We start from the raw sequence: 56,145 nt of genomic DNA on the forward strand, positions 1-56,145 counted from the left end.
GTGGCGGCGGCCCGTGCGCTGGCCGAGGTCATGCACCGCAGGGACCTGACCTCGCGGGTCGAGGTCTCCTCGTTCCACGACGAGGCGATCGCCGAGATCGCCCGCCTGGTCCCGGGCGTGCGCACCGCGCTGATCGCGAGCCGCTACGGCACCGATGTGGTCGAGCGCGCCACCGAGGCGGGCGCCGAGACCCTCTGTCTCAACGTCCGCAGGCTGACCCTGGAGGTCGTCGAGCACGCCCGCGCGGCCGATCTGAAGATCATCGGCTGGGTGGTCAACACACAGGACCACCTGAGGCTCGTACGCGCCCTCCAGCTCGACGGCGCGACCACGGACTACCCGGAGATCAAACGCACGGGCCGTTTCACGGCCTGACCCCGGGAGCGCGCGCCCCGGTCACCGACCGGCCGCGGCAGGGCCGGGGGCCCGGCGGCCGGAGCGGTACCCGCGCCCCTGACGGCGTGGCGTGTTCATCCTGGCGATCCGGTGCCGGTCCCCCGCATGAACGTCACGCCGCGCGCGACCGTCACACCAGCGGCTTGACCAGCAGCTCGAACTGGAGGTCGTCGCGCTGCGGGATGCCGAAGCGCTCGTCACCGTAGGGGAACGGCGTCATGGTGCCCGTACGGCGGTAGCCGCGCCGCTCGTACCAGGCGATCAGGTCGTCGCGGACCGAGATCACCGTCATGTGCATCTCGCTGACGGCCCACTCCTCCCGGGCCCGGCGCTCCGCCTCGGCCATGACGGCCTTGCCGACACCGGCCCCCTGGAGGGCGGGGCTGACCGCGAACATGCCGAAGTAGGCGTGGTCCCCCCGGTGCTCCAGCTGGCAGCAGGCGACGATCCGGCCGTCCTGCTCGACGGTCAGCAGCCTGCTGCCGGGCGACTTGATCACCTGGAGCACGCCCTCGGGGTCGGTCCGCTGCCCTTCCAGGATGTCCGCCTCGGTGGTCCACCCGGCCCGGCTGGCATCTCCCCGGTACGCCGACTCCACGAGCGCGACGAGTGCGTCCACGTCGGTGTCGACGGCGTCGCGGAACGCCAGTGGGGTGGTGGTGCTGTCCATGCGGTCGGTCTCCGATCTCGGGCGCGGCTGAGCCAGGATCGAGGGTAACCGTGCCGCCGGACGCGCCGTCCCGGCAGGGCGGTGACGCGGGACCGGCGCCGCCGCCCGCCTGCCCCCCGATCCGCCGGACAGGCCGTAGGCTCCGGTCGCATGGTGCATGTTCTCGGCAGCCGGACCCTGCTCCGCCCCGTCGACCCCGACCGCTCCCGCGCCTTCTACGGCGAACAGCTGGGCCTCGCCGTGTACCGGGAGTTCGGCACGGGCCCGGAGCGCGGAACCGTCTACTTCCTCGGCGGCGGCTTCCTGGAGCTCTCCGGCCGCTCCGAACCCCTTCCCGACTCCGCGCCGCCGCCCGCGGTACGGCTGTGGCTGCAGGTCGAGGACGCGGCGGCGGCGCACGAGGAACTGCTGGCCAGGGGCGTGGCGATCGTACGGCCGCCGGTGAAGGAGCCGTGGGGTCTGGTCGAGCTGTGGATCGCCGACCCGGACGGCGTCCCCGTCGTCCTGGTGGAGGTCCCGGAGGACCATCCACTGCGGTACCGCCCCGGCATCTGACCGGCCGCGGGCCGCGGACCGATCCGCCTGATGGGCCGTCAGTCGCCCGACGCCGCCAGGACGTTCTCCCGGAAGGCGGCCACCACCGGGCGCAGATCGATGTGATGCCAGGCCGCCCACAGCCGCACGGAGCTCTTGAACCAGGGGAGTTCACGCACGGCCACTCCCTGGGCGGTGCCGTGCAGCATGCTCTTCTGGATGAGCGCCAGACCGAGCCCCGAGGCCACCAGGCCGAGCGCGGTGAGGGGTTCGGTGGCCTCCATCCGGATGTCGGGGGTGAAACCCGAGGCGGCGCAGGCGGCGATGAAGTCGTCGCGCCATGCCGGGTTCTGGCTGTTCTCGACCGCGATCCACGGCAGGCCGTCGAGATCGGGGGGCAGGATCTCCTCGCGGTCCGCCAGCGGGTGCCCGGCCGGAAGGGCGAGCAGGAGGGGGTCCTCCAGGAGCAGTGCGGACCTCAGGTCGGGGTCGTCCTCGGCCGGCGGTTCGGCGACGAAGCCGATGTCCAGGCTGCGCTGCCGCAGCCCCTCGAACTGCTGCGCGGCGGGGAGGTTGTAGAGGGCCACGTGGATGCCCGGGCGCTCGCCGTGCAGGGCGCGCAGGGAGCGGGGCAGGACGCCGGCGTGCATGGCGTCGCCGACGTACCCGATGCACAGGCCGCCCTCCTCGCCGCGGCCGAGCCGCCGGCCCAGGTTCTCCAGCCGGTCGGCGTGCCGCAGCAGGGCCTTGGCCTCGGAGAGGAAGACGCGGCCGTCGGCGGTGAGCCGGATACGCTGCTGGCTCCGCTCGAACAGGGTGAGGCCGAGGTTCTTCTCCAGCTGGGCGATCTGCCGGCTGAGCGGGGACTGCGAGATGTGCAGCCGGTCGGCGGCGCGGCCGACGTGTTCCTCCTCGGCGACGACCACGAAATAGCGAAGTTGTCGCAGGTCAAGCATGTAAGACCTCTCGGGACTCAAGTGTGTCCAAGCAAGTCTTGGACAGTCTCAATATCCGATCCTAACCTCGGCAGAGCAAGAACCGCAGAAGTCGCAGAACGTGACGAACACTGCGGAAAGCCATGCAGAGAAGGATCAGTTCCATGGGTATCAAGTCCCTCCTCCCCGGCCCCCTCGGATTCGGCACCGCCCCGCTGGGCAACATGTTCCGCGCCATCCCCGAGGAGGAGGCCGCGGCCACCGTCGAGGCCGCCTGGGACCAGGGGATCCGCTACTTCGACACCGCCCCGTTCTACGGCGCCGGCCTGTCCGAGCTGCGCCTCGGCGAGGCCCTCGCCGGCCGCCCGCGCGACGAGTACGTGCTGAGCACCAAGGTCGGCCGTGTGATCTTCGACGAGCTGGAGGACCCGGCCGCGCGCGAGCTCGGCGAGAAGGGCGGCCTGTTCGAGCACGGCCGTTCCAACAAGATGGTCGACGACTACACCGCCGACGCCACGCTCCGCTCCATCGAGGACAGCCTCCAGCGGCTGCGCACGGACCGGCTGGACATCGTGTGGGTGCACGACATCGCCCAGGACTTCCACGGCGACGAGTGGCTGGCCCGTTACGAGACGGCCCGCACCGGCGCCTTCCGGGTCCTGCAGCGCCTGCGGGACGAGGGTGTCATCAAGGGCTGGGGTCTCGGCGTGAACCGCGTCGAGCCGATCGAGCTCACCCTCGACCTGGACGAGCCCAAGCCGGACGCCTTCCTCCTCGCGGGCCGCTACACCCTGCTCGACCACGACCGCGCCCTGGAGCGCCTGCTCCCGGCCGCCGTCGCGCAGGACGTCGACATGGTCGTCGGCGGCCCCTACAGCTCCGGTGTCCTCGCCGGCGGCCGGCACTTCGAGTACCAGGAGGCCCCGCAGGCCATCATCGAGAAGGTCGAGCGGATCAAGGCCCTCGCCGCCCTGCACGGCATCAGCATCAAGGCGGCGGCCCTGCAGTTCGCCCTGGCCCACCCGGCGACCGCCGCGGTCGTACCCGGCGCCACCCGGCCCAGCCGTATCGCCGAGGACGTCGCCGCTCTGCACGAGACCGTCCCGGCCGCCTTCTGGAGCGCGCTGCGCGAGGAGAACCTGATCTCCGCCGACGCGCCCCTCCCCACCGAGTGACCCGTCCCGACAGTCCCCTTCGCACGAGAAAGGCCCGCAGCACCATGGCCGGCACCACCACGTCCATCGACGTCCCCTTCTCCCCCGACCACGTCTGGCAGCTCATCGGCGGCTTCGGCTCCCTGCCGGACTGGCTTCCCTACATCCCGGCCAGCGAACTGAGCGAGGGCGGCCGCGTCCGCAGCCTGAAGAACGAGGAGGGCGACGTGATCGTCGAACGCCTCCAGGCCTTCGACGAGGAGGCGCGCAGCTACACGTACGCCATCCTGCGGGCGCCCTTCCCGGTCACCGGCTACCTCTCCACCCTGACCGTGCACGAGCTCCCCGAGCCGGGCTCCGCGCGGATCGAGTGGTCCGGCTCCTTCACCCCGGCCGGCACCAGCGACGAGGAGGCCGTGGCCCTGTTCCACGGCATCTACGCGGACGGCCTGGCCGCGCTGGAGCGGACCCTGCGGGAACAGAACCCGGCCGCCGGCCGCTGACCCGCCCGACGCGACACACGGCCGGCCGGCCGGGGAACTCCACCCCCGGCCGGCCGGCCGCCGCACCCCGGGCCGCACCCGGGCTCCCACCACCCCGTCCGTCCGGCCACCCGCCGGCCCGGTCGTCCACCCGCCGAAACGGCCTACGGGTGTTCGGTGAGCAGCTCCGCGAGGCTGTCGGCGAACCCGGTGAGCCGGTCGAGCCGCGGTCCACCGCGCGCGATACGGAAACCGTGACGACGACCCCAGAACGCGGCCCGGACGGCATGGAACTGAGCCCACCGCCGGACGCGTCCGCGGTCGAGTTCCGCGGCCTCCGCGAAGACGTCCAGCACGCGGTGAACAGCCCTGCGCAGGTCGTTCGTCTCCAGGAGCGTCAGCGCGCGGGACTTCAGCAGGGTTCCCCCGTCGTATGCGGGGTCTCCCACGTACCCCTTGGGATCGACGGCCAGCCACGGCTCCCGGTCGGCGCGCAGGATGTTCCGGGCGTGCAGGTCGCCGTGGACGATGGTGTCCGGCTGGCCCCGGCCCAGCTCCCGGACGGTCCCCACGGCGGCGTCCAGCACCTGACGCGGCAACGCGTGCGGCAGTTCCGCGGCGTCCCCGCGCAACTGCCGCTCCCAGTCATCGGCCTGTTCGCACAGCCGGGGCAGGCCGGGCGGTGCGGGAACGGCGAGGCGGCGGTTAAGCCGCCCGGCGACCGTCACCACCTCGTCGCCGTCCTCGACCTCCGCCAGGGTCGAGGACCGGACCCGCTCCAGCAGCATCGCGAACCGCTCGTCGTCCCGCTCCCGCAGCAGGACAGCGCCGCGGCCGCCCCAGGCGGCGAAGGCGTCGGGCTCGTGGACGTTGCCGGGATGCGGGAACGACACCTTCAGCACGGCGCTCTCCTCGGCCCGCCGCCGTACCGGGACGATGACGCCGACACCCCCGTGCATGATGTCGCCGTCCGGCACGCACCCCCAGCGCGCCAGCAGCTCCTCCACGATCCCGGGCAGCGCGGCGAGCCACACCGCCCCGGCCTCCCCCTCGCGGCCGACAGTGCTCCGTACGAACTCCTCCGGCATCACGATCACCCCGGCACCCTAGGGGACGTCTCCCCCAGGGGGTGTCCTGCCCTGAGGCCTGTCCGGTGACCGCTGGTCACGGAAGCCGGCCGGGGTGGGGAAACCGCGTGGCTGTCGGGTCGGCGGTGCCGGTATCGTCCGGTCTCCCGACCCGCCGTGACCGCGGGCCACGTCCAGAGAGTGATGCGGATGACCAGCCGGCGAGCGACGACGACCCTGTGGCGCCCCACCGGCCCCACGGAGCTGGACCTGGTCCGGGAGCTCGACTGGCGTGCCTGGCCGCCCCGGTTGCCCGAGCAGCCGATCTTCTACCCGGTCCTGAACGAGGACTACGCGGTCAGGATCGCGCGGGACTGGAACGTGAAGCACGACGGCGCCGGGTTCGTCACGCGCTTCGAGGTCGAGTCGGAGTTCCTGAGCCGGTATCCCGTTCAGCAGGCCGGCGGGCGGACGATCCTCGAACTCTGGGTTCCGGCCGAGGAACTGGACGACTTCAACGCCCACATCGTCGGCGAGATCCAGGTGGTCCACGAGTTCCGCTGAGGCGGCCGGCCGACCGGCGGGAGAGTCCTCAGGAGCGCAGTGCGCTCATGCGGCCCTCCAGGGTGCCGAGCAGATCGCCGAGCAGTGCGGCCAGTTCGCCCTGTTCGCCGGGGGCGAGGGTGGCGAGTACGGCCGTCTCGTAGGCGAGTTGCTCGGGCAGGATGCGGTCGACGAGGTCGCGTCCGGCGTCGGTCAGGCGGAGGTGGGCGACGCGGCGGTCCCGGGTGTCGCCGCGCCGTTCGACCAGGGCGCGTCCGGTGAGGCTCTTGAGCCGCTTGGTGACGGCGGCTCCGGAGGAGAAGGTCTCCCTGGCCAGTTCGCCGGGGGTCAGTTCGTGGCCGGTCCGGCGCAGTGCCCCGAGCAGGTCGAACTCCGGGCGGCTGAGGCCGGCCCGGCGCAGCGGCGCGTCCTCGGCCTGCTGGAGGAGGGCCGCGCAGCGGTTGATGCGGCCGATGACCTCCATCGGGCCGGTGTTCAGCCAGGGGTGCACGGCCTGCCACTGCCTGACCACGGCGGCGACGGTGTCGCCCGGCGAGGACGACTGCCCCGTGGGGGCTCCTTGTTCCGCCCCGCCCCCCGCAACGGTCCGGGTGTCCGCCGCGTCGGCGTGCGCCGCCGCCGGGATCCGCTGCTCCGTGGCCTCCCCGGGCTCTCCGTTCCCGCCGGCTTCCCCGGCTTCCCTGGCCTCCCCGGCTTCCCCGGCTTCCCTGGCCTCGGGCCTCCCGTTCGTCGCCGTCATGCCTGTGCGTCCTCCGTCATGCCTGTGCGCTCTCCGTCGTGGTGCGGGTGTCCCAGGGAGGGACGCCCCCTGGGGGAGACACCCCCTGGGCCGGCGGCGCGGTCCCCCGGCTTCGTACCGTCGCCGCGAGCGTACGGTGTCCGCGCTGTTCGACGAGAGCGACCCGCTCCCGGGACAGCGGGCGCTGCCACCACTCCCCCGACGCGGTGTCGGCCGTGGCGCGCAGGTCGGCCAGGGCGACGGTGAGGGCGCGGCGGGCGGCCTCCAGGGAACCGGACCCGGTCCGCGCGCCCGCCATCAGGTGTGCGGCGTGCGTTTGGGCGCGTTCGGCCGCGGCGAGGGCGGGTCCGACGCGGGCTCCGGCCCGCCGGTTGGTGACCGCGACGGCCGCGACGAAGCCGACCAGCGCGCCGAGCACGGTGTCCGCGACCCGCTCGCCGATCAGCCGCCCGGGATCCTGCGCGTGGCCGAACTCGGTGATCAGCAGCGCCATCGGCGTGACGCAGACACTGCCGAGCCAGTAGTTGCGGGCGATCAGCGCCTCGGCCCCGAAGCTGAACGCGAGGCAGCACAGCACGAGGGCGGCCGGGTGGAGGTGGGCGAGCGGCGCGACGGCGGCGAAGACGAGAACGCCGAGGAGGTTGCCGACGACCCGTTGCACCGCCCGGCTCCAGATGAGGGTCACGTTGGCCTGGTAGAGGGAGGCCGCGGTGACGAGGGCCCAGTAGGGGCGGCCGACACCGAGGGCCAGAGCGGCGTACCCGGCGAGGGCGCAGCCGAGCACGGTACGCGTGGCGACGGGGATGACGGCGGCGAAGCGCTCGCGCACGCGCGGGCGGTGCCGTGCGGCGACGGGGCCGACACCGGCCACCGTCTCCGCGCCGATGCCAGCCACCACGTCCGCGCCGGTAGCGGTCACCAGGCCGGCGCCAGTGCCAGTGCCAGCGTTGGCAGCGGCAGCGGCAGCGGCAGCAACGTTGGCGTTGGCAGCGGCGCCGGTACCCGTGCCGGTGTCGACCAACCCCGCACGACCGGCCCCACGCGCCTCGCCCGCCCAGGCCCGCAGTCGCTCCGAATCGGCCTCGGCGGGGGCCGCGAGCGCGACCTCGGCTCGGACGAGGAGTCGTTCGAGGGCGCGTCGGACGGTGTCCGTTCGGGTCGGGGCGCCGGGCAGGGCCTGCCGGGCGGCGCACACGGCGGCCGTCGCGGCGGTGCGGGCGCGGACTTGGTGCTCACCGGCGCCGTGCGCGACGGCGTACGCGGCGGTGGCGTCGAGGGCCTGCGCGACGGCGCGGCGCTCGGGGCCGTAGGGGCGTACCAGGACGGGGGCCATTCCGACCAGCCATGCCCAGGCGCCGGCCGCCAGTGCGAGGCCGACGTGCCCGGGGACCTGGCCGACGGTCTGGGGTGCGAAGAGCGAGGCGGAGCTGACGAAGGCGAGCACCACGTTGCCGGGCGGCCCGATCCGGGTCGCGTCGCACACCGCCTTCTGCGCCGCCGCCAGGAGGGCGCCGACGGTGACGAGTACCACGGTGTCACTGGTCAGTGACGCGGCGAGCAGCGCCGCGGCGAGTCCGCCGGTCATGCCGAGGACCACCAGCGCCAGGGTGCGGGCACGGGCGGCGTAGGGCCGGCTGTGGGCGTACAGCGCGCACAGGGAGCCCGCCGTCGTGTAGAGGGCGAGGTCGAGGCGGCCGAGCGCCAGCAGGAGGAGATCGGGCGGCGCGGTGGCGGCGACCACGCTGAGCGCGGGCTTGAACCAGATCGCGGAGGGCGGCCCGAGGCGGAGCGCCCCGGCGAGAGGAAGCCGACGGTGGATGGCACTGCTCATAGGATGAACTTAGCAGGTGTTTTACTCGTAAAACTTAACCCTGGGCTCCGGCGCATCGGCCCCGCTCACCGCCCGCGCTCCTCCGCATGCTCCCCGTGTACACCCTTGCGCTTGCTTGCGCTCCGCATGGCGTGGGCATCGCAACTCTCGACCGACCGTCGAGCGGGGGGTGGTGCGCGTGCACGGACCGGTGTCGCCGGCCTGGCTGCTGGTCGCGCTGTGCGCGGCTGCCGGCTCCTACTGTCTGCTGCGGATGCGCAGCGGGGTCGAGGAGCAGCGTCGCGCGGCCGGCGGCGAGGCTCTCATGGGGTTCGGCATGGCCGCGATGGCCGTACCGGCGACGGTGTTCGCGCCGCCGCACTGGACGTGGCCGCTGTACGCGGCCGTGTTCGGCGCCGCGGCGCTGCGCACGCTGTGGGCGGCCCGGCGCGACGCCCACCATCTGCACCATCTGATGGGGACGGCCGCGATGGTCTACATGGCCCTCGTCATGGCCACGTCGCCCGCCTCTCATGCCCACGCCCACGCGCACATCGGCGCCGGCGTACCGGCCGTGACCGGTGTGCTGCTGCTCTACTTCACCGGCTACGTCCTGCTGTCCGGGGCCCGGCTGGTGCCGACCGCCGGTGCGGCGGGCGGCTCCGGGCCGCTGCGCTGGGGCGACCGTCCCGAACTGGCGCGGGCGTGCCGGGTGTCGATGGGGATCGGTACGGTGGCGATGCTCCTGACGATGTGACACGCCGGGCTCGCGGCGCACGGACCGGCAGCGGCCACCGTGTGCAGCAGGATCGCCCTATGCCCCACCGACCGTCCGGCCCCGGACGCCCCGGACCCCGTACGCCGGCTCATCGCGCCGCGGCCCGGGCGACAGCCGTGCTCGCCGTCTGTTCCGCCCTCCTGGTGGCGCTGGTCGCCACGCACTGGCATCCCCTGCTCGCCCTGGACAGCGCCGTCTCCCGTACGACACACCGCTGGGCGGTCCGCGACAGCGGGGTCACCCACGTCTTCCGTGTCCTGACGGACTGGGTGTGGGATCCGCTGACGATGCGCCTGCTGGCGGCGGGAGCCGCGCTGTGGCTGATCCTGCGGCGCGGGGCCTGGTGGCCGGCGCTGTGGCTGGTGCTCACCTGCGCCCTGGCGGCGGGCGTGCAGCAGGTGATGAAGGCCGCGGTCGGGCGGCCGCGCCCGGTGTGGCCCGACCCGGTGGACAGCGCGCGCTACGCGGCCTTCCCCTCCGGTCACGCCATGACGGCCATGGTGGTCTGCGGCCTGCTGCTGTGGCTGCTCCGTCGGCGCACGGCGAGCACGGCCCTGTGGGGTGCGGCCGTAGCGGCGTCGGTCGTCACGGTGGCCGGTGTGGGTCTGACCCGGGTGTGGCTCGGTGTCCACTGGCCCTCGGACGTGCTCGGCGGTTGGCTGCTGGGGGCGTTGATGGTGACGGCCGCCGTGGCGGTGTACGAGTGGCCGCGCGTCGACGGCGGCCACCGCCCCTCACGGCGGCCGGAGTAGAGTCCCGCCGCATGAGCGCTGTGCTGTTCGACTTCTCAGGCACCCTGTTCCGCGCCGAGTCCGCCGAGTCGTGGCTGCGCGCCGCGCTCGCGGAGAGGGACGTACATCTCCCGGACGCCGAACTCGATGAGACCGTAAGGGCCTTGGAGGATGTCGGAGCCCTGCCGGGCGGGGCCGGCCCGCGGAGGATACCGGACGCTCTCGCCGAGGTCTGGGCGGTGCGGGACGAGAGCGCCGAACTGCACCGGGCCGCCTTCACCGGCCTGTCCCGCCTCGTCCCGCTGCCCGAACCGGGCCTGTACGACGCCCTGTACGAACGGCACATGTCCCCCGCCGCGTGGACCCCGTACCCGGACGCCGCCGAGGCGCTGGGAACGTTGCGGGACCGCGGGATCGCCGTCGGCGTGGTCAGCAACATCGGCTGGGACCTGCGTCCCGTGTTCCGCGAGCACGGACTCGACGCCTACGTGGACACGTACGCGTTGTCGTACGAGCACGGGGTGCAGAAGCCGGATCCGCGTCTCTTCGCCGTCGCCTGCGCGCAGTTGGACACCGATCCGCGGCGCGTGGTGATGGTCGGTGACGACAGGCGGGCGGACGCCGGCGCGGCCGCGCTGGGCTGCCGGGTGCACTTCGTGGACGCCCTGCCGGTGGCGCAACGGCCGGACGCGCTGCTGCCGGTGCTGGAACTCGTGTAGGGCCCCCACCCGAACCGCCCGACGTGCGCGAGCCGGTGAACGCACACGGGCGCCAACTCCACTGTTTCCGGACCGTGTTGCGCGACACCGGCGAAACACGCACAGCAGAGCCGTCCGTCTGAGACGATCCCCCGCGTCGCCCCAGACGGACGGCAGCCTTGAACAGGCCCCGCTCGCAGCGGTGCCCCATGCCATGAGTATAGTTGGCTGATAGCCAGTCAACGCAGGAGTTTCACAATGTCCCCGCGCAGCGCCTCGGTCAACGAAGAGATGCGGCGGCGTTCCCGGGAGCGACTGCTTCAGGCGGCGCTCGAAGTGGTGGGTGAGCGCGGCTTCGAGGCCACCACCCTGGGCGCCATCGCGGATCGCGCGGGTTCGGCGCGAGGACTGGTGTCGTACTACTTCCCCGGCAAGCGCCAGTTGGTGCAGTCCGCCGTGCACCGCCTGATGCATCGCACGCTGGAGGAGGCGCTGGAGCGCGAGCCTCGTACCGAGGACGGACGGGAGCGGCTGGCCCGGGCCATCGACGCGATCCTGGGCCTCGCGCGGGACCGGCCGGTGCTCATGCGCCAGCACATGGCGGGACTGCTCCAGGCGGAGGGGTTCGTCCAGTGCCCGGAGCAGCGCCGGCTGTCGGAGCTGCTCGGCGACACCGTGGCCCGGTACGGCTCCGAGAACGTGACGGCCGACTACCCCCTGCTGCGCGCCGTACTGATGGGGGCGGTGTTCGCGGCGCTGGTGCCGGGGGTGCCGATGCCCGTACCGGTGCTCCGGGCCGAGCTGTTCGAGCGGTACGGACTGGACTGGACGTCCGGCATGCCGCCGGAGAGCGACGCCTGCGGAACGGCTCCGGCCCAGGACCCGTCACGGTTCTTCGCCACGGAGGAGCGGGCGGACGAACGGGCGGACGATCGCGCGGAGGAGCAGGCGGACGAGCGCACGGAGGAGCGGGCGGACGAGCGCACGGAGAAACGCGCGCACGAACGCGCGGATTAGCCACGGTCGGCACCGGCGGTCAGCGGCGCAGATGCCGGGGCGTCAGGAATCCGGCGTCCCGCGCCTGGGCGATCAGCTTGAGGGAACGCCGGCGGCTGTGCCCGGTCGCGTACATCACGGCGAGCACCGGATCGAAACCCTGCTCCTGCGCCGCCCGATACTCCTCGGAGGCGAGCCGGCACCCTTCGAGGCCGCGCGGCCACGCCGGCCGGGCCCGCCGCGCACCGCCGGACGTGCCGCTCCCCGGGCCCACCGCACCCTCATCGCACTCCGCGTACTCGGCGATCACGGTGTCACCGGTGCACTCGGCGCCGTCGGCACGTTCAGCGCCTACGGGGGGCTCGGAGTTCTCCGCGCCCTCGGCATCCGGAGCGCCCAAGTAACCGTCGGCACCCCAGTAGGTGTCCCACACGTACGGCCCGGCCGACGCCGCTCCGCCCGCGTGCGGCTCATCCCACGCGTCCGCCCCGCCCCGGGCGTCCGGATCACAGGCCCCATGCACCCCATGCACCTCGGGTGCCTCAAGCGCCCCGCGCGTCCCCTGGGCCTCCTCGATCTTCGCCCCGCACGCCTCGAACAGCGGCTCCTCGATCCAGTCGGCGAGCACCGTCAGATCGGCGAGGGAGAGGGCGGGCCGCGCCCTGACGTCCTCGATGGAGACGCGCCCCCCGGCGACCACGGCGAGCGCGTCGACACACGCGCCGTCGGGGAAGGCCAGCCGCACCTGGAACCAGGACGTGGCGCCGCTCTGTTCCGTCACCTCCCAGGCGGGCCACACGGACACCGCGCCGGTTTCCACAGGCCGATCGGAAAGATGAAGGAAAGATGCTTCAAACACATACGCAACGTAACCGCATGATCACATTCCATACGAACGGACACGCGTCCGCGTCACCCCGCCGGCCCCTGCCGCCCAGGGCGGGGCAGTGCCATGCTGGAGCCGTCAGGGCACTCTCCTGATGCCTCCGGGGTGAGGAGTACCGCCGTGCTGCGTGTCGCCGTCGTCGGCTCCGGGCCGAGCGGGTGCTACACCGCCCAGAGCCTGGTCGAGCGGGATCCCGAGGTGCATGTCGACGTCCTGGACCGGCTGCCGTGCCCCTTCGGTCTGGTCCGCTACGGCGTCGCCCCGGACCACGAGAAGATCAAGTCCCTGCAGGGCAATCTGCGGACGGTGCTGGAGCACGACCGGGTGCGGTTCCTCGGCGGCGTCCAGGTCGGCGGCCCGGACGGGCTCCCGGTGGAGCGGCTGCGGGAGATGTACCACGCCGTCGTGTACTGCGTGGGCGCCGCGACCGACCGCCGGCTCGGCATCCCGGGCGAGGATCTGCCGGGCAGCTGGTCGGCGACGGAGTTCGTGTCCTGGTACAGCGCGCACCCGGACGCGGCCGACGAGGGCTTCCTGCGCGACGTGCGGTCCGCCGTGGTCATCGGCGTGGGCAACGTGGCGGTGGACGTCGCGCGGATGCTGGTCCGGGGCGCCGGAGAACTGCGCCCGACGGACATGCCGCAGGGGGCGCTGGACACGCTGGCGGCCAGCGGGGTCACCGATGTGCACATGGTGGGCCGGCGCGGCCCCACGCAAGCCCGCTTCACCACCAAGGAACTGCGCGAGCTGGGCGGGCTCCCGGACACCGCAGTCCGGGTGGATCCGGCGGACCTGGCGCTGGACCCGGCGTTCGCGGACCTCTCCGCGCTCCCCGCGGCGCAGCGGCGCAACGCGGAGGTGCTGCGCGGCTGGGCGTCCGCACCGCGGGGCGACGCGGAGCGCCACATCGACCTGCGGTTCTTCCTGCGCCCGGTGGAGATCCTCGCGGGCGGGAACGGCCGGGTGGGGGCCGTGCGCTTCGAGCGGACGGCTCCCGACGGACACGGCGGGGTGACGGGCACGGGCCGGTACGAGGACATCCCCGCGCAGTTGGTGCTGCGCTCGGTGGGCTATCGCGGAGTGGCCCTGGACGGGCTGCCGTTCGACCCGTCCGCGGGCACGGTGCCGAACGAGGAGGGGCGCGTCCTGCGGGACGGCGCGGCGTCGCCCGGCGAGTACGTCGCCGGGTGGATCAAGCGCGGCCCGACCGGCGTCATCGGCACCAACCGGCCGTGCGCCAAGGAGACGGTGAACTCACTGCTCGCGGACGCGCCCGCGCTCGCCTCCCGGGAGATCCCCGAGGACCCGCTCCCGGCACTGCGGGCGGCGGGGATCGAGCCGGTGACCTGGCCGGGATGGCTGTCGATCGAGCGCGCGGAGGCGGAACTCGGCGCCCGGCTGGGGCGCAACGTGGTCAAACTGGCCGACTGGGACACCCTGCTGGAAGCGGCGCGCACGGACTAGGGGGTGTCTTGTCGATCATTTATCGAGCCAGATGAGTGTGCTGGCGAGGGTGATCGCGGCCTGGTAGCGGTCGGGGTGTCTGTCGTAGCGGGTTGCGATGCCGCGCCACTCCTTCAGCCGGTTGAAGGCCCGTTCGACCACATTGCAGTGCTTGTAGAACTCGCGGTCAAAGGTCACCGGGCGGCCGCCGAGTCGCCCCCGCCGCAGTCGGTTCGCGACCTGGTCGGCCCGCTCCGGGATGGTGTGCCCGATCCCGCGACGCCGCAGCCCGTCGCGGATCGCCTTCGAGCTGTAGCCCTTGTCCCCAAGGACGTGATCGGGACGGACCCGGGGCCGTCCCGGTCCGATCCGGGGCACTCGTATCGCGTCCAGGACGGTGGTGAACTGGGTGCAGTCGTTGGTGTTCCCGCCGGTCAGGACCAGGGCAAGCGGTCGCCCCTTGCCGTCGACGGCCAGGTGCAGTTTGCTGGTCAGCCCGCCCCGCGAGCGACCGAGCGCCTGGTTCTGGGGCCCCCTTTTCGCGCCCCGGCGGCGTGCTGGTGTGCCCGGACGATGGTGGAGTCGACCGACACGAGCCAGTCGATATCGCCGGTCGCGTCCGCCTTGGGCTGCGCGGCTTGCAGCATCAGGTCGAAGGTTCCGTCCCCGGCCCAGCGCCGGAAGCGCGTGTGCAGGGTGGCCCAGGAGCCGTACCTCGGGGGCACGTCCCGCCAGGCCACCCCGGTCCGGAACTTCCACACGATCCCGTTCAGTACGGTCCGGTCGTCCAGCCACGGACGCCCCTTCGCCGGCCTTGGCAGCAGGGGTTCCAACAGCTCCCACTCGGCGTCGGACAGTTCATGACGGCGTATCACCCCGCCATGATCCACAATTCAAGATCACTTTGACGACACTGCCTAGCCGCCGCACCTGCTGCACGGCCGTGTTGGGGCCTTGCCGTCGTGGTCCGCGTCGCGTCGCTGTTCGCGGGGCCCGCGCTGTTCCCGGTCCCGTCCGTTACTGCTGTTGCCGTCGTGTGCCAGCCCGGTCCCCGCCGCTGTCCGGCGTCGGTCCGGCCGGTGTTGTGCCCGCGCCCCGCTGTTCGGGCTCGGACGGGGTGGGCCCGCCGGCCCGCTGGCCCGCACGGACCGCCGGCCGGGTGGCCGGGCCTGCCTCGGGGGCCGTGCCGCGCCCGTCCCGGCGCCCCCGCTGCGGTCCGCTCGCCGTCGTGCTGCTCGGAGTTCGGCGAGGTCCCCGGGTCCGGCTGTGCGTTCGGTCCGAGGTTCGCCGCGCCCCGTTGTCCGTCGTTCCGGGCCCGATCTGCCGCCGGGCTCCGGTTCCGGCGTCCCGACGCGCTGTCCCGGCACGGCGCCGCTGCGCCAGGGGGGGCCTGTTGCTCGCCGCTGGGCCCGCCTGTCCACGGGCAGCGGGCCGTCCGGGTGAGCGGTCATCTCAGGTTCTTGCAGGCGGACAGCTGATCTCCCTGTCCGGTACGAGTATTCGTCGCTCGGTTGGCGGTGGACACCTCACGGGGCTAAGCAGTCAAGCCGGGGTCGTGAGAGGCCGGTGTAGCCTTCTGGCTGTTCGATTTCAGGCAGGGGGTGAGGGTGCGATGGACGTCGCACGGGTCATGGAGTCGTTGGCAGAGCAGGGTGTGACGGTGTTGTTCAAGGTCGATGCTGAGCGCATGCGCGATGCGACGAAGCCCTGGACCTTCGTCGCGAGCGGGGCTCCGTTTCGGGATGATCTCCTGGTTCGCACGGACGCCGTCTCTCTGGAGGCGTGCCTGGAGGTCTGCCTTCCGCGGCTGCGTGAGCTTGGCTTGGTGATTCCCGATTGACGGCGCGGTCCAGGGCGGGCAACGAGCCGTGATCGAGCTTCCCGAAGGGGCATGGTGGGATTGGGACATTGTCGCCTGGAACCCCGGGCGGTTGCGTCTGGGCGCCGGGCACGACATCTCGTATGCCCACGGCCTGGAGCTGGTGTTCAGCGACCCGGTCTTCGTCACGTGCCCGGCCGCCTTCCAGGACCCGGTGTTTCGTGCGCCGACGCCTGAAGAGCTGCGACTCATTGCCCGGCAGGTCGGTGACACACCTCCCGTACTGATTGCCTTCGAGGCCGATGCGGGTGGGGCGAGTCTTGCCTCCGGCCTGGTCGCGGCCGGGCAGCTCGAAATCGTCAAGGGAACCGTCTTCCGGTACTGGCGCGAGAATCTGGCAGTCGGGGAACGTCTGGCTCCCTGGGTGAAACCCCCGGCTTGATCGGTCCTCGGCCTATGCGGCCGCCACACCAAGGGCTTCGCCCGAAGGCGGGAAAGCGGCGAATTCGTCGAACAGCCGGCGGTTCTTGAGGCAGTGGTAGAGCTGGTCGAGCAGCCGGTTGAAGAGATTACGCTGGGCGGCGGCATGCCAGTCGGAGTGCTCGTCGCGTCGGCGCCGGTAGTGGGCTTTGGCTCCCATGGAGGCCGTCAGGGACGCGAAAGCCCATAGATAACCCGCATGGTTGAGGCGGTCGTTCTTCACCCAGCGCCGGGTGATGCTCGACTTCTTCCCCGAGGCCCCGGTGATGGGTGAGGCGCCGGCATATGCCTTCAGGCCACGGGCGTCGGCGAACCGGGTGCGATCGTCTCCGATCTCGGCCATCACTCGGGCACCGAGCTGGGTGCCGAGGCCGGGAAAGCTGAGGATGATCTCCGCGTCAGGATGCTGCGGGAAGACTTCCTCCACCGCCTGGGCGAGTTCGTCCGCGGCGGTGCAGGCGGCCGTGAGCTGGCCCAGGAGAGCGAGCATTTGCCTGCCCAGCGCGTCCTCGACCAGGGGCGGCTGGTGGGCCCAGTCCTGGCGGAAGGCCTCGATGCCGCGCTTACGGCCGGCTCGTTTGAGTGCGGCCGTGATCTGCGGGCGCGTCAGGCGGGCAGCTCTGGTAGGCGTGGGGACCAGCTTGAGGAGCTCGCGGGACTCCGGGCGGCACAGACCGTTGTCCCACTTGGCGCAAGCCGCTGACGCGGCGGGGCAGTACTCGCGCAGCAGGGAGCGGAGCTGGTTGGCGAGCTGCTGTCGATTCCAGACGGCGTCCTGCTGGGCCCGGGCCAGGACCGCGATGGCGCGGGCCAGGTCGCTGTCGTCGGGCAGGGGCCGGTGGGCGTGCATGTCGGTGCGGAGGATGTTCGCCAGGACGAGGGCGTCGCCGGGGTCGGACTTCTTGCGGGAGACGGCATGCCGGTCGCGGTATCGGGCGGCGGCCAACGGGTTGATGGCGAACACCGGCCGCTTCCCGGTCCGCAGCACGGCGGCGAGCAGGCCACGGCTGGTCTCGATCGCGACGGGGATCGGGTTCTCCTCAGTGTCTCCGTACTCGGCGAGCAGGTCCAGCAGGACCTTGTAGCCGGCCGGGTCGTCGGTGATGTGCCGCTTGGCCACCAGCGTGCCGACGTCGTCGACCAGGGCGACGTCGTGGGTTCGTTCCGCCCAGTCAATTCCGCAGTAGATCAAGATGCCCCTCCCCAGTGTTCCGGTGTGTTTGAGCCGGTCACGAGCACATGCGGGCCACGCAGCGACCTGATTCCAGGACTCAACCAACTGGCAGGTCCGCCACCTCACTAGCCGTTCGTGGCACCAGCGCGCCCCACGGGCCTCGGTCTATTGCCGGAGCTCGGACGGCTCGGGCGTAACGAGAGGTCTCCATGCGGCAAGCTCGCACCACCAAAACCAACGAGGGATCAAGTGCGTGGTGTTGACAGTGGTGAGGTCCCGAAGACGCCGAACGCCGCCGCTCTACCGCGAGGGATCAAGAGCCAGGAGTCAGTCAGGCATCCGTTCGACGCCCACGGGACGTCACCATCGTTACGAGTGCCGTGACCGCGTGCCGACCCATCGGGAGCCCTGGACGGTCCCGGCAGGTGAAAGGCATGCTTCTCTGGCATTCGAACGGACCATGAGCAGCAGCAGCCTGGCTCCCACGATCCGTCAGCAAGGAATTAGGTGTCAGTGGTGGCTGCGATGCTGCCGCCATGACTCCGTGGAATCTGCTTGACCTCGACAGGGCCCTACGTGCCAGCTGGGCTGCCGATACTTGCTCGCCGGACGATCAGCCGGATTGGATGCCGGACAACCCTGCTTGGGGGCACTGCGACATCACGGCCTTGGTCATCAACGATGTCCTCGGTGGTGACCTCATGGTCGGCGACGTGTATCTCGATGGTGTCCAGCATAATTTTCATTGGTGGAATCGGCTGCCCAGTGGCGTCGAACTCGACGTGACGCGCGAACAGTTCCTGTTGGGGCAGGTGATCACCGCAGCTCGTGTGGTCGAGCGTCCGCCTGGTCCATTGCGCCGCTGGGATGAGTATCTGCTGCTGCGCCAGCGCGTCATCGAGCACCTGGGGCATCTCCCGGAGCCGGCCTTGTGAGTTCACCGGGTCAGTTCGCGGGGCTCAGCGGGACGACGCCCTGGTCGGTGGTGGCCTGCGTCAGCCGCAAGGACGAGCACTCGATGAGGACAACATGCGCATGGTGCAGGACCTGGCCGACGGCGGCCGTGGCCAATGTCTTAGGCATGATCGAATCGAAGCCTGCCGGATGCAGATTCGAGGTGACGATCACGGACCGGCGTTCGTAGGCGGCATCGATCACCCGGTGCGGTGATCCAAACGAAACTGCCTGGCCGGCTGCACACTTCGGTCGACCGTCCACTGAGGTTCGGCCTCGGCCGGGGCTGTTCGCGCTTGTCGGTGTCAGCCGTTGGTGTCACCTGGGGGACACCGTTTTGACAAGCCCTGCTCCCGGGCAACCTGTCAGTCGACACTGCCGGGCTTCATCCGACGGAACGGCGCAGTGCGGGGCAGGTACGCAAGTTGCGCGATCAAGACCAGGAAGCTGAAAAAGAACCACCAACCGTCACCATGGCTTTGCCCGACCACGATTCCCCAAGCAAGAAAGACGGCAACCTGGACCCAACGCTTCCAAGTCCATGCCAGCTCTGTCCGGTTCAAGGTCTCCTCCTGGACTGTTCGAGCAATGATTGTCACACCCGAGGTCATGCGGCCCGCTTCGGTTTCGGTAAGAACCACAGCGCTCTCCAGCTCCCGTCTCGTACGCCATGGGCCGCGTCTGCTTGGCTCTGCTTGGGTCGATGGCGTACGGGACAAGCGCTCAACACACGCCCCTACGCGCCCGCGGGGATGGTCCAGGGGGGTGTCTCTCTCACCGATCCCCGCGGGTCCGCGACGACCGGAGAGACACCCTTTGGGCCCTCTCTCCCGGATCTTCCCGAGCGCGCGGCGTCGGGGGCCTGGCGGGATCCGGCAGTCCGGGCACCCGGCGACATCCGGGAGAGAGGACTCGGGCCTCAGCCGACCCGGTCGAGGACGGACGCCAGCGCGGCGCGCAGCTGTTCGTCCTCGCGGATCATCGCGTGGTCGGACCCGGAGACGATCAGGCGGCGGTCCCCGGTGGCGAGTGCGGCCAGCCGGTCGTGCTGCTCCGGTGTCAGGGCGGTGGCGCCGAGGGCCCGCAGGGCGGCGCCGGCGCCTCTGGGGTCGGCGCGGGTCTCGGCCGAGTGCAGTGCCGCCTCGGCGAGCCGGGCGTGGTCGAGGGCGGCCGGATCGGCGACGGCGAGCAGCCCCAGGACCGCCGAGGGTGCTTGGGCCGGGTCGTCGAGGAGAGTCTGGAGCCGGGCGGTCAGCGGGCGCCCGGCCGGGCCCAGCGCGGCGATCTCGCGGGCGGCGCGGGCGGCCGTCCAGCGGAACCACGGCCGGCCCTCGCTTCCGTCGAGCACCGAGGCCAGCACCGGGACGACCTCGGCAGCCTCACCTGTGATCCGCCACAGGGCGAGCGCCAGGGCGAGGTCGGTGTCCAGCTCCGGCGTGGTGTCGCGGTCGACGGCGCGGCCCAGCGCCGTGCGCAGGACCGGGGCGAGGCGGGCGGCCGCCGGGCCGAGGCCGGCCAGGGCGCGGGCGCCCTCGACGACGCCGCGCGCACCAGGGGCGAGAGCCGCCTCGGCGGCGGCGAACAGCGGCTCGGTCTCGCCGGTCAGCCCGTGCAGCGCCTGTGCCATGAACAGCTTCCCGGCGTCGGCCCGCAGGGCGGTGGCGGCCTGCTCGCGCTGCTCCGGTCCTGTGCCGACGGCCACGGCGGTGATCGCGGTGGCGGCGTACTGGAACCGGGGCAGGACGGCGCACAGTTCGGGCAGTGCCTCGACGGCCTGTGGACCCCATTGCCGCAGCAGGTGGACCAGCTGGGCGGTGTCGTTGTGGTCTTCGGTGGTCGGGCAACCGCAGTCCTTGCGCCCCTCGGGACGCTCCATCGCCTTGGCGGCCAGGCGGGCGCGGACCGCGGCGAGCAGGTCCGGGGCGAACGGGAAGGGTGCGTCGGCCGGGGCGTGGGATCCGGCGGCGTACCGCATGGCGCGGGGGCGCCGGCCGAGGGCCGCGGCCAGCAGCGGGGCGGCGGTCCGGGGCGCCACCAGGACGAGCGCGGCGAGGGCCTGGTCGGCCGCCTCGTCGTCCGCTTGCGCGGCGAGTTCCGCGAGGACGGGCGCCGCCCCGGCGGCGGCGGGGCCGAGCTTGCCCAGCAGTTGGGCGGCCGTCCGGTCGGCGGCGAGCGGGGCGATCGCGGGGATCAGCCGCCGTGGGGCGCTGCGGGACAGGGTGCAGGCGTGGTCGGCCGCCCACAGCGCCTCGGCCCGCGCCTCGGGGCGCTCGTCCCGCAGCGCGGCGTCGACCAGCGCGAGGGCACTTTCGCGGTCCGTGCCGGTTTCCCGTCGCAGGAGGATCCCGACGATGGTGCGCAGCGGCTCCCGGTGCTCGTCCGAGTGGCCGGACCTGGCCGTCTCACTTGCCGGCAGCAGGCCGAGGACGGCGTCGCGGTGCGCGGCGAGCCACGGCTCCCCGGCGTCCAACGAGGCGAACACGGCGGCCAGGCGCAGTGGTGCGGGCGTGTCCGGGCCGAGCAGGGCGCGGGCCTCGGCGACGGCGCCCGCGCGGTCCAACCGGCTGTACGCGGTGAGGAGTTCGGCCCGGACGGCGGGCTCGGTCTCGGCGGCCAGGCGGGCCCGGACGGCGGGCAGGGCGGTGCGGGCGTCCCGGGTGTGGCCGGCCGTCCAGCCGGCCGCCTGCCGGACGGCGGCGTCCTCGTCGGCCAGCAGCGGTACGAGCAGGGGCAGTTGGGCGGTCACTGCGGCTCGGACCGCGCCGGGCTCGACAGCGTGTTCGTCCTCGCTCTCGGCGAGGCAGCCGAGCAGCAGGAGCGCGTCGACGGTCTGCCGGCCGGAGGCGGCGATCCGGGCGAGGTACGGGGCGGCGTCGATGCCGGCCGCGTACACGGTGCCCTGGTGCACGATCGAGCCGTACAGCTCGTCCAGTGCCTCGTCGGCACCCTCACCGCCCTCGGCGAAGGCGCGCAACAGCCCGGGGAGGTCCTCGGCGGGGCCGTAGGCGTGACGGACGGTGGCCCAGGGGTGTTCGTCGAGCCCGGCAAGGGCGGTGGGAAGCTCCATGCCAGTGATCTTCGCAGGGACCTCTGACATCGACTCTGGCCAGGCGCGGCGGGTGGGACCCGGGCCGCTCGGCGGGGCGGCGCCGGTGGCCGAGGAGGCAGAGCGGGCGCCGGACCTCTTCGCAAGCGCCGACGGGGTCCCGGATCGTGGATGGACATGACACACTCCGGCAACGACACGGCAATCAACAGATTGTGCAAGTCCCTTACGGTCTCGTGCTGTTCGGATGCCGCCTTTCCTGCCGCCCTGGAGTCCACATGGCCACGACCGCAGCTGTGCACCCCGTCGACGAGGTGCCTCACATACGGCAACTGGCCGCCTTCGGCCTGCAGCACGTGCTCGCGATGTACGCGGGGGCCGTGGCGGTCCCGTTGATCGTGGGCGGGGCGTTGAAGCTGTCGCCCGCCGACCTCGCCTATCTCATCACCGCCGACCTGTTGGTGTGCGGTGTCGCGACGCTGATCCAGTGTGTCGGATTCTGGCGGTTCGGGGTACGGCTGCCGGTCATGCAGGGGTGCACGTTCGCGGCCGTCTCGCCGATGGTGCTGATCGCGACGACGGGCGGCGGACTGCCCGCGGTCTACGGCTCGGTGATCGTCGCGGGCCTGGCGATCATGCTGCTCGCGCCGGTGTTCGGCAGGCTCCTGCGCTTCTTCCCGCCGCTGGTGACCGGCACGGTGATCCTGGTCATCGGCGTCTCGCTGCTGCCGGTCGCCGGCGGCTGGGCGGCGGGCGGGGTCGGCGCGACGGACTTCGGGGCACCGGAGAACCTGGCGCTCGCGGCCTTCGTGCTCGCGGTCGTGCTCGGCGTGCAGCGGTTCGCGCCGGCCTTCCTGAGCCGTGTCGCGGTGCTGACCGGCATCGTGGTGGGCCTCGCCGTGGCCGTGCCGTTCGGCTTCACCGACTTCGGCGGGGTCGGCGACGCGGACTGGGTGGGGATCAGCACGCCGTTCCACTTCGGGGCGCCGGAGTTCAGGGCGTCCGCCATCGCCTCGATGCTGGTGGTCGCGCTGGTCACCATGACGGAGACGACCGGTGACCTGATCGCCGTCGGTGAGCTGACCGGACGCCCGGTCGAGCCGCGTCCGCTCGCCGACGGCCTGCGCGCGGACGGTCTGTCGACCGTGCTGGGCGGGGTGTTCAACACGTTCCCGTACACGGCGTACGCGCAGAACGTGGGCCTGGTCGGGCTGACCCGGGTGCGCAGCCGCTGGGTGGTCGCCGCGGCCGGCGGCATCCTCGTCCTGCTCGGACTGCTGCCCAAGCTGGGCGCGGTCGTCGCGGCGGTCCCGGCGCCGGTGCTGGGCGGCGCGGGGCTGGTGATGTTCGGGACGGTCGCGGCGAGCGGGCTGCGGACGCTGGCCCGGGTCGACTTCACCGGCAACCACAATCTGACCGTGGTGGCCGTCTCGGTGGCGGTCGGTCTGCTGCCGGTCGGGGTGCCCGGGGTGTACGCGAAGTTCCCCGACTGGTTCCAGACGGTGATGAACAGCGGGATCAGCGCGGGCTGCCTGACCGCGATCGTCCTGAACCTGCTCTTCAACCACCTTCCCGCGAAGGCGGACCGGGCGGCCGTCGGGCAGGACACCGGGGCGGGCGCCGAGCCGGTGGCCGTACCGGGGGCGGCTCCGGGAGCGGAGTGACGGGTCCCGGGTGCGGGGCCGGGGGCTCTGTGGCTCAGTGGCTCCAAGGCCCGCGACTCCGTAGGTACGCGGCCCCGGGGATCCGCGGCCCCGAGTTCCGTAGCCCCGCAACTCCGTAGCCCCGTAGCCCCGTAGCCCCGGGTCAGCCCGCCGGCATCAGTCGCGCGACGGTCTCCTCCAGGCGGGGCAGGGTCCGCTGTCCGGCGACCGCGAGGGCGATGGCCACGGCCACGCCCGCCCAGGCCACCGGCCCCAGCGGGGTGCAGCCGAGGACATGGCTGATCACCGGGATCTGGATCACGACGAACAGGGCGGCCGCCGACCCCAGGGCCGTCACCCGGACCAGGGTGCTGTCGCGGCGGTCCAGGAGGGTCTGCACGAGCTGGGTGCCGACCACGCCGCACAGCGCCATGGTGCTGGAGCGGCGGGCCGTGCCCGGGGTGAAGCGGCCGATCAGCCAGGCCGTGACCGCGCCCAGCGCGGTGGTCAGCGCCCGGTACCGGATCTGGCGGATCAGGGGCGCGCCGAGGACCCCGCCCGCCGCGTCCTCCGGAGAGGCCGTGTCCGATCCCGCGGCGCCGCCGTCGCCCTCCTTGGGGGTGACGGCCACCGCCATCGCGGGGAACAGGTCGGTGAACAGGTTCACCAGCAGCATCTGGCGGGTGGACAGCGGGGCGGTGCCCGACACCAGGGTGCCGATGAGACCGAAGGCGACCTCTCCCGCGTTGCCGCCGATCAGGATGGCGATGGCGTCGGCGACGCTGTGCCACAGGGAGCGGCCCTCGGCGATCGCGTCGATCAGGACGGTGAGGTCGTCGTCGGTGAGGACGATGTCGGCGGCGTTGCGGGCGGCCGCCGAGCCGCGGACGCTGATGCCCACCCCGATGTCGGCGGCGCGGATGGCCGCCGCGTCGTTGGCGCCGTCCCCGACCATCCCGACGACCCGGCCCGCGTCCCGCAGCGCCTCGACGACCTGGAGCTTCTGCTCGGGTGCGACGCGGGCCACGACCCCGGCGTCGCGCAGCATGCGGGCCCGGGTGCGCCGGTCGGCGGCGGCGAGTTCGTCACCGGTGACGACCTCGGTCCCGGAGGGCCAGCCCAGCTCCCGGGCGATCGCGCGGGCGGTCTGCGGGTGGTCGCCGGTCAGCATGACGGGGCGCACACCTTCCCGGTACAGGCCCTGCACCAGGGCCTTGGACGTCTCGCGGGGCACGTCCGACAGGGCCAGCAGTCCGGCGAACTCCAGGGCGTGCAGGGGCTTTTCGAGGACATCGGCCTCGCGTTCGTCGTGCGCGAGGCGCCGTACGGCCACCGCCAGGACGCGCAGTCCGTCGCCGGCCAGCTCGTGCGCCGTGCCGGAGGCGTGTCCGGGCAGTCCCGTACAGGCGGGCAGCACGGTCTCGGGGGCGCCCTTGACCACCAGGAAGCGGGGCCCGTCGGCCTCCCGGCCGATGGCCGCGGCATAGCCGCGGGCGGCCTCGAACGGCAGCCCGGCGATCTGCGCCCACTCCGGGTCGGGGACGGCCGCGTCCAGGACGGCCTCGTCGGTGGCGTGCGCGGGGCGGCCCGTGCCGCCGTTCAGCCGGGGGCACGCCCGTACGGCACAGCGCAGGGTGTCCGCGGAGCCCGGGTCGCCCGGCGCGCGGACGGTGCTCCCGGCGTCGGAGACCCGCACCAGGCGCAGCCGGTTCTCGGTCAGCGTGCCGGTCTTGTCGAAGCAGAAGGTGTCCATCCGGCCCAGCGCCTCCAGCGCGCGCGGGGTGCGCACCAGGACACCGTCGCGGCTCAGCCGGCGTGCGGCGGCCAGCTGCGCGACCGTCGCTACCAGCGGCAGGCCCTCCGGTACGGCGGCCACCGCGACGGCCACGCCTCCGCTGACCGCCTCGCGTACGGACGTGCCGCGCAGCAGCGCGAGACCGGTCACGGCGGCGCCGCCCGCCAGGGTGAGCGGCAGCGCCTTGCGGGTGAGCTCCTGGAGCCTTGCCTGGACCCCGGCGGCCGGGGCCGTGCGGGCGGCGAGGTGGACGGCGCGCGCGGCCTCGGTGCGGTCGCCGATGTCGACGACGACGGCGTGGGCGTGGCCGGCCACGACGGTGGTGCCCTCGAAGACCATGCAGTGCCGGTCGGCGACGGCGGCGTGCGGGGTGGGGCCGACGTGCTTGTGCACCGGCAGCGACTCGCCGGTCAGCGCGGACTCGTCGACCTCCAGGCCGTCCTGCCACAGGATCCGGGCGTCGGCGGGTACGACGTCGTCCGTCTTGAGTTCGATGACGTGACCGGGCCCCAGCTCCCCTGCGTCCACGGTGCGGGTGCCTCCGGCGGGCGCCTCGGACTCGGGGGGTACGACACGGGCCTTGCGCGTCTGGTCGGCCTGGAGCCCGGACAGGGCCCGTTCGGCGCGCAGCCGCTGGATGCCGCCGACCAGGGCGTTCAGGTCGAGGGCGCCGACGACGAGGAGCGCGTCCACGAAGGAGCCGAGGATCGCGGAGGCGGCGGAGCCGACGGCGAGCACCGGGGTGAGCGGGTCGTCCAGTTCGCCGCGTACGGCGCGGCCCAGCTGCCAGCTCCAGCGGGCCGGGGCGAGGGCGGTGAGCCCGGCGGCACGATCCGCGGCCCGGCGCGCGCCGGCGGCCGCCCGTGTCCAGGCGGTGGGTCCGGCGTCCGCGTCGCGGCACAGGCGTTCCAGGGCCTCGTGGGGCAGCAGTTCGTGCCAGTGCACGCGGGCGCGCGGATGGGGGGTGCCGGCCAGGGCGACACCGAGGGCGGCCCGGGCCCCGGACAGCAGCGCGGTCACGGCGGCGGCGTCGACCGGGGCGTGCCGCAGGCCGGGCAGGATGGAGGGGCGCCCCCGTCCGCGGCGGGACTCGCCGATGGCCACGAGCAGCCCGGAGAGCGCGGCGCCGGAGCGTGCGAGGGTCTGGCCGCGCCGGCCGACGGCACGGGCGGCGGGGATCGCCGTGAGCAGCCGCCACACGTCGGGCAGGCCGTGCACGGCGAGGATGTCGGTGTCCCAGACGACGGCGGCGTCCTGGTCGGTGAGCGCGATGCTGATGTCGGCGGCCCGCAGCGCGGCCAGCACGTCGCGTTCGGCGGCGGAGCGCACCCGGGCGACGGTGACGACGGATTCCCCCTCGCCCCGCAGCGCGTACACGACGTCGTCCAGCGGGCGCCGGGCGTCGACCACTTGATCGGCGAGGCCCGCGAAGTCCTCCAGCGCGGGGTCGTCGACGAGGACGACCCGCATCCGGGCCCGGCGCGCGGCGTCCAGCACGGCCTCGGTCCACGGGTCGGCCGTGCCGTCGTCCGCGAGCAGCGCTCCGGCGTGCAGGACGAGGGTGCCGCCGAGCTCCAGCCGTCTCATGCGTTCGGGGTCGCGGACGAGGACGCCGGTGCGGGCCAGTGCCGTGCCGAGCAGGGCGTGGAAGGCGGCGGGCGCGTAACGGGCGGCCTTGGGCGAGCCGGCGAGCAGCGCTTCGGCGGCCTCGTTCGCGTCGCGCTTGACCAGCAGGGTGGCCGCCGCGCCGAGCACGCTGCCGGCGGAGGCGTGGGTGGCGTACACCTGGGCCGGGGTCTCGCGCAGGGGCGGGCGCGGGGTGCCCTCGGCGGGGACGGCGACGCGGCCGGGGGCGCACAGCTGGTCGTGGACGGCGTCGAAGGCGGCGGCGCGGGCCACGGTCTCGGCCAGCTGGCAGGCGCGCAGGGTGCTGTCGAGGACCAGGGAGGTGGGGGTCTGGCCGGCGCCGTGCACGGCCGCGTTCGCGCAGGCCAGGAGGAGGTCCATGCGGGAGGCGCCCAGGCGGGCGCGGAGCCGGGCGCGGAAGCGCGGGTTCTCGCGCATCAGCGTGACGGCGGCCGTCACCATGCGGGGCGACGGCGGCAGGCGCAGGAACCAGGCGGTGACCGCAATCAGGATGCCGGCGGCGTCGAGACCGAGGGCGACTGCGGCCGCGCGCACGCCGGCCGGGTCGGCGGGATGCGTCATCTCCTCGGGGTCGCCGCCCTCGACGGTCAGCCCGTGCCGCTCCGCGAGCGCGGCCGCGTGGTCGGCGACGAGGTCGGTGAGCCCGTCCTCGGTCACGGACACCACGAGCCGGGCGAGGCCCTCGTCCCAGTAGGCGAAGACGACGTCCGGGCGCTCGTCCAGCGCGGTCGCGATCCGGCGCGCGGTGCGCGCCACGCCGCCCGTGTCCGCGTCCGTGTCGGCGTCCGTGTCGGCGTCCGTGGGGCGCTCGGAGTCCGTGGCTCGCGGCTCGGAGTCCAGGGGCCCGGCGTCCGCGGGCCGTGGCCCGGAGCCCGCGGGCTGCAGCGGCAGGTGGATCCGGGGACCGGCCCGCCAGGTGCCGCCGGCGCCGGGCAGCGCCGAGCGGGCGACACGTGTCACCCGCACCATCGCGTCCGCGCCGCGCACGCCGGCCCGGGCGGTGCCCGCGGCGGCTCCGGCGAGCAGTCCGACCGCCGGTGCGGCGCCCCGGGCCAGAAGGCGGGGTGCCGCGGGCAGCAGCCGGAGGACGGCCGCCGGTCTCGTCAGCAGCAGTTCCATGGCGGCCTTCAGAAGTCGGTGCGTTCGGGGCGGACCGTCGGCCCGAGGCGGCCGGAGGAGCCCTTCGCGTGCGAGGCGTGGACGGGGCCGGGCGGTTCCTGGGTCCCGGTGGGCCCGGGAGGCGTGTGCGACCCGAGGGCGGCCGAGCCGAGGTCGTGCGGCACGTCCGGGCTCGCGGCGCCGTGCTCCTCGGCACCGGCGTGCTTCCCGGACTTCCCGGCCTTCTCCGCCTTCGCGGCCTTCCCCGCCTTCTCGCCCTTGCCCGCCTTCCCCGCCTTCGCGGCCTTTCCTTCCTTGGCCGCCTTCGCGTCCTGCGCACCGCCCGCGCCGTCCGCGTCGGTCCCGTGACCGTTCGCCTCGTGCCGGGGGCGGGACTGGGTCAGCCAGGCGACCGCCGCACCGGTGACCGCGACCGGCCACTCGACCACACCGGCGACGCCGAGGATGCCGGCCCCCGCGTAGACCGCGATCCGGCGGCCGCGCGGCGAAACGGCGCCGATCCTGTCCAACGCCTCTCCGGTGACCGCCTCCACCTTGGCGAGAGCCTCCCCGGTGACGGCTTCCGCCTTGGTGAGGGCTTCTCCGGCGACCGCCTCCGCCTTGGAGAGGGCCTCGCCGGTGGCAGCCTCCACCTTGTCCAGCGCCTCCCCGGTGACCGTGCCGACCTTGTCGCACGTCTCCTCGGCGGCCCTGCCGACGGCGTCGGCGCCGGGCAGCCTGCGCAGCACGCGGGCGGCGCCGCGCAGGGGGGCCGTGAGGACCGACGACGATTCCTGGTCAGTCATGACTCTCCTCGGGTGAGATCGCCTGCCGGGCCCGCTGACGGCCCGAGGCCGCGCTGAACCGGCCCCCTCTCCCCAGGGAACGTCACCGGACGCACCCCCGCCACTCGACCCCCGCGCACGGCGCGGCGCCCACGGGGGCGCACGAGAGGGCCGTACGGGGGAGCCGTACAGCCGGTTGTCGGGGGAAGTGCGCGGGAGCGGTGGGTGGTGCCCCTCCGTACTCCCCCGCCCCTCAGCCCGTACCGCCCCGCGGCTCGTCCGCACTCCCCCTCAGCCCGTACCGCCCCGCAGCCCCTCCCCGCTCCCTCGCGGTCCCCCGTTCCCTCGTGGCCCGGCCGCTGTGGCGAGTTCGTGCTGGTAGGTGGAGTAGGCCGCGCGGAGAGCGTCGCCGGGCCAGTCTGCGGGGAGGAGCGCGGCGGGCAGGACGGGGTCGGTGAGCAGATGGCGTACGACCGCGGCGAAGGCGGTGAGGCGGTCGGCGGGCCGCCGGGACTCGGCCGACCGGGTCAGCAGGGTCCGGGCGGCGGCCGCCCAGGCGTCCGGTGCCCAGAGGCGGGCGGCCAGGTCGTGGGCGGGCTCGTCGGGACGGGTCGTGCCGGTCAGGGCGACGCGGCGCAGTTCGTCCGGCAGCGGCCGGTCGAGGTTGGCCGGGCGCAGCCAGACGCCCTCGCGGAGTTCGGCCAGGCGCAGGGCGGTCAGCCGGGCGCGCAGCTCGGCGCGTTCGGCGGGGCCGCGGCCCGTCGCGGTGACCACGACCATCTCCCAGTCGCCGTTCCACGCGCGCGTGGATGGGTGCACGGCGTCGTCCTGACGGCGCTGGCGGGCCAGCAGGCGGTCGCTGAGTTCGTAGACGGCGTCCGTGCGCCTGAGGTCGCCGGCGGCGACCATCCGGCTCAGCGCGGCCCGCAGTGTGGAGCCGCCCACGCCGAACGGCTCGACGAGCCGGACCAGGTCCTTCACCGGCAGCCGCGGCGGATGCGCGCCGAGCAGCAGGCTCAGCACGACCGACCGCGCGGACAGCGGCCGCAGCCCCGTCCCGGCCTCGTCCGGCTCCGCCGGCAGGTTCATGCGCATGAGCACAGACTGTACGGGCGCGATGTTGTTGCATCATTGCTACGACCGCAGGAAGAGTGCAACATGGCGGCATGGTCTCGATACCCGCGGTGCCGGCGCCGCAGCCGCCGTACGCCACCCATGACGTCACCAACCAGGCCCCGCCCCTGGCCCCGTACGACGCCTCCGCCGACAGTGCCCTGCTGGAAGGGCTGCGCCGGGAAGGGGCCGGCTGGGCCGAGGAGGACGTCCGGCGGCTGGGCCTGCGGGCGGGCAGCCGGCAGGCGCAGGAGTGGGGCGAACTGGCCAACCGGCACGAGCCGGAGCTGCGCACCCACGACCGCTACGGCAACCGCGTCGACGAGGTCGACTTCCATCCCAGCTGGCACCACCTGATGCGGACGGCCGTGGCCGAGGGCCTGGCCGGGGCCCCGTGGGCCGACGAGCGTCCCGGCGCGCACGTGGCGCGCACGGCGGGCGGCCTGGTGTGGGGCCACACGGAGGCCGGGCACGGCTGCCCGACGTCGATGACGTACGCCGCCGTACCCGCCCTGCGCGCGCAGCCGGATCTCGCCAAGGTGTACGAGCCGCTGCTCACCAGCCGGGAGTACGACCCGGAGCTGCGCGTGCCCACCGAGAAGCCCGGCCTGCTCGCCGGGATGGGCATGACCGAGAAGCAGGGCGGCTCGGACGTACGGACGAACACCACCGTGGCCACGCCGACCGCCGAGGCGGGTGTGTACACGCTGCGCGGGCACAAGTGGTTCACGTCGGCGCCCATGTGCGACGTGTTCCTGGTGCTGGCCCAGGCGCCGGGCGGGCTGTCCTGCTTCCTGGTGCCGCGCGTCCTGCCGGACGGCACCCGCAACACCTTCCGCATCCAGCGGCTGAAGGACAAGCTCGGCAACCGGTCCAACGCGTCCTCGGAGCCGGAGTTCGAGCACACGGTCGCCTGGCTGGTGGGCCCCGAGGGCCGGGGCGTGAAGACGATCATCGAGATGGTCAACTGCACCCGGCTGGACTGCGTGATGTCCTCGGCGACGCTGATGCGCAAGTCGCTGGTCGAGGCGGGGCACCACGCGCGGCACCGCAGCGCGTTCGGGGCGCGGCTGCTCGACCAGCCGCTCATGCGCAACGTCCTGGCCGACCTGGCGCTGGAGTCCGAGGCGGCGACCACGCTCACGCTGCGGCTGGCGGGGGCGGCGGACCGGGCGGTGCGCGGGGACGAGGGTGAGCGCGCCTTCCGGCGGCTCGCCACGGCGGTCGGCAAGTACTGGGTCACCAAGCGGGGTCCGGCGTTCACCGCGGAGGCCCTGGAGTGCCTGGGCGGCAACGGGTACGTCGAGGACTCGGGCATGCCGCGCCACTACCGTGAGGCGCCGCTGCTGTCGATCTGGGAGGGCTCGGGGAACGTCAACGCGCTCGACGTGCTGCGCGCCCTCGGCCGTGACCCGGAGACCACCGAGGCGCTGTTCGCCGAACTCGCCCTCGCGCAGGGGGCCGACGCCCGGCTGGACACGGCGGTCGCCGATCTGAGGCAGCGGCTCGCCGGGACCGACCAGGTGGGCGCGCGCCGGCTGGTGGAGCGGATGGCGCTGGCCCTCCAGGCCTCGCTGCTGGTCCGGCACGCCCCGCACGCGGTAGCGGACGCCTTCTGCGCGACCCGGCTGGGCGGCGACTGGGGACACTCCTTCGGCACACTGCCCGCCGGTGCGGATCTGGACACGATCCTGGAACGGGCCCTGCCCGACCGGGACTGACCTCGGCCCCGCCGCTTCGTCCTCCCCCGCGTCCGCGGCCTCCCCCGGGCGGCAGGCCCGGCCGCGGCCCCGGGGGTGTCGCCCCGGTCTCCGTGGGCCCCCGACGCCCGGCGGGTTCCGGCCCACCGGGCGGTGCCGGCGCGCGGATCCGGCCCGGGCCGCGCACGATGCCGCCCCGTTGTCGCAGTCGTGGTGCACACTCGCGATCAGGTGGCACTCGCCTGGGGAGGACAACGTGTTCACGGGGATCGACGACGTCGACTGGGCTTCACTGCGGCACGCGCACGGCAGCGCGGAGGACGTGCCCGGCTGGCTGCGGGCGCTGGCCTCCGCGGACGCCACCGAGCGGGAGGCCGCGCTCGACAGCATGTACGGCGTCGTGCACCACCGGGGGAAGGTGTACGACTCGACGCTCGCCAGCGTGCCGTTCCTGCTCCGCCTCGCCGCCCACGAGGAGGTGCCGGACCGCGGATGCCTCGTCGAGCTGCTGGTCAGCGTCGGCGCGGAGAGCGGGGACACACGCGCGCGTGAGGCGGTGCGCGCGGGCGCCGAGGTGTTCACGTCCCTCGCCGGGGACCCGGACGCGGGGGTGCGCCGGGCGGCCGCCGGAGCCGTCGTCCGCTTCCTCGACGACCCGCCGCGCGTCCTCGCGCTGTTACGGCTGCGGGCGGCGGCGGAACGTGACGACCTCGTCCTGCCCGCGCTCACCGAGGCGCTCGGTCTCTTCATCCGCCGCTGCCCCGGGCACGCGCCCGACGCGGTCGAGCTCCTGGCCGCGCAGAGCGCCCCGCCCTGGGCGCCCACCCCGCGCCTGGCCGCTCTGGGACAGCTCGCCCTGCACGCCCCCGGCCGGCGGAACGCCGAACTCGTCCCCACGGCCGTACGCCTCCTGCGGGAACGCTCCGCGCGGCGCGCCGGCACCCCCGGCCGGCCCGGGGACGACACGTTCGTGACGCGCATACGACGGCTGCGCCCCTCGGACGAGGAGGGCGCACGGCTGCTGCGCACGCTGCACACCGCGCTCGGTGACCGCGTGGGCGAACGCGTCGACCTCCTCGAAGGACAGCTGGGCAGCCCGGACCCGATGGACCGGTGCAATGCCGTGTGGATGACGGCGGCGCTGTACCGCGCCCTGCGGCCCGGGAGCGAGGGGCCGATCGCCCTGGTCGGCCACCAGTTGCACGCGGAGCAGGACTGGTTGCGGGACGCGGCGGTCTCCGTGCTGACGGACCTGTGCGCCCTGGCCGCGCCCGCCGCGGACGACCTCCACGCTTTGGTCCGCTCCCGGCCCGACCTGTGGACGCTCCGGCGGGAGCGGAACGCACCCACCCTGGGCGGTCCGCTCAAGGCCCTGGTCAGAAGCGGTGACTCCCGGGCGGTGCCCGTGCTGGCGCACATCCTGGCGGGGCCCTACGCGCCCGCCGGCCTGGGGTCCGAGATCGCGTTTCTGGGCCGAGCCGCGGCGCCCCTGGCCGCCGAACTCCGCCACCGGCTCGGCCGGATCACCCTCGACTCCCCCGCCGCCGGGCATCTCGCCGCACCGCTGCTCACCGCGCTGGGGGCGATCGGCGACGCGGAAGCGGCGCCGGAGGTCCTGCGGCTGCTGTCCGGCGCGCCGGACGGTCTGGGCGCGCGGGACCGGATCGCCGGCCAGGTGATCGGGACTCTGGACGCGTTCGGGGCGGCCGGCCCGGCGGTCCCGCTCCTGCGCTCCCTGCTGACCACCCGGCACGCGTCCATGGCGGCGGGGGCGCTGTGGTCGGTGGACGGGGACGCGGGAGCCGTACTGCCCGTGCTGCGCGGGGAGCTGGCGCGGGACGCGGCGGACGCCCGGATCGCCGCCGCCGGGCAGCTGGGCAGGCTGGGGCCCGCCGGACGCGAGGCGCTCCCGGAGCTGCTCGCGACGACCTCGTCGGAGCGGGTCCGGGAGCGGACAGCGGCCGCCGCCGCTCTCTGGCACGTCGGCGGGGATCCGGATCCCGTGCTGCCGGTGTTCCGGGCCGCCTGGTCGGCGCACCCCGGCGAACGGGGCCCGATCGCACGCTGTCTGACGGCCATGGGGGCGGCGGCCGCGCCGCTGCGGGACCTGGTCCGGGCGGAACTGGAGTCCGTCCGCCGGCACACGGCCGTGGCCCACGGCGACGGAGCCCACGGCGGGGGCGTCGCCGACGACGAGGCGCTGCTGACGGCCTGCCGGACCCTGCTGGCGGAGGAGGGCTCCGCCGCGTACGCGTCCGGCCCCGGCGGCGGACCACTCCGCGACTGAGCTGACCGCCGCCCCCGGGGCGCGGACAGCAGCCGCTCCGAGCGTTGACGCCGCCTCCCCGGCGCGAACGGACCGCCGGCTCCGGGCGTCCGCGCCAGCTTCTCGACGCGCACGGACCGCCCGCTTCTCGACGCGCACGGACCGCCGGCTCCGAGCGAGCGCACCGGCCGCATGGGGCGGACCAGCCGTCGGCTCAAAGGCCGGATCGGACGGCCGCCGCTCAGCCCGTGGTGCGACCCCACTGGGGGCCGAGGCGGGCCCACTCCGTGTCCCAGCGGTCCAGGCGGCGCCGCTCCAGGCGCCCGCGCAGGACGAGCGCGCCGACGAACGGCACGGCCCCCGCGCTCACCCCCACCAGCACGCCGATCAGGTTGGCGCGGAAAGCGGCCTCGGAGACGGTGGTGGGGCGGGTGACCAACTGCCCCCGCGGGTCGGTCCAGACGGTGACCGGGGTGCCGGCCCTGCTGCCCGGCACGACCCGGGCCTGACCGGTGTGCGCGGAGCCGTCGGCCATGGTCCAGCGGACCTCGGCCCAGATCCGCTCGCCGCCTCGCACCGCCGCGGAGGACCTGCCGGGCGCGTCGGTGACGACGCGGGCGACCGCGGTGTGCCAGGTGTCGCGTTCACGGGCCAGACCGTGTTCCACCGAGCGGGCTCCGGCGAGGCCCGCGAGCACACCGGTCAGGACGGTCAGCAGCCACGCGCCGAGGACCAGCCACGCCTCCACCACGTCGGCCCGGCGCCGGAGCGGATTGCGCCGCCACCTCCACAGCCACGCCTTCGGTCCACGGAACACCGACAGAGACGACAAGGGCATCCTCCTCATGCGCGCACCGACCGGCCGGACCGTCCTTCCATACGGACGAGCCCGCCGCGTTGCTCACGCCGAGCCGCCCTCCCGACAGTCGCACGAGACGCCCCTTTCGCGCAGGCACATCCCGGAAAGCGCCGGCACGTCCTCGGCGACAGGCCCAGGCGAAACGCTCTGACCTGCGGCGTCGCGGGCTCTTCGAGTGACTGTCAGTGACGCGGTGCACACTGGCCTCCATCTGACGACGAACCGGACGAAGGCGTCCCGGAGGTGATCGGCATGACCGAGGTACTGCTGGCCGTGGGCACACGCAAGGGCCTGTTCATCGCGCGACGGCGCGGCGGCGCCTGGGAGTTCGACGACGGCCCGTACTTCAACGCGCAGGCCGTCCACTCGGTCGCCATCGACGTCCGGGGCGGATCGCCACGGCTGCTGGCGGGCGGCGACAGCGCGCACTGGGGGCCGTCGGTGTTCCACTCCGACGACCTGGGGCGCACCTGGACCGAACCCGCCCGCCCCGCCGTCAGGTTCCCCAAGGACACCGGCGCCTCGCTGGAGCGGGTCTGGCAGCTGCACCCGGCCGCCGCGGAGCCGGACGTGGTGTACGCGGGCACCGAGCCGGCCGCGCTGTACCGCTCGGAGGACCGCGGGGAGACGTTCACGCTGGTGCGTCCGCTGTGGGAGCACCCGACCCGCTCCCGCTGGGTGCCGGGCGGCGGCGGTGAGGGCATGCACACCGTGCTCACGGACGCGCGCGACCCGCGGGCGGTGACCGTGGCCGTCTCGACCGCCGGGGTGTTCCGCACAACGGACGGCGGGGCGAGCTGGGCGCCGTCGAACTCCGGTGTGGCCGCGGTGTTCCTGCCGGACCCGCATCCGGAGTTCGGCCAGTGCGTCCACAAGGTCGCCCGGGACGCGGCCGATCCCGACCGGCTGTATCTGCAGAACCACTGGGGTGTGTACCGCAGCGACGACACGGGCGCGCACTGGACGGACATCGGCGAGGGGCTGCCGTCCACGTTCGGGTTCGCGGTGGCCGCCCATCCGCACCGGGGCGGCACCGCGTACGTGTTCCCGGTGACCGCCGACATCGACCGGGTGCCCGCCGACCGGCGCTGCCGGGTCTACCGGACCGCCGACGCCGGCAAGAGCTGGCAGCCGCTGACGCGGGGCCTGCCGGAGGGGGACCACTACGGGGTGGTCCTGCGCGACGCCCTGTGCACGGACGACGCGGACCCGGCCGGCGTCTACTTCGGCAACCGCAACGGCGAGGTGTACGCCTCCGCGGACGACGGGGACAGCTGGCGGCCGCTGGCCGCGCATCTGCCGGACGTGCTGTGCGTGCGGGCGGCGGTGGTCGGCTGACGCGCGCTCACAGGGTCCCGGTGGGTGGTGCCGGATGGTCTCCGACTCCGACGCTGCCGCGTTGGCTGAGCCGGAACAGCAGGATGATGGACGGCAGGATGAGGACCGCCGCGATGCACGCGACGGCGACGACGACGGCGAGCGTGGCGTCGGGTGCCGCCGCCTCGTTCACGGTGAGGTGGGTGCCCAGGAGGTAGGGGGTCTGGGCCACGCCCCAGCCGCACACGACGAGCGCCACGGCGGCCGCCGCGGTCTCCCGCAGACCGCGCGTCCGGTCGGTCCACAGGAGCACGAGGCCCGCGATCCCGCAGACGGCCGCCACCACGATCAGCGGCAGCGCCGATCCGCTGAGCTCGTCGAAGAGCCGGGGGGAGTCGGCCTGGAGGACGAAGATGCCGGCGATGCTGACGGCACCGGTCACCGCTCCGGCGGCGAGGGCCCTGAAGCGGTAGTACCGGCGCAGGGCGGGGTCGTCGCGGCGCTTGGCCTCGACGACCAGGTAGGTCGCGGCGAGGTAGGCGCAGGAGAGGACCGCGAGCACGCCGCCGAGGATGCTGGTGGGGTTGACCCAGCTGGACACGGCGTCGCCGCCGCCCTCCGTCGGCACGCGTCCCGAGGCGAGGCCGCCCGCGATGGCGCCGAAGCAGTACGGCGTCAGGACCGAGGAGAACGCGAAGGCCGCGCCGTACAGCCGCTGTTCCGGTGTCCGGATGGACGCCTTGCGGAACGCGAAGCCCGCTCCGCGCAGCACGATGCCGAGCAGGGCGAGCAGCAGCGGGATGTACAGCGTGGTGGTGATGGCGGCGAAGGCGGTGGGGAAGCCGGACCACAGGACCACGAGGCAGTAGATGAGCCAGGTGTGGTTGGCCTCCCACACGGGGGCGAGGGAGTAGTCGATCAGCTTGCGGGGATCGTGCCCGCGCCGGGCGCCGCCCGCGATGAGGTCCCAGAAGCCGGCACCGAAGTCCGCGCCTCCGAGGAGGGCGTAGGCGACGACGCCGATGAACAGGAACACTGCCACGACCTCGGCCATTTACAACACCTTCCCCACACGGTCGCGCCGGGGCCTGTGCACCTCTTCGGGGCCGTACGGCACGTGCACGGCCTCGTCGCCCTGCTTCTGCCAGCGCTTCTTCATGGAGTGCAGCACCCACAGGGCCCCGGTGCCGACGGCGGCGTACAGGACGACCACGACCGCGAGGACGGGCCACAGATTGCCCTCGGTCGTCACCGCGTCCCTGGTTCTGAGCAGTCCCACGACGATCCAGGGCTGGCGGCCGACCTCGGTGACCACCCAGCCGCTCTCCAGGCTGAGGATGGAGACGATGCCGCAGATCGAGGCGGCGCCGAGGAACCAGCGGTTGGTCTCCAGGGTGTGCCGGCGCTTCCACCACAGCCACAGGAACCACACGGCGACGGCCAGCAGGAGCATGGAGGTGCCGACCATGATGTCGAACGCCCAGTGCACGATGTTGACCTGCGCGGTGGTGGGTCTGACGTCCGCGGGGACGGAGTCGAGTCCCTGGATGGTGGTCGAGGGTTTGAACCCGGCGAGGATGGAGGCCACCTTCGGGATGGGGATGCCGTACTGGACCTTGCCGTCGATCAGTACGCCGCCGAGCGTCTCGGGCACGTTGTTGCCGGTGGTGGGGAGCAGTTCGATCGCGGCGAACTTGGCGGGCTCCTCGTCGAAGACCTGCCGGGCGATCGTGTCCCCGACGAAGATTTGGATGGGCACGGCGATCGCGGCGGTGACGAAGCTGATCAGGAAGCCGAGCCGCTGGTAGTGGCCGCGCCTGCCCCGGATCATCCCGATCGCGTAGACGCTCGCCACGACGAATCCGGCGACGATGTAGGCGGCGAGGAGCATGTGCCAGAACTGGAGCCAGAAGGCGTTGTTGAAGAACACCTCGGCCGGCCGCACGGAGACGACCTTGCCGTCGCGCATCGTGATGCCGCCGGGCTGGTTCATCCAGCTGTTGGCGGCGATGACGGCGGCGGCTCCGCCGACGCTGGCCAGGGCCACGGGGACGCCCGACCAGAAATGCGTCCAGGGGCGCATCCGGTCCCAGCCGTAGATGTAGATCGCGACGAAGATGGCCTCGAGGAAGAAGAACAGGCCCTCGATGGCGAACGGGAACCCGAACGCCGAGCCGTACGTCTTCATGAGACCGGGCCACAGGATGCCCAGCTCGAAGGAGAGGACGGTGCCGGTGATGGCGCCGACCGCGAACAGGACGGCGGCGACCTTCGACCACCGCCGGGCCAGCAGCAGCGCCGTGTCGTCGCCCTTGCGCAGGCCCCGGTAGTTCGCGATCAGCATCAGGCTGGTCAGCGCGACCCCGAACGGCACCAGGATGATGTGGAAGCCGAGCGTGAAGGCCATCTGCTCCCGGGCCGGCAACAGCTGATCGGGGTCCGCGGCGGCGAGCACCATGGGGTACGGAACCAGGTCGGCAATCGTCATGGAGGGGACCTCGCCTTCTCCTGAGTCGCTCCGCGAGGCTGCGAATGGATCGGCAGCCCGTCGCGTCTCCGTTCGGGGACACCCGACCCGGTTACTCACATTTCACTTACACCATGCCATTCGGTTGCACCTCATGACATATCGAAGAGGTGGCGCGTGAGGGTTCAGGAGCGGCGGCAGCGCTACACGACGGCCCGTGTGGCCGCCAGCAGCTCGGCCACCGTGGAGTCCGCGGCGCGGTGCCAGGCGGCAGGATGCCGGAGCATGGCGTGGTCGCCGCCGGCCAGGAGGCTGACGTCGGCGCGGGCGCCGGCGTCCCGGGCCCGCCGGACGTACGACACCGAGGCGCGCGGATCGGTGATCCGGTCGCGGTCCCCGTGCAGGACCACGACGCGCTTGCCCTGGAGATGGGCCACCGGCTCGCCGTCCGGGCACCAGGGGGCGAGCGCGAGGACGGCCCGGACCTCCGGTGCGGCCGCGGCGCGCAGCGCGGCCCTGCCGCCCATGGAGTGGCCCACGAGGACGACGGGGACGTCTCCGGCCAGCCGGGCGAGTTCGCCGAGCGCCCGCAGGGTGTCCTGGACGGGGTCGGCCGCGTCGTCGTTCCAGCCCCGGACGCGGTAGCGGACCTCTCCCACGAGGACGTCGCCGTCCGGGACCGCCGCCGAGACGGACCGTACGAACGGCCTCATCCGCAGGGCGGCCAGCTGCCAGGGGCGCGCGGGGGCCAGACTGTCGGCCTTGCCGCCGTGCAGGAACAGGACGGCGGCGCGGACCGGCCGGGCTGCGGACCGCACCACCAGCGCGGCCTGCGGGCCGTCGGCACCCGGGGTGGCTGTCCTGCCTGTCATGGGCTCTCCTTCTGTGATGTCGATCTCACCGGGCCGGTCCGCCGCCCTCCGCTCATCCGGAGCGGGCAGGTGCGCGGAAGTGACCGGGGCGGGGCCGGATGCTCGCGTCCCTCGCTCACCACGACCGCACCAGGGGGTGCGTCCGCGACTTCGACGGTACGGGGACCAATCCGCGGACCCCTCGGTGTCGGATTACGCGGGCAGTCACCCCCACCACGGAGGAACCCTCAGTGAAAGAAGCCGTGTACATCGGCCGCAACCCGTCTTCGGATCCTGATCTGCGGGAGCTGATGGGTCAAGTGGCGCTCGGCGACGAGCAGGCGTTCGCCTCCGTCTACGACGCCGTGGTGAATCCGGTCCTGGGTGTCGTCCGCGCGGTGCTGCGCGACCAGGCGCAGTCGGAGGAGGTCGCCCAGGAGGTCCTGGTGGAGGTGTGGCGCACCGCTCCGCGGTACCGGTCCGACCGGGGCACCGTCATCAACTGGATCCTCACGCTGGCGCACCGCCGGGCCGTCGACCGGGTGCGTTCCGTCGACGCCGCGACCGCGCGGGACCGCAAGGCGGCCCTGTTGGACCGGACGCCGGAGTACGACCATGTGACCGAGCAGGTGGAGGCCCGGCTGGAGCGGGAGCAGGTGCGGCGGTGTCTGCGCACCCTGACCGGTCTCCAGCACCAGGCCGTCACCCTCGCGTACTACCGGGGGCTGACCTACCGCGAGGTCGCGGAGGCGCTGACGCTGCCGCTGGGCACGGTCAAGACCCGCCTGCGCGACGGTCTGATCCGGCTGCGCGACTGCCTGGGGGTGACCGCGTGATCACCGCCGATCTGCACACGATGACCGGGGCGTACGCCCTGCACGCCCTCTCCGACGAGGAGTGCGAGGCGTTCGAGCGCCACCTGGCCAAGTGCGAGCCGTGCCGGCAGGAGGTGGCCGAACTGACCGCCACCGCGGCCCGGCTCGGCCTCGCCGCCTCCGTGACGGCCCGGCCCGAGCTGCGGGGACTGGTGCTGGACCGCATCACCGGTGTGCGCCAGGAGACCCCGGGCGGCCCGGACCCGTCCCGCCGCAGCGCCGCGGCACCCCAGACCCGTGCGCTGTCCCGCTGGGCGCTCGCCGCGTGTCTCGCGGCGGCCGCGACGCTCGGCGGTACGACCGTGTGGCAGCACGAGAGGGCCGAGGACGCCCTGGTCCGTGCCCAGCGCGCCGAGCAGGGCGCGGACGGCATCGCCGCCGTGCTGGGCGCGCCGGACGCCAAGGTCCGGGCCGCCGCGCTGGGCGACGGGGCGTCCGGTTCCGTCGTGGTCTCCCGCAGCCGCGACCGGGCCGTGTTCGTCGTCTCCGGGATGGCGCGGCCGCCGCACGGCCGCGTCTACCAGCTGTGGTTCGACGACGGCGGGACCATGCGGTCCGCCGGTCTGATGCGGTCGGGCAGCACCGACCAGACGGTCCTGCTGCGCGGTGCCGTGGACCGGGCCTCGGGCATGGGGATCACCGTGGAGCCCACGGGCGGTTCCCCGCGGCCGACGTCGGCGCCGCTGGCTCTGCTGAAGTTCCCCGCCTGACGCGAAGGGCCCCCGCCGTGACCGGCGGGGGCCCGCTCCTCACCGGGGCGGCAGGGGGAAGAAACCGCTGGTCCGGGCCACGTACTCGGCGTAACCGGGACGGCCCGCCATGTGCTGCTCCAGCAGCCGTTTGCCGCTGCCCCTGATCAGCAGGACGCTCATCACCAGGGGCGAGACGACGGAGACGGCCGCCGCCGCCGTGGAGTCGCAGGTGAGCAGGAACAGCCCCCACCACACGCAGAAGTCACCGAAGTAGTTCGGGTGCCGGGTCCAGCGCCACAGACCGCGGTCCATGATCTTCCCCTTGTTGGCCGGATCCGCCTTGAACCGGGCGAGCTGCGCGTCCCCGACCGACTCGAACAGGAACCCGAGCACCCACAGGGCCGTACCGGCGACCGCCACCGCCGTCATCGGACCGGGCACGTACTGCGCGGCCTGGACGGGCAGCGACACCAGCCAGACCAGCGCGCCCTGGAGCAGGTAGACCATCCGCAGGGCGTACAGGTTCCGGTTGCCCGGCGCTCCGGCCAGCAGCTTCTCGTAGCGGGGGTCCTCGCCGTGACCGCGTCCGCGCCGGGCGATGTGCACGGCGAGCCGTGTGCCCCACAGGGCCGTGAGCACGGTGACCAGCACCCGCCGGCCGGGGTCGCCCGTGCCCGCCGAGGCGGCGCAGGTCACCACGGCGACCGCGGTGAAGCCGAGCCCCCAGGCGACGTCGACGATCCGGTGCAGGCCGAGGCGGAGGGCGGCCAGGAAGGTCACCAGCATGACGCCGAGGGCGGCAGCGGCGGCCCACCCGAGGTTCAGGGCGAAGGCGCCCCACGGAAATGCGTTCATGACAGGTCCAGTCCCCGGTACCAGTCCTCCGGCGTCACGGGGACACCGCTGCCGCCGTCCCGCGTCGGCCGGACGCCCAGGATCTGGTCGACGCCCATGCGCCGCTCCTCGAAGGCCAGGGCTCCGCCGACCAGGTACAGCCGCCACACACGCGCGGTCTCCTCGCCGACGAGCCGCACGACGTCGTCCCATCGCTCTTCGAGCGTGCGGTGCCAGGCGGCGACGGTCCGCACGTAGTGCTCCCGCATGGACTCCACCGACCGGACCTCCAGCCCCGCGCGCTCCAGCAGCCCGACGGTGTCCCCCAGAGGCCGCATGTGCATGTCGGGCGCGATGTAGGCCTCGATGAAGGCCCCGCCGCCCGGCGCGTCGGCGCCGCGCGACATCTGCTGCACGAGGACCCGCCCCCGTGGCCGCAGGAACCCGTGCAGGGCGGCGGCGAAGGCCGGGTACTCGGCGTCTCCGACGTGCTCGCCCATCTCCACGCAGGAGACGGCGTCGTAGCCGCCCGCGGTGATGTCCCGGTAGTCCTGGCAGACCACCTCCACCCGGTGCTCCAGGCCGCGTTCGCGTACCTGTTCCCGGACGTGCGCGGCCTGTTCGCGGGCCAGGGTGACGGCGGTGACCTGCGCCTTGTGCTGCTCCGCGGCGTACAGCGTGAGAGAGCCCCAGCCGCAGCCGACGTCGAGCAGCCTCGCTCCCGGGACGAGTCCCAGCTTGCGGCAGATCAGTTCGAGCTTGGCGCGCTGGGCGGCGGCAGCGGTGAAGCCGGGATCCTCGCTCGCCCAGTAGCCGCACGAGTAGGCCATCGTGTCGTCGAGGAGCAGCCGGTAGAAGTCGTTGGACAGGTCGTAGTGGTGGCTGATGGCGGCACGGTCGCGGGCCTTGGTGTGCACTCCGCCGCGCAGGCGCGCCTGGGCGGCGGGCACGGGCGGCCGCGGGCCGACGGCTCCGAGCCGTACGGCCGTGGCGAGTGCCCGCGCGCGGTCGGCGGGCGCGAGCCGCGGGGCGTGCAGGCCCCGCTCGCGCACGGCTGCCCACATGGTGCGCAGCCCCTGGGCCAGGTCGCCCTCGATGTCGATCTCGCCGGTGACATAGGCCTGGGCCAGGCCCAGTTCGCCGGGCTGCCACAGCAGGCGGCGCAGGGCGCGCCGGGAGCGGACGACGACGGCGGGTGCGCCGGCCGGGCCGGCCTCGCTGCCGTCCCAGGCGCGCAGCCGGACCGGGAGGGGGCCGCCGAGCGCCTCCTCGGCCAGCCCGGCGATCCGGTGGGCGGCGCCGGGCCGGGCGGTTCGTGCGGTGCTCATCGGTCGGTGTCCTCCTTGGTGAACAGGTACTGCTGGACGTCGAGGTACCCGGAGCGGAACCCGGCCTCGGAGTAGGCGAGGTAGAAGGTCCACATCCGGCGGAAGGTCTCGTCGAACCCGAGGGCGTCCACCTCGTCGGCGCGCGCGGTGAACCGCTCCCGCCACAGGCGCAGCGTCTCGGCGTAGTGCGCGCCGAAGGGCCGGCGGTGGGTGATGTCCAGCCGGGTGTGGGTGCGGACGGTCTCGGCGACGGCCTCGACGGAGGGCAGCAGACCGCCGGGGAAGATGTACTTCTGGATCCAGGTGAAGGTGCCCTGGCTGGCCAGCATCCTGTCGTGCGGCATGGTGATGGCCTGGAGCGCGGCCCGGCCTCCGGGGACGAGGCGTTCGTCGAGCGTGCGGAAGTACTCGGGCCAGAACTCCGCGCCGACGGCCTCGATCATCTCGACGCTGACGACGGCGTCGTACGTGCCGCGCGCCTCGCGGTAGTCGCACAGTTCCACGGTGACGCGGTCGGTGAGGCCGGCCTCGGCGATGCGGGCGAGGGCGAGTTCGCGCTGTTCGCGCGAGAGCGTGAGCGAGGTGACGTGCGCGCCGCGCGCGGCGGCCCGGATCGCCAGTTCGCCCCAGCCGGTGCCGATCTCCAGCACCCGCGTCCCCTCTCCGACCCCGGCGAGGTCGAGGAGCCGGTCGATCTTGCGGTGCTGGGCGGGGACCATCAGGTCCCAGGCGGCGGGAAGTCCGCGGAAGATCGCCGAGGAATAGCTGAGGGTGTCGTCGAGGAAGAGGGCGAACAGGTCGTTGGACAGGTCGTAGTGACGGCTGATGTTGTCGCGGGCGCCGTCGGGGGTGTTGCGCTGGGCTCCGGGCTGGCGCGGGGCCCACAGAGCGCGCAGCCGCTGGAGCGGGGCCGGGATCAGGTCCGCCGCGTTGCCGGCGAGGACGGTGAGGGCGGCGACGAGGTCGGGGGCGTCCCACTCGCCCGCCATGTACGACTCGCCGAAGCCGATCAGCCCGTGCCGGCCGACACGGGCGTGGAACGCCTTCGGGTCGTGGATCTCCAGGACGGGCCCGCCCAGACCGGCCGGGGCGCCGTCCGCGAACCGCACGTCCAGGGGCAGCCGGCGCAGGGCGCGGCGCAGGAGGGCGGCGGTGACGGCGGTGCGGGCGGCGGAGGAGCGCGCCGGCGCGGCCACGTCCGGCCAGCGGTCCGGGTCGACGGCCGCGGGACGGGGCGTCGTCGCGGCGGCGGCCTCGGGCGGGGCCGTGGGCGAGGGGATGCTCGCGGCCGTGGGGTGGACGGCCCGTCGCCGGGTGGCGGAACGGGTCTCGGCTGTCCTCATGCGGTGTTCTCCGGGCTGTGGTGGTGGGGACGCGGCTGGACGGGCAGTCCGCGCAGGTAGAGACGTATGCCGTGCAGACGGATGGCGGCGGACACGGCGAGCGTGGACAGCGGCCGGCGCAGGGCGAGGCGCAGCAGGGACGAGGCGCGCATCTCCTCGCGCTCTCCGCGCACGGTCGCGGTGAAGGGTCTGCCGCCTTCCCTCTCCAGGTGGACGGTGAGGTCCAGCCGTCGCTCCGGCCGGGGCAGCCGCATGCGGTAGCGGCCGTCGACGGGGAAGAACGGGGAGACGTAGAACTCCTTGTCGGTGCGGAACTCCTCGGCGGTGCGGGACTTGGTGCCGGTGCGCAACGTGGCGTCCGGGCGGGATCCTGCGCCGGGGAGGTCCATGGCGTCCGGGCCCAGCAGGTAGGAGTGCCGTTCGCCATAGGTGTTGTGGACCTCGGCGACGACGCAGCGCGGTGTGCCGTCGGGGTCGTGGCACCAGTAGAGGGTGAGGGGGTTGAACACATGGCCGAACACCCGCGCGTGGGTGAGCATCACGACGGGGCCGCCGTCGAGGTGCACGCCGTGGCCGGCGAGGAAGGCGTCGAGTCCGGCCCGGATGGACGGCTGCTCGCCGGTGAAGTGGTCCCGGGGGTCGAAGCGGGCCAGCAGCCTGAGCGGGAAGGGGAGTTCGGGCGGATGTCCGGGGTCGACGAGCCACATGTAGGTGCGGTGCCGGAGCGTGTACCGCAGCGGCGAGGAGCGCACGTGGGTGACCGTGCACGGGTACAGGGCGGGCGGCGCCGTCACCACGCCACCCCCAGCGTGGCGGCGGCCACCGCTCCGGAACGGCAGCCGTCCTCGTGGAAGCCCCAGCCGTGATAGGCGCCCGCGTAGGCGGTGACGGCGGTGCCGAGTCCGGGCAGCCTGCGCTGCGCGGCGACCGACTCGGGGGTGTAGACGGGGTGTTCGTAGACCATCCTGGCGAGCACCCGGTCCGGGGCGACGCGGTCCTCGCCGCCGAGCGTGACGACGTAGGGGTCGGGGGCGGTCAGCCGCTGGAGCCGGGTCATGTCGTAGCTGACCCGGACCTGGCCGGCGCCCGCGTCGCAGGAGGGCATCAGGTAGTTCCACGAGGCACGCGCGCCCCGGGCCCGTGGCAGCACCGTGGTGTCGGTGTGCAGGAGCGTGGTGTTGCGCGAGTAGCGGAACGCGCCGAGCACCTCCTTCTCCTCGGGGGTGGCGTCGGCCAGCAGGGCGAGGGTCTGATCGGGGTGGACGGCGATGACGACGGCGTCGTACGACTCGCTCGTGCCGTCCTGGGTGGTGATGTCGACGCCGTCGGGGTGCCGTCGCAGGGCGCGGACCGGGGCCGACAGGCGGACCTCGTCCAGCGTGGCGGCGACGCGGTCGACGTAGGTGCGCGAACCGCCGGTGACGGTGCGCCACAGCGGTGAGCCGCCGACCGAGAGCATGCCGTGGTGCTCCAGGAAGCGGAACAGGTAGGCGGCCGGGTACCGCTGCGCGACGGCCGCGTCGCAGGACCAGACGGCGGACACCACCGGGGTCATGAAGTGGGTGCGGAAATAACGGGAGAAGCCCTCACGGTCCAGGAACTCCCCCAGCGTGAGCGCGTCCTGTCCCTCCCGCTGGAGCAGCCGGCGGGCCGACCGGTGGAAGCGGGGCACCTCGGCCAGCATCCGCAGGTAGGCACCGCGTACGGCGTTGCGCGGCTGGGCGAACAGTCCCGCGGGGCCCCGGGCGCCCGCGTACTCCAGGCCGCACCCCTCGCACCGCACCGACATGCTCATCTCCGACTCCTGCGTGGCGACGCCGAGTTCGTCGAAGAGGCGCAGGAGGTGCGGGTAGGTACGGCGGTTGTGGACGATGAACCCCGAGTCGACGTGGTGCGTCGCGCCGCCCGGCGCCGGCAGCGCGTGGGTGTGGGCGTGTCCGCCGAGCCGGTCGTCGGCCTCGAAGAGGGTGACGTGATGGGCGCGCCGGAGCACGTAGGCCGCGGTCAGTCCCGCGACTCCGCTGCCGATGACGGCGGTGCGCGGTCGTCCGTCGCGACCGGCGTGCCTGTCACCGCCCTTCGCGAGGGGCGTCCCCCTCTCCCCCGTACGTGGCGCTTCCCCTGGCACGCGCGACATCGCTTCTCCTCCCGGTCGGCCGCTGACGCGGATCTCGCGCGTAATCCGGAGCCGCGGCCCGGGCGGATTGGCCGAAGCCGGACCGATTCCGGAAACGGATCCGCCCTTGCCGTCCGGTCCGCGGGTCTGCCGGCCCGGCCACGGGGCAGGGGGGTGCGCGTTCCGTTCAAGCGGTAGTTCCGGAGCCGTGCACCGATCGGATGCCGGACGCGGCGATCCCGGGAGACACGGGGTGCGCGCCCGGCGCAGGGGGGTGTGATGAGGCCGGGGAACGGTATGGGGTCACGGGGTGCGCGTGAGGCACGGGGTCACGGCGTGCGCGTGAGGCACGAAGTGCGCGTGAGGCACCGGGTGCGCGTGGGGCACGAAGTGCGAGTGGGGTCTCGTGTGCGGAGGCGGCGCGCACGAAGAGGGAAGCGTCGGCCGAGCGGACGGAGGAGACCGCCGGTCAGGGAGACCCTGGGCGGAGCGCCGGGCGCCGAAGTTCGCGTGCCGGCCGGCTCGGCCGTCGTACACGGGACGCGCGGCCCGGTGGGATGTCCTGGGACGCGAGGAAGGCGAACGGGATTTTCATCCGCCCGAGTGAGCGGCGGGAGGCCGGCGGCGGGGCTCCGGGGGGTGCCGTCAGGGCACCCCCCGTGCGAGCGCTCCGCCGCCGGTGACCGCTTACGGCAGTCGCCAGTCCACCGGCTCGGCACCCTGCCGGACCAGCAGCTCGTTGGCCTGGCTGAACGGGCGCGAGCCGAAGAAGCCCCGGTCGGCGGAGAGCGGCGAGGGATGCACCGACTCGACCGCCGGGTGGTCGCCGAGCAGCGGGCGCACCTTGCGGGCGTCGCTGCCCCAGAGGATGGACACCAGGGGCTTGCCCCGGGCGGCCAGAGCGCGGATGGCCTGCTCGGTGACCTCTTCCCAGCCCTTGCCCCGGTGTGCGCCCGCCCGGCGCGGAGCCGTGGTCAGCGCCTTGTTGAGCAGGAGCACGCCCTGCCTGGTCCAGGGGGTCAGGTCCCCGTTGGACGGCCGGGGCAGACCGAGGTCGGTGTTGAGCTCGCGATAGATGTTCTCCAGGCTGCCCGGCAACTGCCGCACCTCCGGTGACACCGCGAAGCTCAGTCCGATCGCCATTCCCGGTGTCGGATACGGGTCCTGACCGACGATCAGGACCTTGACGTCGTCGAAGGGCTGCTCGAACGCCCTCAGGACATGCGCTCCCGCGGGAAGGTACGTCCGGCCGGCCGCCACTTCGGCGCGCAGGAAGTCCCCCATGGCCGCGATGCGTCCGGCCACCGGCTCCAGGGCCTTGGCCCAGCCGGTCTCAACAAGTTCGCTCAAGGGTTTCGGTGCCACAACGCGTCACTCTACTGGCCCCCACCGACAAGCCATATCAGCAGATCGGGTGCCGCCCGGGGCGTCCGGAGCGCCGGGGCCCGCGCGACGGCCGCCCCCGGGCGCTAGTCTTCGTCCCCGTCGACGTCAGCGAACGGCCGGACCGGATCCCGCGGTCGGTCTTCGAGGAGGAGGGAAGACGGTTGCGCCCAGCGCTCGCACCGCTCCACCGCACCCGCCCCGCCGCACCATTCCACCGCGTCCGCCCCGCCGTACCGCTCCTTCACCGCGGACCGGGCCGGCCTGAGCGGCGGCTCCTGCCGTGACCGTCGCCGGATATCTCGCCGTGGACTCCGGAGGATCCGGCCTCCGGGTCGCCGTCGGCGTGCCAGGGCACGCGCCGGTGGCCCAGGAGAAGTCGCGGGAGCCGGTCCGTACCGGAGCGCGGGGCATCGACCCCGGTCACCTCATGGAGCAACTTCTCCCTCTGGCACACGCGTTGAGAGCGCGAGCCGGGTTGCACGAGCTGGGGACGGCGGTCGTGGGGGCGGCCGGGTTCGCCACCCTCGGCGACGCCCTGCGCGCCGAGCTGCCGGGCGCTCTCGCACGTGAGCTGGGAGTGCGGACCACGGCACTGGCCGCCGATGCCGTGACGGCCTACGCCGGTGCCCTGGGCCCGCGTCCGGGGGCGGTGATCGCGGCGGGCACCGGGATGATCGCGATCGGCACGGACCTGACCCGCTGGAGGCGTGCGGACGGCTGGGGGCACCTGCTGGGCGACTGCGGCGGGGGTGCCTGGATCGGCCGGGCCGGACTCGAGGCCGCGCTGCGCGCCCATGACGGACGCGACGGCGGTTCGGCCGCGCTGCTGGTCCGCGCGGAGGAGCGGTTCGGCCCCCCGCACGGGCTTCCCGGGCAGCTCTACCCGCGCGGCGACCGTGCCGCCGTACTCGCCTCCTTCGCGCCCGAGGTGGCTGCCTCGGCCGCCCATGACCCCGTCGCCGCGGCCATCCTGCGCACGGCGGCCCGGAGCATGGCCGAGTCGGCCGCCGCCGTCTTCCCGGACGCCGGGAAGGGCACGGGCACGGAGGCGCGGTCAAGGGCAGGGACAGGGCCCGGCTCCGAGGCACCCCCGGAGCCCGGACCGGAGGCTGCCGAAGTGGCCCTCACGGGCGGCCTCTTCCACCTGGGAGACCCTCTCCTGGTCCCGCTGCGCGAGGAGTTGGCGCGGCTGTTGCCGCAGGCCAGGCAGGTCACGGCGGAGGGCGACCCACTGCACGGCTGCGTCCGGATCGCGGCCGCACTGGCCGCTGGAGACCTCGCGCTGCCCGGTGAGCCGGCCATGCTCCATGTGGTCACGGTAAAAGGGGATTGAGTCCGCCGACAGCCGAAGTGTCCGTCATGTGGCGGGAAGACGGGATGTCCGCCCGCAAGTCATCAGACAAAAGCGGACGGATACCGCTCACCTGCACCCTCCCCGAACAGAGCAGCTCAGGAAGCCAGTAACATGCGGCGCCATGAGCTCCCCCACTGGGCCCGAGTCCGGCCTGCCAGTACGAATGCCGCGACCCCGCCAGCCCGGACGGCACCGCCGACCGGAACCGATGGTCGCTCCCGAGGACGCCCCTGCGCTCGTCCTCGCGGTGCCCGGCGTGCCCAGCGCCGCCACGCGCAGCCTCGCCGAGGAGGTCGTGAGCATCGCGCGCTCCGAGCTCCCCGGCCTGAACGCCCGCATCGGTTATCTCGACGGGGACAGCGACGAGTTCCCGTCCCTCCGCTCCGTCCTGGCGCGCGCCGCCGAGGAGCGCACCGCCCGTTACGAGCAGGCCGTCGCGGCGGGCTCCGAGGCGAAGAAGCCCGACGGCCCGGTCGGCGTGGTCGTGCCGATGCTGGCCGGCCCGGACAACTCGCAGCTGCGCCAGATCCGTCAGGCCGTGATGGACAGCCGGGTCGCCGCCGACCTGGCCGACGTGCTCGGCCCGCACCCGCTGCTCGCCGAGGCGCTGCACGTGCGCCTGTCCGAGGCGGGCCTGGCCCGCGCCGACCGCGCCCGGCTGTTCACCGTGGCCACCGCCGCGGACGGCATCATCCTGGCGTCCGTGGGCGGCGAGGAGGCCGTGCAGGCCGCCGGCATCACCGGCATGCTGCTCGCCGCGCGCCTCGCCGTCCCGGTGATCGCCGCCGCCCTGGACCAGGAGGGTTCGATCTCCTCCGTCGCCGAGCAGCTGCGCGCCTCGGGCTCGCAGCAGCTGGCCCTCGCGCCGTACCTGATCGGCCCGGAGATCGACGCCGCGCTGCTGACGGCCGCCGCCGAGGAGGCGGACTGCGCCGCGTCCGAGGCGCTCGGCGCCTACCCGGCGATCGGCAAGCTGGTGCTGGCGAAGTACACGACCGCCCTGGGCATCGCCCCGCCGCAGCCGCAGGGCGCCCCGGCGCACTGAAGCACACAGGCACCCCGTACGACACAGGGCCCGCTCCGGAGACCGGAGCGGGCCCTCGGCCGTGCGGGCAGCCTCCGCAACGCGGCCCGGCCCCGCGACGCCGCCGGACGCCCGGGCCTGGCCGCAGGAGCGCCCGGACTCCAGAACGACCGGTACGGCCCCACGCTCCAGAACGGCCGCTACGGCCCCGGGATCCAGAACAGCCGGTACAGCCCTCCAGAACAGCCGGTACAGCCCCGCTCTCCCGGACCTGCCGAGACAGGCACCTCAGGCTCCAGGACCGCCCCGGCCCGCCACGCGGGCCCAGGCCCTCAGCCGAAGACGACGCAGGAGGCCGCCGGGACCCGCACGGAGCCGTCGTAGCGGGGCAGGCCGGTCCGTTCGTCGGCCTCGAACCACGTCACGTCGCCGGAGCGCTCGTTGGCCGCGTAGAGGAATCCGGCGTGCTGGGCCAGGGCGCGCGGCCAGTGGCCGCCGCACGGCACGGTGGCGGTGAGCCGGAGTCCGTCGCCCTCGGCCGCGAACACGGACAGCACGTCCTCACCGCGGGTCGCGGTCCACACGTGGCGGCCGTCCGGCGACACGACGATCCCCGAGGGGTACGCGTCACCGGCCGGGGCGCCGGGGAGGACGGGGACCTCGGTCAGCGGCTTCAGGGCGCCCGTAGCGGCGTCCCACCGGCACACGGTGACGGTGGGGGTGAGTTCGTTGACGACGTAGGCGTGCTCGCCGTCCGGGTGGAAGGCCAGGTGGCGCGGGCCGGAACCGGGGCGCAGGGCGATCTCGCGGTGCAGGACGGGCACGCCGCCCTCCAGGGTGCACACGCGCACCGAGTCCGTGCCGAGATCGACGCTGACGGCCCACCGGCCGCCGGGGGCGGACTGCACCTGGTGGGCGTGCGGGCCGCGCTGACGGCGGTCGTGCGGACCGGAGCCGGTGTGCTGGAGCAGCCCGGAGGGCGCGGCCGCGAGGGTCCCGTCCGGGCGCAGCGGTACGGCGGTGACGCTGCCGGAGCCGTAATTGGCCGTCAGGACGTGTCCGCCGTACAGGCCGAGGTGGGTGGGTCCGCTGGCGCCGACCGGCACGGGCGGTCCGGCGGGGGCGGGCTTGTCCCCGCGCAGCCGATAGGCGGCCACGGCGCCCTCGGCGGTCTCACTGACGGCGTAGAGCATGTCGCCGTCGTCCGACAGGGCCAGGTACGAGGGGTCGGGCACGGTGCCGAGGCTGCCGGTGAGGACCAGTGCGCCGGTGCCGGGACGGACGTCCGCGATGACGAGTCCGGGTCCGCCCGCCGCCGTGAACGACCCGATGAACGCCTTGTGCCGCCTGCCGGTTTCTGCCACTGCTGTCCCCTTTCGGTCCGCGCCAGTGCCGACGGTAGCAGTCGGTCATCCTCGGTCTAGACCAAATGGAGGAGGGCGGGGTGCGGCGGGACGGGTCAGGCGCCGACCAGCACCGGGCCCGACGGCACCCGGAGGGGTTCCGCCAGATCGGCGAGGGCCCTCTCCAGGCCGTGCAGGTGGGCGAGGGCGGGCTCGTCGGGCACGCCGGCGGGCCGGTGGACGGGTCCTGAGCCCTCGGTGAGGGCCAGCACGGAGGCCTCCACCCGCAGGCAGGCGGCCGTGAGCCGGGCGTCGTGCGAGGCCACGGGGTCGGCAGCGACGGCGGCCAGACCGCGGATCTCGCGGGCGCAGTCGTCCAGGAGGGCGAGGACCCTGCGGGCGCGCCGCTTGCGGCCCAGCAGCGGGTTCAGCGGGTGCACCAGCGGCGCGACCGCGAGCCCGACCCGGCCGAGCAGCCGTTCCAGCTCGCCGAGCCGCCGCGCCGGGGCGGCCGTGGCCGAGCCGGCGAGCCGGGCGGCGGCCTCGGCCGTGCAGGCGTGCACGCAGAGCAGGGCGCGCTGGATCCAGGCGTCGGTGATGGCGTGGGTGGTGACCGGCAGCACGACCAGCACGGCGAGCGCGGCCCCGAGGGCGCCGACCCCGGTCTCGGCCACGCGCAGGGCGAGCAGGCCGGGGGTGAGGATGCCGAGCAGGCCGTAGAGCGACTCGGCGAGCAGGGTCACGCTGAGCATCATCCAGGTGTACGACACGGCGGCCGAGTAGAAGATCCCGAAGACGGCGACCGCGAGGAGGGCGACGGTGGGGACGGTCGCCCCGTGCACGGGGATGACGACGAGCAGTCCGAGGGCGATGCCGATCACGGTGCCGAGGATCCGCCGGAAGCCGCGGATCAGCGTCTCGCCGCGCGAGGCGGTGTTCACGAAGACCCACCAGGTGGCGCCCACCGCCCAGTACCAGCGCTGACCGGACACCACCTGGCCCACGCCGAGGGCGAACGCGGCGCCGACGACCGCCTGGACCGCCTGCCGGGTGGTCACGCGGGCCAGGCCGGTGCCGGCGGGCGGCGCGGGGACGAGGGGCGGGGCCAGCCGGCGCTCGTAGCACCACAGGCCGAACCGCGTCGCCGCCGCGCTCAGCACCGACAGCAGGACCGCCTGGTAGAGCCCGGGCAGCTGCTCGGGCGTGGCGTGCAGGAACTGGGCGGCGAAGAAGGTCATGAACGCGAACACGCCGAGGCTGTGTCCGCGCGCACCCCAGCGGCGGGCGTACACGCCCGCCCCGACCACGGCGAGGAACGCCAGGTCCCGGGCCACCGGGTAGGCGTGGAGCTCGGCCGCCAGGGCTAGCACGGGCACGCCGACGACCGGCAGCAGCGCGGTGGTGACCGCCTGTCCGCGTACGGTGGCGTCGGCGACCGTGAACAGGGTGAGCAGGGCGGCTAGGCCGCCGGCGATCGCGCCGACGAGCGTCTGCCCGGCGAGCCCGCACACGACGACCGCCAGCCCGATGCCGAGCACGGCCCGCGCGGCGAAGCGCAGCCGGATCCGCCCCGGGTCCGGCGCCACGAACATCCTCTTCAGCACTGCTGCCCGCCCCCTTGTGGCCAACCGCATGGAAAAAGGCGCCGCGAGAATCCGCAGCGCCGTCGACATGTCCATGAGAGCATCGCTGACCCTGTTGGCTCAACCGAGGTCCGGATCGCTGGGCCATTGGACCAGCTCTCGTCCGCGATCTTCAGCCACGGCGGAGCCAACGGACCAGGTCGCGGCCCATCCGGTGGGTCGGGGTCGCTGAGCCATTGGTACAGTCCGCATGGATCGACGACACGCACGAGGAGGCCGGAGACCCCCATGGCCGTGGACGAGCTCGACACCCGCATCCTGCGGCTGCTGCTGGAGCAGCCGCGCACCAGCGTCCGGGAGTACGCCCGCATCCTCGGCATCGCCCGCGGCACCCTCCAGGCCCGCCTGGACCGGATGGAACGGGAGGGCGTGATCACCGGCACGGGCCCCTCGCTCTCCGCGCCCGCGCTCGGCCATCCGGTGCTGGCGTTCGTGCACATCGAGGTCACCCAGGGCCATCTGGACGACGTCGGCGACGCGCTGGCCGCCGTGCCGGAGATCGTCGAGGCGTTCTCCGTCACCGGGAGCGGGGATCTGCTGGCCCGGGTGGTGGGGCGGGACAACGCCCATCTCGAGGACATCATCCAGAAGCTGATCAGCCTGCCCGGAGTGGTGCGCACCCGCACCGACGTGGCCCTGCGCGAGCGGGTGCCGTACCGGATGCTGCCGCTGGTGGACGCGGTGGGACGGGCGTCGCGGACCTGAGGGTCCGGGGCCGGAACGCGACCGGCGCCGGAGGGAACCGGCCGAGGGCGGTACCAGGGCGGGACCCGGAGGAAGGCGGGACGGGGCGAGGGCGGGACGAGGCGAGGGCGGAGCCAGGGCGGCCCCGGACGAAGGCGAGACCGGGGCGGGGGCGGGACCAGGGCGGGCCGGCGGGTGCTGTCGGGCGTGATCTCCGGCGTGCGCGGGCGGCCCGGCCTGCATAGCGTGATCGTATGACTACAGTCGAGACGCCTCCGGTCGCTGCCGACCCGCGCCGCTGGAAGGCACTCGCGGTCTGTCTGACGGGCGGCTTCATGACGCTCCTCGACAGCTCGATCGTGAACGTGGCGCTCCCCTCGATGGAACGCGGCCTGGGCGCCGACGCGGCTCAGGTGTCCTGGGTCGTCTCGGGCTACGCGCTCACCTTCGGGCTCACCCTCGTCCCGGCGGGCCGCCTCGGCGACATGCGCGGGCGGCGTACGGCCTTCCTGTTCGGGCTCGCCCTGTTCACGCTGTCCTCCGTCGCGTGCGGACTCTCACCGGGCGCGGGCTGGCTGGTGCTGTTCCGGCTGGTCCAGGGCGCCGTCTCCGGAATCGTCGCTTCGCAGACGACCGGGCTGATCCAGCAGATGTTCCAGGGCGCCGAACGCGCCCGGGCGTTCGGCATGCTGGGCAGCGTCGTCGGGATCTCCACGGCGGTCGGGCCGCCGGCCGGCGGCCTGCTGATCGAGGCGTTCGGGGTCGAGGACGGCTGGCGCTGGGTGTTCTACGTCAACCTGCCGATCGGCGTGGCCGCCTTCTGCGCGGCGCTGCGGCTGCTGCCGCGCACACCCGCGTCACCGGCCAGGAAGGAGAGCGTGGACCCGCTCGGAGTACTGCTCCTCGGCGCGGGCGTGCTCGCGCTGATGCTGCCCCTGGTGCAGGAGCAGCAGTGGCCCGGACGGGAGAAGTGGGCGCTGCTGCCGGTGGCGGCGCTGCTGCTGGCGGCGTTCTGGGCCTGGGAGCGGCGGCAGGAGCGGCGCGGGTCGGCACCACTGCTGGACCTGTCGCTGTTCTCCCTGCGTTCCTTCTCGCTGGGCTGCCTGCTGAACCTCGTGTACTTCGCGGGCTTCACCACGGTGTTCTTCGTCTACACCCTGTTCCTGCAGAACGGCCTGGGTTACGGCGCGCTCGGTGCCGGTCTCGCGTCGCTGCCGTTCGCCGTCGGATCGGCCGCGGGCGCGGCCCTCGGCGGGCGTCTGGTCGTACGCCACGGGCGCAAGCTGGTGATCCTGGGCCTGAGCGGGGTGGCGGTCGGCCTGCTCGCGGTGATCGTCGCCGTGCAGGCGGTACCGGGCCGCGGCGCGGCGTGGGCGGCCGTGCTGCCGCTGCTGGTCGCCGGCCTGGGCTCCGGTGTGACGATCTCGCCCAACACCACGCTCACGCTCAACCGGGTGCCGGTGCGGCGCGCGGGAGCGGCCGGCGGGGTCCTGGTCACGGCCCAGCGGATCGGCTCGGCGGCCGGAATCGCCGCGGTGGGCGCGGTGTACTTCGCCCACCTGGCCAGTCACGGCAGCCCCACCACGGCCCTTCAGCTGGGCCTTCTCACGGCTCTGGGCATCATCCTGGTGGCGCTCGCGCTGGCCGTCGCCGACCAGCGCGAGCGGCGGACCCGTCCGGAGCCTTCTGGCGTGGCGCCGGAGCCGGTGGCGGCGGGAGCCGCGGACGGGGGCGCCGCCCGGGAGCGGTGAGGGACGTACGGCGCCCCGCCCGGAGAACGGTGAGGACCTACGGCGCCCCGCCCGGAGAACGGTGAGGACCTACGGCGCCCCGCCCAGAGAACGGTGAGGACGTACAGGGCCTCGCCCGGGAACGGTGGGGACGTACGCGGCCTCGCCCGGGAACGGAACGGTGGGGGGCGCCGAACGCCCCAGGGGCGCGGAGACGCGGGGTCAGGACCGCCCGCGCGGCTTCCCCCGCTTGGCCCCGGACGAGCCGGAGCGGCCCCGTGCGGCACGGGGCGCCTGCTTGCCCCCGCCGGACTTGGCGCCGCCCGACTTCGCTCCGCCGGACTTCGCTCCGCCGGACCTCCCGCCACCGGCCTTCGCGGCCGACGGCTTCTTCTGTCCGGATCCCGCCTGCTTGCGCTGCTCAGCGGCCGCGGGCGCCGTCTGCGTACGGCCCCGGGAGCTGTTCACCGTGCGGCCGCGCACGATGCCGATGAAGTCCTCGACGAGGTCGGTGGTCGCCTCTTCCGGCCAGGACAGGGCGACGCTCGACTCCGGACCGTCGACGAGCGTGCGGTAGGTGAGGTCCTTGCGGTGGTACAGGCGGGCCAGCGACTGCGGCACGACCAGGAGACCGACGTTCGCCGCGACCAGATCGACGGCGTCGGCGGTGGTCGCGGGGCGCTCGAAGGCGGGCTCGCCGGGCGGGCTGTCCCAGTCGAAGACGTCGTCCAGCGGGTGGAAGAGCACCTCGTCGGCGAGGTCCTCCAAGGTCACTTCTTCGGCCGCCGCGATCAGGTGGTCCTTGGGGACGACGACCACCGTGGTCTCGGTGTAGAGCGGGATCGCGCTGAAGAACGTACGGTCCACGGGCAGCCGTACGAAACCGGCGTCCGCGT

General features: G+C 73.8%; 48 protein-coding genes and 2 pseudogenes (2 of these 50 running past the window's edge). 23 read left to right on the forward strand and 27 right to left on the reverse strand.

The features are described from left to right. A protein-coding gene (locus ACIPRD_RS12915) for a glycerophosphodiester phosphodiesterase family protein (RefSeq protein ID WP_356401616.1) crosses the window boundary here: on the forward strand, positions 1-375 show its 3' portion. Its footprint begins 309 nt before the window's first position; 375 of the gene's 684 nt are visible here — the last part of the coding sequence; its start codon lies off the left edge, out of view; it ends in the stop codon at positions 373-375. Between the two features lie 151 nt (positions 376-526). Here the strand turns inward: ACIPRD_RS12915 and ACIPRD_RS12920 are convergent, their stop codons facing one another. Next, on the reverse strand, positions 527-1,066 hold the full coding sequence (locus tag ACIPRD_RS12920) for a GNAT family N-acetyltransferase (protein ID WP_356401614.1): 540 nt from the start codon (positions 1,064-1,066) through the stop codon (positions 527-529). A 150-nt stretch (positions 1,067-1,216) separates the two neighbouring features. On the opposite strand from ACIPRD_RS12920, the gene ACIPRD_RS12925 reads away from it, so the two are divergent. Beyond that, positions 1,217-1,621: a VOC family protein gene (locus tag ACIPRD_RS12925; protein ID WP_356401612.1), complete on the forward strand. Its 405-nt coding sequence runs from the start codon at positions 1,217-1,219 to the stop codon at positions 1,619-1,621. Between the two features lie 38 nt (positions 1,622-1,659). Here ACIPRD_RS12925 and ACIPRD_RS12930 read toward each other — a convergent pair whose 3' ends face one another. Continuing rightward, positions 1,660-2,556 (reverse strand): LysR substrate-binding domain-containing protein, encoded by an 897-nt coding sequence (locus ACIPRD_RS12930; RefSeq protein ID WP_356401610.1) that lies wholly within the window; start codon positions 2,554-2,556, stop codon positions 1,660-1,662. 143 nt (positions 2,557-2,699) lie between these two features. On the opposite strand from ACIPRD_RS12930, the gene ACIPRD_RS12935 reads away from it, so the two are divergent. Next, positions 2,700-3,710, forward strand: coding sequence for an aldo/keto reductase (locus tag ACIPRD_RS12935; RefSeq protein WP_356401608.1), 1,011 nt, complete (start codon positions 2,700-2,702; stop codon positions 3,708-3,710). A gap of 44 nt (positions 3,711-3,754) precedes the next feature. Continuing rightward, positions 3,755-4,192 (forward strand): SRPBCC family protein, encoded by a 438-nt coding sequence (locus ACIPRD_RS12940; RefSeq protein ID WP_401562628.1) that lies wholly within the window; start codon positions 3,755-3,757, stop codon positions 4,190-4,192. A gap of 143 nt (positions 4,193-4,335) precedes the next feature. On the opposite strand, the gene ACIPRD_RS12945 is transcribed toward ACIPRD_RS12940, so the two are convergent. Then, on the reverse strand, positions 4,336-5,268 hold the full coding sequence (locus ACIPRD_RS12945) for an aminoglycoside phosphotransferase family protein (protein ID WP_401562630.1): 933 nt from the start codon (positions 5,266-5,268) through the stop codon (positions 4,336-4,338). 180 nt (positions 5,269-5,448) lie between these two features. On the opposite strand from ACIPRD_RS12945, the gene ACIPRD_RS12950 reads away from it, so the two are divergent. Next, complete coding sequence (locus ACIPRD_RS12950) at positions 5,449-5,802, forward strand: hypothetical protein (protein WP_356401602.1); 354 nt, start codon at positions 5,449-5,451, stop codon at positions 5,800-5,802. 28 nt (positions 5,803-5,830) lie between these two features. On the opposite strand, the gene ACIPRD_RS12955 is transcribed toward ACIPRD_RS12950, so the two are convergent. Together ACIPRD_RS12955 and ACIPRD_RS12960 are read right to left on the reverse strand one after the other, a co-directional pair. Continuing rightward, entirely contained in the window at positions 5,831-6,313 is a 483-nt protein-coding gene (locus ACIPRD_RS12955) for a MarR family winged helix-turn-helix transcriptional regulator (RefSeq protein WP_401563177.1), read from the reverse strand. Positions 6,314-6,557: 244 nt separating this feature from the next. Beyond that, the gene (locus ACIPRD_RS12960; protein WP_401562632.1) at positions 6,558-8,372 is read right to left on the reverse strand and encodes an FUSC family protein; all 1,815 of its coding nucleotides are present in this window, start codon (positions 8,370-8,372) and stop codon (positions 6,558-6,560) included. Between the two features lie 178 nt (positions 8,373-8,550). On the opposite strand from ACIPRD_RS12960, the gene ACIPRD_RS12965 reads away from it, so the two are divergent. The 4 genes from ACIPRD_RS12965 to ACIPRD_RS12980 all read left to right on the forward strand — a co-directional run bounded on the left by ACIPRD_RS12965 (position 8,551) and on the right by ACIPRD_RS12980 (position 11,575). Next, positions 8,551-9,108, forward strand: a complete 558-nt coding sequence (locus ACIPRD_RS12965) for a DUF5134 domain-containing protein (protein WP_356401597.1) — start codon at positions 8,551-8,553, stop codon at positions 9,106-9,108. A 59-nt stretch (positions 9,109-9,167) separates the two neighbouring features. After that, entirely contained in the window at positions 9,168-9,881 is a 714-nt protein-coding gene (locus tag ACIPRD_RS12970; protein ID WP_401562634.1) for a phosphatase PAP2 family protein, read from the forward strand. Positions 9,882-9,892: 11 nt separating this feature from the next. Next, positions 9,893-10,579: an HAD family hydrolase gene (locus ACIPRD_RS12975; RefSeq protein WP_401562636.1), complete on the forward strand. Its 687-nt coding sequence runs from the start codon at positions 9,893-9,895 to the stop codon at positions 10,577-10,579. Between the two features lie 237 nt (positions 10,580-10,816). After that, positions 10,817-11,575, forward strand: a complete 759-nt coding sequence (locus ACIPRD_RS12980; protein WP_401562638.1) for a TetR/AcrR family transcriptional regulator — start codon at positions 10,817-10,819, stop codon at positions 11,573-11,575. Positions 11,576-11,594: 19 nt separating this feature from the next. On the opposite strand, the gene ACIPRD_RS12985 is transcribed toward ACIPRD_RS12980, so the two are convergent. Continuing rightward, the gene (locus ACIPRD_RS12985) at positions 11,595-12,413 is read right to left on the reverse strand and encodes a DUF6214 family protein (RefSeq protein WP_401562639.1); all 819 of its coding nucleotides are present in this window, start codon (positions 12,411-12,413) and stop codon (positions 11,595-11,597) included. 147 nt (positions 12,414-12,560) lie between these two features. Here ACIPRD_RS12985 and ACIPRD_RS12990 point away from each other — a divergent pair, with 147 nt between their 5' ends. Then, positions 12,561-13,904 (forward strand): FAD-dependent oxidoreductase, encoded by a 1,344-nt coding sequence (locus ACIPRD_RS12990; RefSeq protein WP_401562641.1) that lies wholly within the window; start codon positions 12,561-12,563, stop codon positions 13,902-13,904. A gap of 15 nt (positions 13,905-13,919) precedes the next feature. On the opposite strand, the pseudogene ACIPRD_RS12995 reads toward ACIPRD_RS12990, so the two are convergent. Next, positions 13,920-14,773: pseudogene (locus ACIPRD_RS12995) on the reverse strand (IS5 family transposase). A 722-nt stretch (positions 14,774-15,495) separates the two neighbouring features. Here ACIPRD_RS12995 and ACIPRD_RS13000 point away from each other — a divergent pair. Both ACIPRD_RS13000 and ACIPRD_RS13005 read left to right on the forward strand, forming a co-directional pair. Continuing rightward, positions 15,496-15,723: a hypothetical protein gene (locus ACIPRD_RS13000; RefSeq protein WP_401562642.1), complete on the forward strand. Its 228-nt coding sequence runs from the start codon at positions 15,496-15,498 to the stop codon at positions 15,721-15,723. 28 nt (positions 15,724-15,751) lie between these two features. After that, positions 15,752-16,144: a hypothetical protein gene (locus ACIPRD_RS13005; protein WP_401562644.1), complete on the forward strand. Its 393-nt coding sequence runs from the start codon at positions 15,752-15,754 to the stop codon at positions 16,142-16,144. Between the two features lie 12 nt (positions 16,145-16,156). Here ACIPRD_RS13005 and ACIPRD_RS13010 read toward each other — a convergent pair whose 3' ends face one another. Further along, positions 16,157-17,377, reverse strand: a complete 1,221-nt coding sequence (locus ACIPRD_RS13010) for an IS110 family transposase (RefSeq protein WP_401563179.1) — start codon at positions 17,375-17,377, stop codon at positions 16,157-16,159. Positions 17,378-17,892: 515 nt separating this feature from the next. Between ACIPRD_RS13010 and ACIPRD_RS13015 the strand changes: the two genes are divergently transcribed. Further along, the gene (locus ACIPRD_RS13015) at positions 17,893-18,291 is read left to right on the forward strand and encodes a hypothetical protein (RefSeq protein ID WP_401562645.1); all 399 of its coding nucleotides are present in this window, start codon (positions 17,893-17,895) and stop codon (positions 18,289-18,291) included. Positions 18,292-18,301: 10 nt separating this feature from the next. Here ACIPRD_RS13015 and ACIPRD_RS13020 read toward each other — a convergent pair. The 3 genes and pseudogenes from ACIPRD_RS13020 to ACIPRD_RS13030 form a co-directional block, all read right to left on the reverse strand. Next, positions 18,302-18,520, reverse strand: a pseudogene (locus tag ACIPRD_RS13020) (ATP-binding protein); the annotation flags it as partial. A 155-nt stretch (positions 18,521-18,675) separates the two neighbouring features. Next, the gene (locus ACIPRD_RS13025) at positions 18,676-18,951 is read right to left on the reverse strand and encodes a hypothetical protein (protein WP_401562647.1); all 276 of its coding nucleotides are present in this window, start codon (positions 18,949-18,951) and stop codon (positions 18,676-18,678) included. Between the two features lie 278 nt (positions 18,952-19,229). Continuing rightward, positions 19,230-21,377, reverse strand: coding sequence for a hypothetical protein (locus ACIPRD_RS13030; protein WP_401562649.1), 2,148 nt, complete (start codon positions 21,375-21,377; stop codon positions 19,230-19,232). Between the two features lie 257 nt (positions 21,378-21,634). Between ACIPRD_RS13030 and ACIPRD_RS13035 the strand changes: the two genes are divergently transcribed. Next, on the forward strand, positions 21,635-23,020 hold the full coding sequence (locus ACIPRD_RS13035; RefSeq protein ID WP_401562651.1) for a nucleobase:cation symporter-2 family protein: 1,386 nt from the start codon (positions 21,635-21,637) through the stop codon (positions 23,018-23,020). A 142-nt stretch (positions 23,021-23,162) separates the two neighbouring features. Here ACIPRD_RS13035 and ACIPRD_RS13040 read toward each other — a convergent pair whose 3' ends face one another. From ACIPRD_RS13040 to ACIPRD_RS13050, 3 genes are all read right to left on the reverse strand, one after another. Then, on the reverse strand, positions 23,163-27,560 hold the full coding sequence (locus ACIPRD_RS13040) for an HAD-IC family P-type ATPase (RefSeq protein ID WP_401562652.1): 4,398 nt from the start codon (positions 27,558-27,560) through the stop codon (positions 23,163-23,165). A gap of 8 nt (positions 27,561-27,568) precedes the next feature. Beyond that, on the reverse strand, positions 27,569-28,345 hold the full coding sequence (locus tag ACIPRD_RS13045; RefSeq protein WP_401562654.1) for a hypothetical protein: 777 nt from the start codon (positions 28,343-28,345) through the stop codon (positions 27,569-27,571). Positions 28,346-28,615: 270 nt separating this feature from the next. Continuing rightward, complete coding sequence (locus ACIPRD_RS13050; RefSeq protein WP_401562656.1) at positions 28,616-29,419, reverse strand: PaaX family transcriptional regulator C-terminal domain-containing protein; 804 nt, start codon at positions 29,417-29,419, stop codon at positions 28,616-28,618. 71 nt (positions 29,420-29,490) lie between these two features. Between ACIPRD_RS13050 and ACIPRD_RS13055 the strand changes: the two genes are divergently transcribed. Together ACIPRD_RS13055 and ACIPRD_RS13060 are read left to right on the forward strand one after the other, a co-directional pair. Next, positions 29,491-31,158: a DNA alkylation response protein gene (locus ACIPRD_RS13055; protein WP_356401577.1), complete on the forward strand. Its 1,668-nt coding sequence runs from the start codon at positions 29,491-29,493 to the stop codon at positions 31,156-31,158. 235 nt (positions 31,159-31,393) lie between these two features. Continuing rightward, positions 31,394-33,424, forward strand: a complete 2,031-nt coding sequence (locus tag ACIPRD_RS13060) for a HEAT repeat domain-containing protein (RefSeq protein WP_401562658.1) — start codon at positions 31,394-31,396, stop codon at positions 33,422-33,424. 220 nt (positions 33,425-33,644) lie between these two features. Here ACIPRD_RS13060 and ACIPRD_RS13065 read toward each other — a convergent pair whose 3' ends face one another. Further along, the gene (locus ACIPRD_RS13065) at positions 33,645-34,241 is read right to left on the reverse strand and encodes a hypothetical protein (RefSeq protein ID WP_356401573.1); all 597 of its coding nucleotides are present in this window, start codon (positions 34,239-34,241) and stop codon (positions 33,645-33,647) included. Positions 34,242-34,514: 273 nt separating this feature from the next. Here ACIPRD_RS13065 and ACIPRD_RS13070 point away from each other — a divergent pair, with 273 nt between their 5' ends. Further along, the gene (locus tag ACIPRD_RS13070; RefSeq protein WP_401562660.1) at positions 34,515-35,600 is read left to right on the forward strand and encodes a WD40/YVTN/BNR-like repeat-containing protein; all 1,086 of its coding nucleotides are present in this window, start codon (positions 34,515-34,517) and stop codon (positions 35,598-35,600) included. A gap of 7 nt (positions 35,601-35,607) precedes the next feature. On the opposite strand, the gene ACIPRD_RS13075 is transcribed toward ACIPRD_RS13070, so the two are convergent. The 3 genes from ACIPRD_RS13075 to ACIPRD_RS13085 all read right to left on the reverse strand — a co-directional run bounded on the left by ACIPRD_RS13075 (position 35,608) and on the right by ACIPRD_RS13085 (position 38,918). After that, complete coding sequence (locus ACIPRD_RS13075; protein WP_356401569.1) at positions 35,608-36,633, reverse strand: cytochrome d ubiquinol oxidase subunit II; 1,026 nt, start codon at positions 36,631-36,633, stop codon at positions 35,608-35,610. Then, positions 36,634-38,067, reverse strand: coding sequence for a cytochrome ubiquinol oxidase subunit I (locus ACIPRD_RS13080; protein WP_401562661.1), 1,434 nt, complete (start codon positions 38,065-38,067; stop codon positions 36,634-36,636). A gap of 182 nt (positions 38,068-38,249) precedes the next feature. Next, positions 38,250-38,918 (reverse strand): alpha/beta fold hydrolase, encoded by a 669-nt coding sequence (locus ACIPRD_RS13085; protein WP_356401565.1) that lies wholly within the window; start codon positions 38,916-38,918, stop codon positions 38,250-38,252. 230 nt (positions 38,919-39,148) lie between these two features. Here ACIPRD_RS13085 and ACIPRD_RS13090 point away from each other — a divergent pair, with 230 nt between their 5' ends. Together ACIPRD_RS13090 and ACIPRD_RS13095 are read left to right on the forward strand one after the other, a co-directional pair. Continuing rightward, positions 39,149-39,733 carry a sigma-70 family RNA polymerase sigma factor gene (locus tag ACIPRD_RS13090; protein ID WP_356401563.1) on the forward strand — a complete coding sequence of 195 codons (585 nt, stop codon included), beginning with the start codon at positions 39,149-39,151 and terminating at the stop codon, positions 39,731-39,733. Continuing rightward, positions 39,730-40,482: an anti-sigma factor domain-containing protein gene (locus ACIPRD_RS13095; protein ID WP_401562663.1), complete on the forward strand. Its 753-nt coding sequence runs from the start codon at positions 39,730-39,732 to the stop codon at positions 40,480-40,482. Before ACIPRD_RS13090 ends, ACIPRD_RS13095 begins: the two co-directional genes overlap by 4 nt. 39 nt (positions 40,483-40,521) lie before the next feature. On the opposite strand, the gene ACIPRD_RS13100 is transcribed toward ACIPRD_RS13095, so the two are convergent. The 6 genes from ACIPRD_RS13100 to ACIPRD_RS13125 form a co-directional block, all read right to left on the reverse strand. Then, positions 40,522-41,319 carry a DUF1295 domain-containing protein gene (locus ACIPRD_RS13100; protein WP_401562665.1) on the reverse strand — a complete coding sequence of 266 codons (798 nt, stop codon included), beginning with the start codon at positions 41,317-41,319 and terminating at the stop codon, positions 40,522-40,524. Then, a complete protein-coding gene (locus ACIPRD_RS13105; RefSeq protein WP_401562667.1) occupies positions 41,316-42,626 on the reverse strand; it encodes a class I SAM-dependent methyltransferase in 1,311 nt (436 codons plus the stop codon). The genes ACIPRD_RS13100 and ACIPRD_RS13105 overlap by 4 nt, the downstream gene beginning before the upstream one ends. Next, entirely contained in the window at positions 42,623-43,969 is a 1,347-nt protein-coding gene (locus ACIPRD_RS13110) for a class I SAM-dependent methyltransferase (RefSeq protein ID WP_401562669.1), read from the reverse strand. Before ACIPRD_RS13110 ends, ACIPRD_RS13105 begins: the two co-directional genes overlap by 4 nt. Continuing rightward, entirely contained in the window at positions 43,966-44,763 is a 798-nt protein-coding gene (locus tag ACIPRD_RS13115; RefSeq protein WP_356401552.1) for a DUF1365 domain-containing protein, read from the reverse strand. The genes ACIPRD_RS13110 and ACIPRD_RS13115 overlap by 4 nt, the downstream gene beginning before the upstream one ends. Further along, complete coding sequence (locus ACIPRD_RS13120) at positions 44,760-46,106, reverse strand: NAD(P)/FAD-dependent oxidoreductase (RefSeq protein WP_401562671.1); 1,347 nt, start codon at positions 46,104-46,106, stop codon at positions 44,760-44,762. Before ACIPRD_RS13120 ends, ACIPRD_RS13115 begins: the two co-directional genes overlap by 4 nt. Positions 46,107-46,772: 666 nt before the next feature. Continuing rightward, the gene (locus ACIPRD_RS13125) at positions 46,773-47,450 is read right to left on the reverse strand and encodes a uracil-DNA glycosylase (RefSeq protein WP_356401550.1); all 678 of its coding nucleotides are present in this window, start codon (positions 47,448-47,450) and stop codon (positions 46,773-46,775) included. Between the two features lie 301 nt (positions 47,451-47,751). On the opposite strand from ACIPRD_RS13125, the gene ACIPRD_RS13130 reads away from it, so the two are divergent. Continuing rightward, entirely contained in the window at positions 47,752-48,804 is a 1,053-nt protein-coding gene (locus ACIPRD_RS13130) for an N-acetylglucosamine kinase (protein ID WP_401562673.1), read from the forward strand. Positions 48,805-48,946: 142 nt separating this feature from the next. Further along, complete coding sequence (locus ACIPRD_RS13135; RefSeq protein ID WP_356401546.1) at positions 48,947-49,870, forward strand: hypothetical protein; 924 nt, start codon at positions 48,947-48,949, stop codon at positions 49,868-49,870. A gap of 311 nt (positions 49,871-50,181) precedes the next feature. Here the strand turns inward: ACIPRD_RS13135 and ACIPRD_RS13140 are convergent, their stop codons facing one another. Continuing rightward, on the reverse strand, positions 50,182-51,213 hold the full coding sequence (locus ACIPRD_RS13140; protein WP_401562675.1) for a lactonase family protein: 1,032 nt from the start codon (positions 51,211-51,213) through the stop codon (positions 50,182-50,184). Between the two features lie 95 nt (positions 51,214-51,308). Further along, entirely contained in the window at positions 51,309-52,796 is a 1,488-nt protein-coding gene (locus ACIPRD_RS13145) for an FUSC family protein (protein WP_401562677.1), read from the reverse strand. 267 nt (positions 52,797-53,063) lie between these two features. Between ACIPRD_RS13145 and ACIPRD_RS13150 the strand changes: the two genes are divergently transcribed. Beyond that, positions 53,064-53,540: an Lrp/AsnC family transcriptional regulator gene (locus ACIPRD_RS13150; RefSeq protein WP_356401539.1), complete on the forward strand. Its 477-nt coding sequence runs from the start codon at positions 53,064-53,066 to the stop codon at positions 53,538-53,540. A 233-nt stretch (positions 53,541-53,773) separates the two neighbouring features. Beyond that, positions 53,774-55,270 carry an MFS transporter gene (locus ACIPRD_RS13155; RefSeq protein ID WP_356401537.1) on the forward strand — a complete coding sequence of 499 codons (1,497 nt, stop codon included), beginning with the start codon at positions 53,774-53,776 and terminating at the stop codon, positions 55,268-55,270. Between the two features lie 201 nt (positions 55,271-55,471). On the opposite strand, the gene ACIPRD_RS13160 is transcribed toward ACIPRD_RS13155, so the two are convergent. Further along, positions 55,472-56,145: the 3' portion of a LysR family transcriptional regulator substrate-binding protein gene (locus tag ACIPRD_RS13160; RefSeq protein ID WP_401562679.1), read on the reverse strand. The gene runs 160 nt beyond the window's last position; 674 of the gene's 834 nt are visible here — the last part of the coding sequence; its start codon lies off the right edge, out of view — the gene reads right to left on this strand; its stop codon occupies positions 55,472-55,474.

This window comes from Streptomyces sp. NPDC090108 (assembly GCF_044747185.1).
Lineage (GTDB): Bacteria > Actinomycetota > Actinomycetes > Streptomycetales > Streptomycetaceae > Streptomyces.

Excerpts from the sequence above, each read along its gene's own strand:
- ACIPRD_RS12920 (WP_356401614.1), bottom strand. The coding sequence starts at position 1,066 with ATGGACAGCACCACCACCCCACTGGCGTTCCGCGACGCCGTCGACACC.
- ACIPRD_RS12925 (WP_356401612.1), top strand. The coding sequence starts at position 1,217 with ATGGTGCATGTTCTCGGCAGCCGGACCCTGCTCCGCCCCGTCGACCCC.
- ACIPRD_RS12930 (WP_356401610.1), bottom strand. The coding sequence starts at position 2,556 with ATGCTTGACCTGCGACAACTTCGCTATTTCGTGGTCGTCGCCGAGGAG.
- ACIPRD_RS12935 (WP_356401608.1), top strand. The coding sequence starts at position 2,700 with ATGGGTATCAAGTCCCTCCTCCCCGGCCCCCTCGGATTCGGCACCGCC.
- ACIPRD_RS12940 (WP_401562628.1), top strand. The coding sequence starts at position 3,755 with ATGGCCGGCACCACCACGTCCATCGACGTCCCCTTCTCCCCCGACCAC.
- ACIPRD_RS12950 (WP_356401602.1), top strand. The coding sequence starts at position 5,449 with ATGACCAGCCGGCGAGCGACGACGACCCTGTGGCGCCCCACCGGCCCC.
- ACIPRD_RS12960 (WP_401562632.1), bottom strand. The coding sequence starts at position 8,372 with ATGAGCAGTGCCATCCACCGTCGGCTTCCTCTCGCCGGGGCGCTCCGC.
- ACIPRD_RS12970 (WP_401562634.1), top strand. The coding sequence starts at position 9,168 with ATGCCCCACCGACCGTCCGGCCCCGGACGCCCCGGACCCCGTACGCCG.
- ACIPRD_RS12975 (WP_401562636.1), top strand. The coding sequence starts at position 9,893 with ATGAGCGCTGTGCTGTTCGACTTCTCAGGCACCCTGTTCCGCGCCGAG.
- ACIPRD_RS12980 (WP_401562638.1), top strand. The coding sequence starts at position 10,817 with ATGTCCCCGCGCAGCGCCTCGGTCAACGAAGAGATGCGGCGGCGTTCC.
- ACIPRD_RS13000 (WP_401562642.1), top strand. The coding sequence starts at position 15,496 with ATGGACGTCGCACGGGTCATGGAGTCGTTGGCAGAGCAGGGTGTGACG.
- ACIPRD_RS13015 (WP_401562645.1), top strand. The coding sequence starts at position 17,893 with ATGACTCCGTGGAATCTGCTTGACCTCGACAGGGCCCTACGTGCCAGC.
- ACIPRD_RS13030 (WP_401562649.1), bottom strand. The coding sequence starts at position 21,377 with ATGGAGCTTCCCACCGCCCTTGCCGGGCTCGACGAACACCCCTGGGCC.
- ACIPRD_RS13035 (WP_401562651.1), top strand. The coding sequence starts at position 21,635 with ATGGCCACGACCGCAGCTGTGCACCCCGTCGACGAGGTGCCTCACATA.
- ACIPRD_RS13040 (WP_401562652.1), bottom strand. The coding sequence starts at position 27,560 with ATGGAACTGCTGCTGACGAGACCGGCGGCCGTCCTCCGGCTGCTGCCC.
- ACIPRD_RS13045 (WP_401562654.1), bottom strand. The coding sequence starts at position 28,345 with ATGACTGACCAGGAATCGTCGTCGGTCCTCACGGCCCCCCTGCGCGGC.
- ACIPRD_RS13050 (WP_401562656.1), bottom strand. The coding sequence starts at position 29,419 with ATGCGCATGAACCTGCCGGCGGAGCCGGACGAGGCCGGGACGGGGCTG.
- ACIPRD_RS13055 (WP_356401577.1), top strand. The coding sequence starts at position 29,491 with ATGGTCTCGATACCCGCGGTGCCGGCGCCGCAGCCGCCGTACGCCACC.
- ACIPRD_RS13065 (WP_356401573.1), bottom strand. The coding sequence starts at position 34,241 with ATGCCCTTGTCGTCTCTGTCGGTGTTCCGTGGACCGAAGGCGTGGCTG.
- ACIPRD_RS13070 (WP_401562660.1), top strand. The coding sequence starts at position 34,515 with ATGACCGAGGTACTGCTGGCCGTGGGCACACGCAAGGGCCTGTTCATC.
- ACIPRD_RS13075 (WP_356401569.1), bottom strand. The coding sequence starts at position 36,633 with ATGGCCGAGGTCGTGGCAGTGTTCCTGTTCATCGGCGTCGTCGCCTAC.
- ACIPRD_RS13080 (WP_401562661.1), bottom strand. The coding sequence starts at position 38,067 with ATGACGATTGCCGACCTGGTTCCGTACCCCATGGTGCTCGCCGCCGCG.
- ACIPRD_RS13085 (WP_356401565.1), bottom strand. The coding sequence starts at position 38,918 with ATGACAGGCAGGACAGCCACCCCGGGTGCCGACGGCCCGCAGGCCGCG.
- ACIPRD_RS13100 (WP_401562665.1), bottom strand. The coding sequence starts at position 41,319 with ATGAACGCATTTCCGTGGGGCGCCTTCGCCCTGAACCTCGGGTGGGCC.
- ACIPRD_RS13105 (WP_401562667.1), bottom strand. The coding sequence starts at position 42,626 with ATGAGCACCGCACGAACCGCCCGGCCCGGCGCCGCCCACCGGATCGCC.
- ACIPRD_RS13110 (WP_401562669.1), bottom strand. The coding sequence starts at position 43,969 with ATGAGGACAGCCGAGACCCGTTCCGCCACCCGGCGACGGGCCGTCCAC.
- ACIPRD_RS13120 (WP_401562671.1), bottom strand. The coding sequence starts at position 46,106 with ATGTCGCGCGTGCCAGGGGAAGCGCCACGTACGGGGGAGAGGGGGACG.
- ACIPRD_RS13135 (WP_356401546.1), top strand. The coding sequence starts at position 48,947 with ATGAGCTCCCCCACTGGGCCCGAGTCCGGCCTGCCAGTACGAATGCCG.
- ACIPRD_RS13150 (WP_356401539.1), top strand. The coding sequence starts at position 53,064 with ATGGCCGTGGACGAGCTCGACACCCGCATCCTGCGGCTGCTGCTGGAG.
- ACIPRD_RS13155 (WP_356401537.1), top strand. The coding sequence starts at position 53,774 with ATGACTACAGTCGAGACGCCTCCGGTCGCTGCCGACCCGCGCCGCTGG.